Genomic DNA, 57,671 nt, shown 5'->3' on the forward strand with positions numbered 1-57,671 from the left:
GAAACACCTGCGAGCAAAGCGTATCAACCGAAGTGGTTGTAAATTCTAACCCAAGCATAACCGCCAACAGCAACAGTCCCGTTTGCCAGGGGTCGGATATCAACCTGGGCTCAACACCAAGCGGAGGGTCGGGAACATATACCACATTTGGTTGGAGCGGGCCTAACAGTTTTACAGCCAGTACACAAAATGTAGTAATTACAAATGCCGCTTCAGTTAATGCAGGTGATTACTTTATTACGGTTACCGACAACAATGGCTGTTCAAGTGACGGAACTACTGTTGAAGCAATGGATGTTAACGAAAAACCAACCGTAAGTTTGGCTTATAACAATCCGGTTTGTTTAAACACGAGTTTAGTTATTACCGCTACACCTTCAGGAGGGAGCGGTAATTATGTAAATTACGTCTGGACCAAAGGTGGAATTATTATAGCAGGGGAAAATTCATCAACTTTAAATATTGATCCGGCAGCAGCAGGTGATGCGGGTTTATATGGAGTAACCGTTGAAGATAACTCCGGTTGTACAAGTGATGAATCAACATTAGCTGTTGTCATCCATTCGTTACCCATTGTAACCGCTGGGAATGATGGGCCTGTTTGTGCAGGTGGTGATGTTAGCTTATCCGGTGGACCTAACGGAATGGTAACTTATGATTGGGTTGGACCGAATAGTTTTACCGGTTTAGGACAAAACCTGGTTATCAGTCCGGTATCACTGGCCGAAGCTGGATCATTTACCCTGACAGTTACAGATGTAAATGGTTGTAAATCTGCAACAACTACTGATGTTGTTGTTAATGAAGTTTCTGCGGCCATTAGCGTAAGTGCACCTACTCCGGGAATAACGACTATCTGTGCAGGAACAGCGGTGACTTTTAACGCTGCTGGTTCAGAAGGGTCCGGAACATACACTTATGATTTTCATTTGGTTAGAGGGGGATCAGATACCTCGAAACAAAACGGATCAACAGTGACGTATACTACATCAACATTAGAAGATGGTGATGAAATTTACGTGGTGGTTAACGATGTGGTTAACGGATGTTCGCATACTTCGGGAAGCATTACAATGAAAGTTGTTAGTAATCCTGTGCCAACATTAACAATTACGAGCCCGGGAGGTGCAACAATATGTTCAGGAGAAACTATTCAGTTTTTAGCAACACCAGGTACCTTTAGTCGATATGTGTTTATGCGTAACGGAACAGAAACCTTACAAGATGGTGCATTGAACACATTAGATATTAATACCTTAAATGATGGAGATAAAATTTCGGTAATTGCTTATGCAGGAACCTGTTTTGGAAACTCCACTTCTACCACCATCAGTGTTCATCCATTACCAACGTCAGATTTGGCAGCGGACAAAACAACAGTATGTCAAAACGAAGTGGTTACGTTTACAACAACTCCCGGCGGTACTGGTCCATTCCAATATCAGTTTTACATTGATGGTGTAGCACAGGGTGTTCAAGGGAGCAATACATTTACACATTCTTCTACGGTTGATTTTTCAGTAGAGGCAGAAGTATTTGACGGCAATAATTGTAGTGTATTAAGTACACCGGTTGATATTACCATCAGCCTACCGGTAGCTGGTTTAACTGCCGATAAAACAACTATATGCGAATTAGAAGAAGTGACTTTTACTGCAACAGGCGGAGTGTCTTATGAGTTTTTTGTAAACGGAATAAGCATACAGGGGCCAGGAGCAGAAGCAGAATATAAAACAACAACACTTGCCGATAATGATAATGTTACTGTTGAAGTAACCAATGCAATTGGCTGTTCGGCATCGCATGCCGGAATACTAATGACAGTGAATCCAATCCCTGTAGTAAGCATCGGTAGTTCTGATGCTGATAATATTATTTGTGCCGGAGATGAAATTACCTTTACCGCTAGTGGAGGCGATGTGTTTGAATGGTTTATAGATGGTACCTCAGTTCAGGGACCGGATGGCAATAACCAATTTATAACAACCACATTAAATGATGGCGAAAAAGTTGCTGCCAGAGTAAGCTTTAGTACCTCTTCGTGCGGGTCGAACACAGCTGAAATCACGGCAACCGTTAATCCATTACCAGTACCCACACTGAATGTTAGCCCATCAAACACAGTGATCAGTGGTACCATGTTGTCTTTTACAGCTGCTGGGGGCACTGAGTATGAGTTTTTTGTAAATGGAACAGTTGTACAAGTAAAAAGCGAAACTGCTGTTTTCAGTACCGACTTATTGGCCAACGGTGATGTTGTTTCAGTATATGTTTACAACGGATTCGATTGTTCTTCTTCGGTAAATACAACAGTTACCGTATTGGACGGAATCTTACCCAAAGCTATATCAACCACAGCCACAGATTATTGTAATGGTGATGGTGGTGTAAGTATATATGTTGAGGATCCTCAACACGATATTACGTATGAATTATGGAGATCGTCCGATGACGCTCAGGTAGGTGGCTCTATTATGTTCAATGTATTGGCTCCTGTGGCAGTTCAATGGGACAATGTTCCGGGTACCGATGAGTACAGGGTAGAGGCTTATTATTCTGCCGTTCCAACGGAAAGAGTGGAGATGAACAATGGTAATAGGTTAACTATTACTAATCATCCATTACCAACCGTATTTAATTTAACATCACCAAGTTCAAGCTCGGTAACAGGATGTAATGAAGGTGCCGGTCACGATGTGGAATTATCTGGTTCACAAACAGACTTTATTTATAGATTGTTGATCAATGGAGTAGAAGCCGCACAGCAAACAGGAACAGGCTCGGCTATCTCATTTACAGGTAATTTAGTTGTGGGTATGTATACTATTGAGGCCGAGGATAATATTTCTGGATGTACCCAAACCATGAACGGTTCATTTGAGATTTTGAGCGATGGTTCAGATGTGGCTTTTAATCTTGAAGTTGTAAGTCCTGCTGATCCTTCAGATCTCTCCGATGGACGTTATTGTGCAGGTGGTACAGGAGTGGAATTGCAACTGGATGGATCGCTGGATAATACTGTTAACTATAAGTTGTATCTGGATGGCGCAGAAACCGGAATTTTGGTTCCAGGTGCCGACGGTGCAGCTATCTCGTTCGGAACAGTAGCCACAGAAGGAACTTACACTGTACGTGTGGAGTCAGCTTCCGGTTGTCAGTTTCCAATGAACGGTCAGGCAGATGTATCAATTGTTGATTTGCCTGCAAGCTTAAACATTATTACGGATAATTTAATTGACAATACAAACGGACATTACTGTGCCGATGATATTGGCGTAAATATTAGTGTGGACGGGCAAGAAGATGGAGTAGAATACAGTCTGCTTCGCGATGGACTAGTAATGGAAACAGTTACAGGAGGTTCCACTCCTGCTGCACCGTTAACATTTAGCGGTCCGTTTACTACCGAAGGAACTTATACCGTAGAAGCGGTGGTACCGTTGGTGGGATGTACAACTCCGATGGCCAACTCCATTGAAGTAGTCGTTGATGCTTTACCTACGGCCTATGATGCGTTTAACGATGTGGACGCTTATTGCCAGGGTGAATCAACAACCATTTATATACTTAATTCTGAAGCTGATGTTGAATATACCTGGGAAGAAACAACTTCTGGAGCTCAGGGATCATGGCAAAATGGGAATAATAGTAGATTAGACTTTACCATTAGCGCTACAGGTGATTATATCATTCTTGCCAGAAGAACAGACGGTATTACTTCATGTTCCAGTGTCATGAACAATGGGCCATTCAGCATAACCGAAAAACCTTTGCCGGTGGATGTGACACTTAAGTTAGCGGAAGCAGGAACAGGTTGCGATAACGGGGATTCATTATATGTTGAAAGTCCCGAGGCTGGAGTTACTTACGCGCTTGTTAAGCAGGTGGGGGTTGATTATTATCCGGCCGTTGGTATACCTAATATTGTGTCGGCGGATGGAACCGACATAGGATTTGAAAGAGTAGTAGACACGAATGATGCCGCATATACAGTTCAGGCCATTAAGGATGGTTGTAGTATTTATTCATCAGCACCGGTTGTACTTGTAAATGTGCCAGGAGTGATTGCCAAACAATTAGTTACCGGTTCCGGTGCGATTTGTAACGGTGATCCGGGCGTGATATTTGGACTGGCAGATACCGAGATAGGTGTCGATTACGAATTATGGAAGGAGGGTGATCTGTCACCAATGCAATCTGTTGCAGGAACAGATGGCGCCATTGAGTTTGGCGAAGCCATTGAAGAGGGCGAATATTATGTGATGGGTGTCAATGGAATTTGTGATATGGAAATGACCAACCGGGTTCAACTGAATGTAAACCCATTGCCAGTGGCTTATTCAATGTTCGGTTCGGGTCAAACATGCGACTTGCTAATGGATGGTGCTATGTTAGGTGTTGTTCAATCAGAGGCTGATTTTACCTACAGATTACAATTGGATGATGGAAGTGGGGTGTTAAGTATCGAGACCTCTATCCCGGGTAGATCAGATGCGGATTCGCTTAAATACAAAGTGAACAAAGAGGGTACGTATAGTTTTATGGCGATAAGCGACAAAGGTTGTACTTCCAATATGAATGGTAGTGTTACCGTTGTAGAAGTAAGTGCTCCGGCGGATCAGGTCATTGTACCTTTGACAACCAATAAGTATTGTTCAGGAAGCACTGGCGTTGAACTGCAATTGGCAAACAACGAGCTTGACGTTACTTATCAGGTAAGGGATGCCAGTAATCATATAATGAGCGAAGTAATTGGTACGAATACCGATATCAGTGTGCCACAAATTTTGAGCTTCCCTGATTTATTGACTGCCGGTACATACTCCATCTGGAAATCAAGAGGTGGTGATGCTTGTATTGCACAAACCAACAACAATGAGGAAATTATCATAGTAGAGGAAACAGATCCTACATCGCATAGTGTGGTAGTAGATGACGCCAGTGTCTGCGGAGCCACAGGAACCCTAATGTCTATTGAAGATTCGGAAACTGGACGTAGCTACAGAATCGAGGCGGATGGTATTCCGGTAAATGATACTATTTCAAGTGCTGCAGGCGAACCAATCAGCTGGAGTATAAACGAGACGGTTGCGGGTAGGGTTATTTACGAAGTATTTGCCATTGCAGGAACAGTATGTGATAAGTCTATGGGAACTGCTTCGGTAACTTATAGCGAATCCCCATCCGACTTCGTAGTTTTTACTGAATTGGACGGTACTGAAGGAGTAATTGAATATTGTGCCGGAACTGACAGTATTTCTATTGGTGTGGAACTTACGCAGGATGAAGTAGGTTATCAGTTAATTGACAATTTAACAGGTAAAACCGTTGATTTTATTAGCGGTTCGGGTAATAAGGAATTTTTTAACAATAAATATGGAGTCGGAAGTTACTCTGTTAAAGCTACTCTATTTACTACAGGTTGTTCGGTAAATGCATCGGTCGATATTGATATCGTTCAACTTGAGTTGCCGGATGCTACCTATATGCTTTCGTGTACCAGCCCCGACAATGAAGATTGTTATGTAGGTGATTATGTGGTAATGGACGGCAGTGAAGAGGGTATTGAATATCAGCTATATAAAGGACTGGATACGAGTACTCCATACAGTTCTGTGCGAAACGGAGACGGGAATTCCATTATTTTTGACGACGAAGAAATTCTTACAGGAGGTATATATAAAGTAATGGCCAGCAATCCGGTTACAGGGTGTAATGTATGGGTAACAGAAGGTATCAACTTCTATGATTCTCCTTTAATTGCCAGAAACGATACGATAAGTATCGAAAAAGGCGTGCTAACGGGAGGCGACTTATTAGGGGCCAATGATATAACTAATGAGGTGATTGATATATTAGGAGAGTCGGGCGATGAAGGTAACTTAAGGTTTACGTTGCTGGAAGGTTTTGTTGATTCACTTAATAATTTAATTCTGGATGAAAAGGGTGAGCTTGTTACAACGATAGGGGTTGCCCGAATTGATTCGGTTACAGGTGCATTAACTTATGAAAAGTTACCTAGTTTCTATGGACTGGATTCTGTAAGGTATATGATCAGTAACAGAGATTATGCATATCGCTCTGATATTGCCACGGCATACTTCTATGTTGGAAACAAGGAATTGGATGATGATGAAAACTTTTTGATTCCCAATGCTTTCTCTCCAAATGGAGATTCATACAACGAGTATTTTAAAATTGTAGGTATCAATAAAAATGGTGTTTCCGCGGAAAAATCTTCATTGGAAGTCTTTAACCGATGGGGAAGCCTGGTATATCGATCTAAAGGAATTACTTATGGTGAAGATAATGAATGGTGGGATGGTACCTCAACCACATCGAACATGGTTTCCATTGGTAGCGATTTACCTAATGGTACCTATTTCTATGTGTTCAAGGTAGAAGTTAATATTGGGGATGCTATCCAAACGAAAGAATATAACGGATATATTGAGTTAAGAAGATAGTGGTTTCATCGTATTGAATGTAATCATAGAATAATAAAACTGACCATGATATATATGCAATTTAAAAGAATAATCATCAGCGTGGTGCTGGTTCTGGTGGCGGGTTTTGCCTATGGACAGGATATGGTTCAATTTAACCACTATATTGCCAATCAGGGCTTGCTAAACCCGGCTTATAATGGTACGCGCGATGTAATCAGTGGCTTACTTATTCACCGCAGCCAATGGGTGGGATTCGAAGGTGCTCCCATGAACCAGGCGTTAAACGTGCACGGACCCATTGAAGATACCAATTTGGGGGTCGGATTAAGTATCACAAATGATGCCGTTGGTTTTTCCAATAACTTTGATGCTTTTGCATCAGCATCGTATAAACTAATGGTAGACAGACGAAAGTTTGTTTCTTTTGGTTTGCAATTAGGTGTAAGCTCCCATGTTTACGACGGTAATAAAGCAATAACAGAACAATTTGGCGATCCCTTGTTTTATGGAAAAGAATCGAAGATTGGTCTCAACGTTGGTTTCGGCTCCTATTTTTACGGAGAGAATTATTTTGCTGGATTTTCAATTCCCAAAATGTTTACCAACAATTTCGATGAGGATAACGATGTGTATAAAAACACGCTGGACTTTAAAAACATGCATATGTATCTGTATGGTGGTTATGTGTTCGATTGGAACGATATAAAGGTAAAGCCAACGCTGCTGTTTCGCGAGGTGTATGGTGCTCCGTTGCAATTTGATGTGTCGGCCAATGTGCTGTTAGCTGATGCGGTTTGGTTAGGGGTTTCCTATCGGTCTATATCCGAAGTGGTTTTCCTGACCGAGTATATCATTAATCGTCAGTTCACGGTGCGTTATTCGTTCGATTATTCGCTGAATACCCTGAACACATACGCAAAGTACGGATCGCACGAAATAAGTCTTCAATTCGACTTTACCTTTAACCGAAGGGCCGGAATGCGTTCGATTAGGTACTTTTAATTGATTTTAGTCGGAGGAGACCTTAAATTTGCAAATGAAATAAATGTTCGATATTGAACAATAATATTAAATCTTAACCCTTGTTCCGATTTGGGAACTGATTGAAGGACCTTGGTCCGGATCACACAACTAATATCTTTTATCATGAAGAATGTTGCCCGTTACATAATTTTTTTCCTGGTGTTTCTTGCCGGTATGCAGGCATTAAATGCGCAAGGTAAAAATATTTCCAAAGGAGATAAACTTTACAAAAAAGGTGAGTATTACCTCGCATTAATGTCATATAACAAGGCCAAAGAGCAAGGTGAAAATATAGGTAAAGATGTAACCAAAAAAATAGCCAATTGTTACTTTCAGCTGAACGATATTGATAATGCTTTTAGCAGTTTTAATGAGGTGGAGAGCGACCTCTCGGGGCAAGACCTGTTGACTTATGCAAAGACCTTGCATAAAACCGTGGGCGGTTACGAAATGGCTTTGCCCATTTACGAAAGAGCAAAAACGGAAGCAGTGGACGTTAACGTTGAAGAAATCAACGATCTGATTGAATCCTGTAAATGGGCGTTACAGCATAACCAGGTCGATCAGAATATACGTGTTATACCTTCTGCTGTTTATACGGGAGGCCAGTCGTTTGGTACTGTTTATTACAAAGATGGAGTGGTATATTCTTCCGCACCTCAGGATGAAGGTAGCAGTAAAGTGGATAAAACAGGTAAGGTTTTCCTGGACCTGTATTATTCCGATTTGGTGGATAATGAAATCCAGGATGGGCAGTTGTTGTCGGAAAAACTGCAGTTTCAATATCATATTGGAGCTATCTCGTTTACTTCCGATTACAACACCATGTATTATACGCTATCGGTAAGGGTAAAAAACGATACCCGGTTAAAAATATTTAAGGTGATGCATGATGGCGACGACTGGGGCAAATCTGTAGAACTGCCTTTCAATAGTGACGATTACGATTGTGCCATGCCTGCCGTGTCGCCCGATGACAAGTTTTTATATTTTGTATCGAACAGAAAAGGTGGTGAAGGTGGCAAAGATATTTACCGGGTTGAAAGGCTGCGCGGAGGCATGTATGGCAAGATGAATAATATTGGGGAAGAAATTAATACCTTTGGTGACGAACAGTTTCCATCGTTTAGTAAAGATAATAAGTTTTACTTTTCTTCGGACGGACATATGGGATATGGCGGTCTGGATATTTATAAGGCGGAATTTAAGAATGGCAAGTGGACCAATCCGCAAAACCTGTTGCAACCCTTCAACTCACCCAAAGATGATTTCTCATATACCATCAATCCTAAAAATCCGCAACGAGGTTTCTTATCGAGTAACCGAAGGGGAGCTAATGATGACATCTTTTACGTGGAAATAGTAAAGAAAGAAGAACCAAATGAGGAGAAAACTATTGTTGAAGAGGTAAAGGTAAACGATGTAATAGACATAACAGCTTTGCCGGAAGAGAAACCGGAAGTTAAGGAAACCGTGGAGGGTCTTTCCATGTTTCCGACAGCATTGGCAGCAAAAATAAAGTCCACTTTTAACAACGAAATTGCAGCGGGCGTTACAGTGGAAATTATTGATGATGTTACCGGAATAGTTATTGCTACCGGTGTGTCTGATGCAAACGGCAACTTAAACATCGTAATTCCGGATAAGTATAAAAAAGAAGGTCAGGAGTTTGAACTGGTGTTTTCAAAAGATGGGGAATTTAACGCCAAACGAATGATTGTAAATATTATGGAAATCGGCGATATCAATGATAAAGGCATTTCAATGACGCCAGTGTTCAACGATAACGTGTTGGATGACATAAGCGGAATGATTTTGTATTACAACGGAAACGAATTACTCGAAGAAAGTAAAAAAACTTTAGACAGATTGGCCACTTACCTTCAAAATAATCCGCAAATTGTGGTCAAATTAAATACACATTCCGATGCCAGGGGAAGTAAGTTAGATAACCTAATGAAAACCCAAAAAATGGGTGAAAAAGTAGAAAGCCTTCTGCAAACCAAAGGGGTTGATGGTGAATCAACAATTCCAAGAGGTTATGGAGAAAGATATATTGTAAATAAATGCAAAAGGGGTGTTCTTTGTAACGAAAAAGAACAACAGGAAAATAAAAGAATTGAAGTAGTAGTTTGGAAGGTTAAAAAATAATTTAAAAAAGAAAGAGATCATGACTAAATATATTTTATCCTTTTTATTGATTGTTTGCCTTTCAGGGATAAATGCACAAACAGGAAAAGATAAGTTAGGTAGTCTGCGGACTTCCAAAAAGATTGTAAGTGTTAATACATTACCTGCGTCTGATGATTGGGCAGTCCAGATTATTGCATTAAAACATCCTGCCGGGGAACCGGAGTTCTTTAAAAATATTGAACAAGCCAGGGAATTTAGATGTGCCGACAGATTTGTACGATACACCGTGGGTAGTTACACGAACTATCAGGCAGCCAAAAACGAGGTGATTTATTATAAGGATTTAGGCTATGCACAGGCTTTTGTGGTGAATACAGCTAAATACAATATAGGAGGAGCTGCACGCTCCGGATTTGTCCCTGACCCCAATAAACGATACACTATTCAATTAAGCGCTTTTAGGTTTCCTGTTTATCTAAACTACTTTAAAGGAATCGAGAATGTCAAAGAATTTTATTTGAAAGATAGGGTTTATCGCTATACCATAGGAGATTATACCTACGAAGACGCTATGTCAGAGTTGAATGACATAAAAGCAAAGGGTTACCCCAAAGCCTTTGTAACAGAATTAGATGCGTATTTACCGTATCAAATTGAGTAGGGTATAGCCGGTTAGCTGTAGTCCGTAGTTTGCAGTTAGAAACCATAGATTAATATGGGCGGTGTGCGGCTAATAATCATAGGCAAAAAGATAAATGTTAACCATCGTTAGCTATTTTTTATTACTTTTGCAGCAATAGCAAGTCAGTCTATCGCCGCAATAAACTGATGATTCATTGGATCGTTCAGGTTATTGAGGAGGAAAGTCCGGGCAATGCAGGGTACCTTGCTTCCTAACCGGAAGATATCCGCAAGGGTATAGTAATGCAGCAGAAAATAACCGTCAGGCTTTTGACTGATAAGGGTGAGAAGGTGAGGTAAGAGCTCACCGGTGCTTGTGGCAACACAGGTAGCCGTGCAACTCAAGGATTGCAAGACCAAATATATCACGATTTCGTTAGATACAGGGCGGCCCGTCTTGGTGCTTCAGCAGTCGTGAGGGGTAGGTTGCTAAAGATTATGAGTGATCATAATCGTAGACAAATGATAGACCGTTCTTTAATGAGCGACAGAACCCGGCTTATCGACTTGCTATTTTTTCTTCTTAATCATTGCTATTATTCCTATTTTAACGCCATAAATCTTTACAAAAAGCAATATGAAGGAATATCTCTCAAAGCTGATAAATTACCTGACGGAGGATATGTGGAGGATTCAGAAAGTTGAACTTTCCCGACCTCACCTAATCATCGTAAATATTCTCAGGATCCTGTACCTGGCCGTAAAGGGTTTTATTTACGATAAGTGTCAGCAAAAGGCCTCGGCCTTAACGTTTTATTCTTTGATGTCGGTGGTGCCAATGGTGGCCATGTTATATGGTATTGCACTGGGTTTTGGATTCAATAAGACGTTAGAAAACGAATTGGCAAAAAGAATGGCAGGACAACAGGAAGTGCTGGAGTATATCTTGCGAATGGTTGATATTTATATGACCAGTGCCAAAAGCGGAATAATTATCGGTATTGGATTAGTGATATTGCTTTGGTCGATAATGCAGATGTTAGGGAATATCGAACAAAGTTTCAACGAAATTTGGGAAGTAAAACGATCGCGTAATTTTGCCCGTAAATTTTCCGATTATATCGCCCTCATGATTGTGGCCTTGCTTTTTTTAGTATCCAGCAGTAGTATGATCGTGTTTGTTTCAGGAAAATTTAATGATTACGCGGCCTTAAGCTATGTGGGAAAGATTATTTCATCTATCTTACCTTATGTATTGATATGTATAGTGTTTACCATGCTTATACTTATCATGCCAAATACTAAAGTAAATTTTCTTTCAGCTTTGGTTGGAGGGGTGGTGGCTGGAGTACTTTTTCAAGTGCTTCAATATTACTTTATTCATTTTATGGTAGGAGTATCAAGATATAATGCTTTTTATGGCAGTTTTGCCGCCTTGCCATTGTTTCTGTTTTGGATGCAAATGAGTTGGCTCATTGTGATGTTTGGGGCAGAGTTATCCTTTGCCATGCAAAATGTAAGCAGTTTCGAGTTTGAGGCAGATACAAAAAACGTTAGTGTGGAGTACAAAAGGGTAGTTGCTTTGCAATTGACCTATAGTATTATTAAGCGATTCGAAAATGGCGAGAAACCGATGACCCCACTCGAATTGTCGAAGGAACTGAAAATACCTATCCGTTTAATCAATGAAGTAATATTTACCCTAATTAAATGTGAAGTGCTTGTTGAGGTGAACAACGACTCCAGGGCCGTAACTGCCTATCAGCCTGCTTTAGATATAAATAAATTAAAGGTGTCTACAGTGCTGGAAATGCTTGAGACTTATGGTAGCGAAGATCTTCACTTTGAAGAAACAGAGAGTCTTATTAAGGTAAAAACAGTGATGGAACAATTTAAGGAGCTCAGGTTAAAATCGCAGCGTAACGTATTGTTGAAAGATTTGTAGCTTACCCTAAAAATGAGCGGTAAGATGACGCAATGGTAACTTCTTGCCATATGTAAGGGGTAATGATTATAACGATTTTGATATGGATGATTTGTTCCCGAAATTGTAAATACAACTATAGGGGGTTTAAATATGTAAGTTGGAGAACTAAGAGAGCATCTTAAAAAACAATATCTGTTTGTCCCGAAAAAAACAATTCAAGTTTGAGATTTTCGGGCCCTAAATCTAACCTATGCGCTAGTTTACTAATGGTTCTCTGTCTCCTTTTACCCGCAGCAGGCCTGCTATTTACCAATAACTATTCCGACCTTAAATACAAACCTATTATAAGTAATATTCCTTTCCACGGTTCTGAGCCACCAGTCTTCAATTTTGTAAGAATATTCCTGAAAACGGTATCCAATGGCTGAGTATAACGTAAAACTTCCTTGGGTAGGCAACACATACCCAAGTTCACAATTGACAAATCTTCCTCCGCTGGTTTTGCTGATTTCCATAAACTCATGCTTTTCATCATCCAAGGCAATGGCAGCACCAACCGATGCCCCAACAAAAAATGACTGTTTGTTATTTTTAGGCAATATGATTTTAATATTAGGCCCGATGGTGGCCATTTTAACGTCCATCCATTCAATTCCGGTAGATAAACCAAACGCAAAATTGGGGTTAAACAAGTAATTGTGTTCCATTTGAAATCCATGGATAAAGGTTTTCTTGTCATCCTCCGAACCAATTAATGTAGCGTAAGAAGTATAATTTTGGTATCCATTTGTCTTATCTTGCGAATAACTCGCAATTGTGAATACCAGAAAAAGCAAGGTCAGTAGTTTTTTCATGGCAAAGTTTTTCAAAGATGACAGATTTTTATTAAAACAGTTGCGTTAAAAATAAAAAAAAGAAACGCAACCTTTTTAAGAAATGTCCATCATTATACCGAATAACATATTTTAATCTAAAACAACCAGATCATGAAAAATATCTTATCATATTTTATACTGTTGTGTCTTGCGCTTTTTTCATTTTCCTGTGCCGATAAAATTGAGGAAACCATTCAGGTAAATACGCCCGAATATATGAGCTATGCCGACCTAAGATCTTCGGTTTCCATGAAGAGTGCCGTGGATATCAAACAAGCCGGGAAGATCTACTTCAAAGACGATTTTATCTTTATCAACGAATATCAAAAAGGTATTCATGTGATCAATAATGCCGACCCGGCTTCGCCGCAGAATATTTCTTTTATTGAAATCCCGGGTAATGTAGATATGGCCGTGAAAGGCGATAAACTGTATGCAGATAGTTATATCGACTTGCTGACATTGGACATCAGCGATATGAACAATATTACCGAGGTGGACAGGGATACAAGTGTTTTCCCATATATTATTCCAGAGTTCGAAGTGGGCATTTTAGATCATATAGATGTTAGCCAAGGAGTCATTACCGGTTACACGGTCACATACGAAACTACAGCTATTGATAGGCATGAGGTATACTACCAGCGATTTCCGATGTGGGAAGGGGAGTTTTTTGCAATGGATGCGACCGCTAATGGTGTAAAAACTTCAGGTTCAGGTACAGGTGGTTCTATGGCGCGTTTCACTTTATATGATAATTATTTGTATGCCATCGACAATGCTTCTTTGCACTTGTTTGATGTTTCCAACAACGCCAACCCTACATTTGCGAAACAAATATATATAAGTTGGCAGATTGAAACCCTTTTTCCTTATGAACAAATGCTTTTTATAGGAGCGCAAAGCGGTATGTATATTTACAGTCTTCAAAATCCGGCAAATCCGCAGTTTATTTCCGAATTCCGTCATGCTACAGCATGCGACCCGGTAGTGGTAGAAGGCGATTATGCCTATGTAACCTTGCGGGGAGGTAACCTCTGTGGTGCTATTGAAAGCCAGTTGGATGTGATTGATATTTCCAATATGGAAGCTCCTAAGTTAGTCAAGGAATACCCTATGAACGAGCCTTATGGTTTGGGTATTGATGATGATGTATTGTTTATCTGTGATGGTAACGACGGCCTGAAAATTTATGATGCCGGCGATCCATTGACAATTACCGATAACCAATTGGCTCACTACAAAGATATCAATGCCTTTGATGTTATTCCCTTGGGAGATGTGCTGTTAATGATCGGAACGGATGGTTTGTATCAATACGATTATTCCGATTTGGATGACATTAAACTGTTAAGCCATATCCAAGTATATGGTAAGTAGACACCCGTCGGAAGTAATTAGTTAAAAGTCAACAGTCCCAGCTCTATTAAAATCGGTGAATTTGCAATGTGTTCGGGATGTCTTTAATAAGAAAGTCCTTCCCTATACTTCATGGTGTTAGCGCTTCCCCAGGCCCTGAGGCCAGGGGAAGTACGGTTGCGTGGTAACCGGGATGAGGGGTGTAATAGTTAAAACCAAGGTATGTTTTAGCCTGAACACAATTATTTAACAAAACATCAAAACCACAATCGTAAAAATAAAACCTACTGCAGCTACAATAACTCCCTTTTTAAAGTTTTTTGTCTTGGGCTTGAACATCCAAAACGACGAGATGGCCAGGAAGAACAACAGAATTCCGGAAATTGTAGTTATCCACGAAAGCGCCTGGTTCGACTTTGTTTTGTGAAGTAGTACCATTTTCATGATAAAATCCGGATATGCGGGCCAGGTATATTTTGCAATTCCAGATTCGATATTATAACTGCCAATCTCAAAGTATATGATACCGTTTTCTTCTTTTTGGATATTCAAACTTCTAAAATTTAATTTGTCCGCCAATTCTTCGGCTTTAACGTCTGGGCCAATATCTTCTATAAATTCTTTTTCTACCTCAAAAATAGATGTATCTCTAAATGTTAGTACGATACCGCTAAAGGCATAAACCATCATTATTCCAATGGTAAAAAAGCCAACATAACGGTGTAATATCCTCATGGAAATCTTCATCCCGATATAATTATTTATAGTTCAAACCGGGCGCAAAATTAATAATTTTCACCTGTTTTAAAATAGCAAAACCTTGATAATTAAGGCAAATTGCAATTTCGGCTTTGGCGAGACTGGCTATCCCGCTCCCGCTCTGGTCGAGGCAAGTTGTGTGGCCTGAGTATTTGCTCCGGTTATACCGGTTTCATCTATTTAGCAATTTTTGGCTTGAATGGCTTGTCCCGCAGATTATTCCAGGAAGTCATTAATCTGTTGATCTTCCACTTATGTTATATTGGATTAAATAAACCTATAAGGAAAACCATAAACTCATGGACACTCCTTGTCAATAATATTTAAAGATTTTCATCTATCATTTTGAGAAACTATTATTATAAAAGTACTATGAAGAAAAAAATATTTCGATTTTAGTTTTTGTGGTAACCATTCTATTGTCTGCAACAAGTTGTTCCAATACCTCAAAAGAAATTGAAAAAACAAATATTTAATGGATCAGCATTAAAGATTGGTGAACCGATTTATCTTGTTACGGAACAAAAGGAGTTCAAATACCATTATGTGGAAAGCTGGCTTACAGAATGGTTATGGATGGATTGTAGGCGGCGATAAATTTGTTCGCGACTTATTTTGACTTCATTGCCAAATTGCTTCACACCAAAATTTTCATCAGAAAGATGCGTATCTGCAATAAAGATAAGTATGTCGATAAATCCGGAACGGGATGTGAGGTGTAAGGCCATGCCGAAACTGTTGCATAATTCCTGATTTGTTAATAGGTACTTATAATTTGTTAAGGTACGTATCCTAAAATTTAAGTAAATGCCTAAAAGTTCAATAGCAAATATAGGTTGAAAGGTATTTAAGCGATCAATATTGTGCCTTTACTGAGTTTTTAACAGGGGCAGTTTGTCTAAAAAAATCCCTCGATGGAAACCCCGGATCAATCTGAGTGTGGCTTAACGGATGAAGATAATGCTTTTCTTGGGTGTCTATATTGACTTTTCTATTACACCAAGGTAAATTTGGTATAAGAAAGGAGGATATCATATTGTGATTGTCGATGATTGCTTATACGGGGATGGGGTAAAGTAATTGAGAAAAGCGAGAAAACTGATTTTTAAAAAATAACAAAATGATTGACACAGGAAGAATTCAATCCGGATTTGACGCTGAATTAATGCTTGGCAAAGGGTGGTTATTGTTGGCTATTCAAACGTTGAGCTCAAATGGCGTTATAGATTTGCCTTTGGGTATAACTATTACTGATGTTACTATTATTGATGACCCAGAGTGGAATTTAGAGTTGGCCACCAATATTGAAAATTTTTCGGTGCACGCAAAAATGCACATTGTTGACGATGCGTTTGTTATTGAAACAGATATTGGTATTTCTTTTCAAATCGACATACCTAAATTAGGCGACCTGGCAGATACACCAACTCTTAAGAGGGCCATAAGTGATAATAACCTTTATGAAAACGCCATGGCTCTTCTTTTTAATTTGGATATCAGAGCTACCCCTCAGGATCAGGAACCATTACCTGTTGGTCAGCATCTTGCAAGAGGAAGCGAAGATAAGGTCGTTTCTTTTTTACCGGTAGGTCAACATGTTGCACTTGGTGTGGCCAGGGAATCATTGGATAGGTTTGCCAATAATATTTGGCATACCGAACTTAGGGATGTTGACGGTTCCCATCCTCTTCCCAGGCCCGGTGAAGATAAAAAGGGGCATTGGAATAAAGTGGCGGTCTCGTTAAATAGGGATAGGATTAAATTTACTTTAAAAGGTGAGGTTCCCATCGATCTATGGCCGGATGCGGATGTGTCGCTGGAAATGAAACTGAAACCCAATTTGGTGGGTGGCAAACTTACATTCGAAATGGATACCGACCTGGATGTGGATACCGGATTTTGGGGTGATGTATTAGGTTTTACCATTGGTGCATTAACGGGATTTTTAATCGGAATATTTACCGGAGGATTAATCCTTATACCAAGCCTTGGTCTTGAAGCAGTTATTGTTTTAGAAATTGGGGAATATGCGGTAGGGGAGGTTATTGAAAGAAGAATATTGGCCAAAGACACGGATGGCCATATGATTTCAGGTTTAATTTGTAACAACAATATTCTTCATTTCGCTTACCCTACACCTTCCGAAGATGGTTTTTCTGTTGGGATGTTGGATGCCATACCTTCATCGATTCCTATCTATATCGATAAGAATGATCCTTTGTTTAACAGGATTATATCTATTAAATCAGTATTCGACGAAATAGAGCTTGATAATAACGGACTCGCTGTAGCGGGCACAGCTGAATCCTTTGATTTGTTTGAGGTACAGCCTGCAATATTAGAGGAAGCTATTTACGACGGTGATACTTTGAAACAATTAAGGTATCACGGTACAGTGTCAAGCGAAGATATTGTCCTTTCCCTTGAAGATGTTTTAGAAAGGCTGGGCGAAAATGAATTAAAACCTCCTTTACGTTCAAAAGTGCAAATTTATAATCCTGTATTACAGGTGCCGGCAGGCAAATTGTGTTGTCCATGCCTTAAACCGGTTCAAATCCACAGGGAGAATACTATAATAACAAGGATTAGGTTCGACACAGGTCTTGAACTAAATACCCAGGATGCCGTATTTTTGCAGGATCATGCCGGTGTTTATGTAAAAGGACTGCAGCTGATCCATCCCAAAAACGGTAATCCTTATTTTAGAGCGCCCGCCAATTATACCACGGAAGATAATTTTGAATCGCTACCCACATTTTAACATGGCTGAGCGCATAAAAAAGGTCACCTCCCATCAGAAAGGTGACCTTTTAATATATTGTACTTGTATTTTAGCTTAAAAAGCGTCGATTATACCCACGAAGTCTTCAGCTTTTAATGAAGCACCTCCAATTAAACCACCGTCAACATCCGGGTTGGCGAATAATTCTTTGGCGTTGCTAGGCTTACAGCTTCCACCATAAAGGATAGAAGTGTTATCAGCTACTTCAGCACCGAATTTGTCTGCGACAACAGAGCGGATGTAAGCGTGAATCTCCTGAGCTTGCTCAGGGGTAGCTACTTTACCGGTTCCAATGGCCCATACTGGCTCGTATGCCAACACAATTTTACCGAAATCTTCAGCAGAAAGGTGGAATAAAGCCTCTTCGATTTGCGTTTTAACAACCTGGTTTTGTTTGTTTGCTTCTCTCTCTTCCAATACCTCACCGATACAGAAAATAGGGGTTAAACCGTTCGCCAAAGCCAAATCAGTCTTCACTTTTAAGGTTGCGTTAGTTTCTCCGTAGTACTCTCTTCTTTCTGAGTGACCCAGGATCACATAACCTGCACCTGTGGATTTTACCATAGCAGCAGAAATCTCACCTGTGTATGCGCCTGATTCATGGTCGGCACAGTTTTGTGCTGCAACGCCCACTTTATCAGCTTTTACAGCTTTAACTACCTCGGTGATGTGCGTGGCAGGCACGCCTACCACAACGGCACAGTTAGGTGTTTTTGAAGCTAAAATGTCGTTTAATTCAGTAGCTAATGCTACACCCTCTTGAAGGGTTTTGTTCATTTTCCAGTTACCGGCAACAATGTTTTGTCTCATCGTAAAAAATGTTTTGTTATTATAATTATATGGATTATTTGTTCTTTCGCATAAATACAGTTATAAATACCAGGCTGGCAAAGGTTAAGCATAGAACCAGCAACAGACTTTGCTTCTCAACCATTTGACTTAAACTGTAAGCAATCGGATTCTTAAAGGAATAGGCAGCCGGGAGATCGTTATAATGCCACTTGCCCACCACATTTCCTTTTTGTAGCAGCACTAAACCGGGATTGCATCGGATCACCGTTTTTAACATGGTTTCATCCGCATTTAAATAGTCAAAACCAGCATCTCCATCAAACTCAAATTTGGTGATTTCTTCGTCGCTGGAGGAAGTTAAGAAATAAGTTTTTATCCCCTGTTCGTACAGGGCGTTCTTTAACTGAACAATTTGTTCTTGTTTGCCCTCGTTCCACGCTCCCTTGTTAATTTGATATGAAACTACCAAAAGGACAGGAACATCGCTATTTAATATGTTTTGGGCCTGATCTGTCCCCTCCGAATCGTTAAGGACAAAATCGTGAATGGGCGGTTCATACCCTTCCTTTATGACTTTGGTTTCGTTACTGACAAATACCCAAGTGGTATCGGTGTATGGATAGTTTTCCACGGTAAATGTCTTTTCTACGCCGTCCTTCTCCAAAATAAATGTGGTTTCATATTCCGGTTGCTCAGCACCTTCAGGAATAAGCATACCCTCATTTATATTATTTCCAATTTTAAATGGTCTAAAATCGATAATAGGAAGATGCTCCAAGCTATAATACGACACACCCAATATGGTTCCGGTAAAAACTAAGGTGATAACAAGTTTATGAATGGTTTTAATGTTATCCTTATAATTGTGACGGTTTATAAATAGATATAATGTAGGTAAAGTGAGGATCACATTTTTGAAAAACGTTTCCCAATTGCTCAGTTTTAACGCATCCCCAAAACACCCGCAGTCGGTTACTGGGTTTTTGATGGCAATAAATAGGGTCAAAGGGGCAAAAATCGCCATAAAAACCAATACTAATACCGACGATGTTCTAACCCTGATTCCCAGTAATAAATGTAGGCCTGTCAGAAACTCCAGGGCTGCCAGGATAAAGGCCGCCGGAATAACCAATCCCGATAAATATTCCATGCCAAAAGCGCTTAGGTAATCGTTAAACTTTATGGCGCTTCCGGTGGGGTCAACTGCTTTTACAAAACCGGAAAAGATAAAGGTGACACCTACCAGGATTCTACTGATGACAAATATAAATCGGGGCATAATCTATTCTTTTGAAGGTTGTGTTTCAGGAAAGTCGAGCTGTATCATGGCAAATACGGCATAATTAATCATATCCAGATAATTGGCATCAATGCCTTCCGAGATGATTGTTTGTCCTTGGTTGTCTTCAATTTGCTTGGTGCGATGAAGTTTCATCAATATCAAATCCGTAAATGAACTGATACGCATACTTCGCCAGGCCTCGTCGTAATCATGGTTTTTATCCGACATAAGGTTCTTGGCCTTATGTAAATTGTCGAGATATAATTTTAACGCTTCCTCGTTGTCCATCTCCGGTTGATCGCTGGGACCAAGTTCCAGCTGGATAATGGCCATGGCTGCATAGTTGATAATCCCAATGAATTCCGAACGAATACCTTCGTCCACCTTGGTGACACCTTTGGTTTCGATGCTCCTGATGCGCTGAGCTTTGATGAAGATTTGGTCGGTCATGGATGAGGGGCGAAGAATGCGCCATGCTGTGCCGTAATCCTTCATCTTCTTGACAAAGATATCTTTGCAGACGTTAATTACATGCTCAAACTGTTGATCTGTTTTTTGCGACATAATCGTTTTTAAAATTGAAGCGTAAAAGTATCAAAATTTCGCTAAAGTGTATGAATATATCATTAATAGATTAGGATATTTAGTTTTAGAAGTATAAAGCGCATTAAAATCAATATCATTTTATTTAACCAGTTTGGGGTTAATACTATATCTAACATCTTATAATAAGATATGAATAGATCAGGCTAATGCATTGTTTTTTGCGTGAAGAACCGCATCCTCAAAGCGTTCAAAAATATTATCTTCCCCAATTTTACGGATGATGTCGCTTTGGGTAAAGCTTTTGTTGACCTCTGCGTTAACTCCCGAAAGTACAATTAAAACACCCGAGTTTTGTAAAGTGTCGATGGTACTCTTGAAGCTGTGAATGGCCGTTTGGTCCACAAATGAAACATGTCGCATTCTGATAATAAGTATTTTGTGCTTCAAACCGATACTTTCAATAACGCGGGTATATGTTTTTGCCGTCCCAAAAAACAATGGGCCGCTGATTTCGTAAATAGTAACCCCATCGGGGATATCGGAGTAGTCTTCAATAACATCCGTATCAACGCCATGCCCAATCTTTTTGTCAGCGATATCCGACATACGTTTCATAAACAAGATAGCCGATAATACCACACCTACCTCAATGGCTATGGTTAAGTCGACCAATACGGTGAGCAGGAAAGTGGTAATCAGGATAATAACATCGAACCAAGAAGTCTTTAATATGGCCGCGAACGAGCGCCATTCGCTCATGTTATAGGCCACTACAATCAGTATGCCGGCCAAACACGACATGGGTATCAGTTTGGCCCATTGCCCAAAGAAAAGCATGATGACCAAAAGTGTTATGGCATGAACCATTCCCGCAATAGGTGTTCTTCCCCCGTTTTTAATGTTGGTAGCCGTGCGGGCAATAGCTCCGGTAGCTGGAATACCCCCGAAAAAAGGAGTAAACACGTTGGCAACGCCCTGTGCAATCAACTCAGTGTTGGAACGGTGTTTGCCCCCGATCATACCATCCGCGACCACTGCAGATAACAGAGATTCGATACCTCCCAACAGCGCAATGGTGATGGCGGGTGCAAAATACTGGGTGAGCCCGTCCAGTTGAAATGTGGGAACCTCAATGGATATTTTATTGGGTATGTCACCAAAAAAGGTTTCAATGGTGGTTACTGGCAGGTCCAACAACTGCACCAAAACGGTCATAACAATAATAGCGATAAAAGATCCAGGCACTTTGGAAACCACTTTTCTGGAATAGACAGATAGCAGGATGGTGACGATCGTAATGCCTATCGCATATACATTGGTGCTGTGCATATGGGTAAGGAACACTCGCCATTTTTCGATAAATTCAGACGGGACATGTTCAATATCCAGCCCCAGGGCATCTTTAATCTGGGTAGAAAAGATAACCAGGGCGATACCGCTGGTAAAGCCGACGATCAGCGGTTGGGGGATATATTTAAGTAAGGTCCCGAGTTTGAGTAAGCCGAAGACAATCAATAAGATGCCAGCCAGTATGGTGGATATCATCAAGCCATTAATCCCAAATTCCTGGACGATGCCAAACACAATAACTATAAAGGCCCCCGTTGGGCCTCCAATCTGTACCCTGCTGCCTCCTAAAAAAGAAATGATGATACCTGCTACCACAGCCGTTATTAATCCTTTCTCGGGTGAAACGCCCGAAGCTACCGCAAAGGCAATAGCTAAAGGCAAGGCAACGATACCCACCACAATGCCGGCCATTATATCTGAAGTAATCTGTTTTTTGTTAAGCCCGGTTTTCATCAAGGTGAAAAACTTGGGACTGAATGTCTTGTTCATTATGTGCGAGAAATAGAATTATTAAATAGAGTAGGGAACAACGTTGGTTTTGCTCAACTGCTGTTTCCTTAAAATTCAAAAAAAATTAGATAACCTTGTATACCACAGGTGGTTACCAGAGGGAAAGACCAAGCCCGGCAAAGCGCTTTGTTCAAGCAGAAGATATGTGGAATACAGAATGCACCCGAGTAGTGTTTTAATTTGAGATCACAAAAGTAATACTTCAAAACTTAAATGGTCATGGAGATAGAATTTTTAAGAGAAATTAACGTAATGGTATAATTGTATTTTTTTGATGAGGTAGTCGAAAACAATACTATTTCTTGCAAAGTGCACAAAGAAAAAAAAGATAAAAGGACGCAAACCTATGAACTACAAAATACTTAAGTGTGTGACCTTAAAGTGTTTCTTATCTTGAGATTTAGTTTTTGGACGGCCTCATGGGAATAAATCCCATTAAATATTGAAATACATAAACTTTAACAGTTTGATTTCGTTAAGGTACTTGTAGAATAATGGAATTATTCCCTTACCCCTGATATCCGGCCAAATAAAAACGCGATATTCAAGAAAGATACGTAAAAAAATTAATTAAAAATTATCATTACTGTTATGAAAACTACTGTTAGACCATTAAAAAATGGTATTTCTCAACTATTTATTTTTTGTTGATATTATAGTAATAAAAAAGCTGCATTGATATTATCTTTGAAAATTTCACTTATATATATTTGTTCAAATAGTTCAGCGGTATTAGATTAACGGAGATATTTTAATTAGAGTTGTATTTTGTAAGTTAAGAATATTTTAGGTAGTCATTTAAAGAGTAAAGAGTATTTTATGTTTAAAGAGTTTCTTGAAGAATTAAAATATAAGGAAATTAGTATTAGTTTTTCAGCAGGTAAGCTGAAGTATAGTGGGCCAGAGGAGAATATTGATAGTGCTTTAATTGCAAAGCTAAAAGAACATAAACCAAAACTTATTAAGCATTTTTGGCCGGAGGATTGTCCTAACATGTTGCCTTTAAATACAGAAGGCAATCTAACCGCCTTTTCGTTGTTACACGGTGGTTCATTTTTTGAACTAAGTGAATATTTAGGTAGTAATAGACCTATGTACAGTTTTTTATTTATAGGTTCTGAATCAGAAAAAGACAGATATAAAAAGTTAGAAGACTTCGCTAGTGTTTATTTGAAGCAACTACAAAATATAATACCCAACGGACCCTACCTTTTGGGAGGTATGTCGATGGGAGGACACCTGGCATTTGAAATGGCACTGCAATTGCAGAGACAAGGAAAAGATGTACCGCTTTTAATTCTGGTGGACTCGGGATTAACTGCGTTTGAACCACCTGTGAAATATAATAGTGTACTTAAATCTTTATTTCATAAAATATATAATTATCTTAGAAAGACAAAAATTAAGATTAATCGGCTTAAAAAGAAAGCCAAGTATGAACTTTTTCCATCTCAATTTGAAAAGTTACCCATTGGTGAGCGGACAGAATATATAGTTAGTCTTTACGATCAACTTATCAACAATTATAAACCAGAGGAGGAATATAAGGGTGAAATATTGTTGTTTAGGGCAAGTGAAAATAGTTTTAACTCAAAATATTTGGGATGGGATAAGGTATGTAAAAATGTGAACGTTGTTAATTTTATAGGAAATCATGCATCAATGTTTCATGATGTTGAAGCTATTGAGCTAATAAAATATAATATTAGTGAATGGATTGATAAAACAGAAAATAGACTTTAAGATAACTAAAACGCCATTTATTGGATTTTACTTATATGCTCTTTCGTATTTGCTTCGTCGAACGTGGAGCAAGATTGAATAGATTGGTGCTTGGCCTCGCATTTTGTTCCTTTTCTTTAAAATTTCAATTCAATACTTCGAGACCATCCATTATACTGAGAATTTTAGGGCGAAAACTTATATTCTCAGTTCACCTTTTTATATGACTAAAACGTGAACCGAGAATAGAGATAAACTAAATTTCTCCACTAACAATGTTGGATTTGGGGGTTTTGCTTTGTTTTGTTGCCTCTTCAGTAACTGTATTTGCTTCAATCAGTTCAACAATACTATTGACGGTGGAATTTTCCATAAAAAGTCTTAGTCCAAAATCAATTTTAAATTTATTTTTAATTATTTCTGAGGTTGAAATGGCAAGCAAGGATGTTCCTCCCAGGTCGAAGAAATCATCGGTAGGCTTAATATCTTTTAACCCCAAGTAATCTTTCCAGATATCGATTATAGCATTTTGAAGGTCAACATTACCGACACCTACTTCATTCCTTGTGGGTGAATGTTTTACTGTATCTGTTTTTTTATCCGATTTATAATCTATCCAGTACCGTTCCCTTTCAAAAGGATAATTGGGAAGAACAATTTTCTTCGCTTGGGGATGAATAAAACCCAAATCAGGCAAATAAGCTTCAATACCGGCCCATATATTCCCCTTTACTTTTTCAATTATATAAGGTTCTGAAGGATTGTTTCGTCTACCGAATGTTTCAGAATAGGCCTTTTTGTTTTCATATTCAGGAATAACCTTTAAGATTGAGCTTAGATGAGTGTTAGGGCCCACCTCTATAAAAAAGCTAGGTTCAATATTTAAAATGGAATTAATGCCTTTATAAAACTTAACCGTATTACGTAATTGTTTGGCCCAATAACTTCCGGAAACGGATTCTTCATCCTTGAGGAATTTACCAGTATGGCACGATATAACGGGAATTTTGGGGGTAGACAAAGTAAAACTATTTACGTAATTAGCAAACTCTTCAAGAATTGGGTCAAATGCTTCCGAATGAAAAGCATGTGAGGTATTTAAGGCAATCCATGCAACTTCGTTTTCGTCCAGAATTTCTCCTATCTTTTCCTGGTTTTCCACCTCAAAGGAAATAGTGCAGTTGGTTGGAGCATTTTCCGCAGCAACCTCAAAAAGCGAATTGCCAATCGCTATCAGTTTGTCTTTACTGCATAGGGCGGCTATCATTTTCCCGGGTTGCATACTTTGCATAAGCTGGCCCCTTTTAATCACAATGCGAAGTGCGGATTCAAAATCGAATATGCCGGCAATGCAAGCAGCAGCATATTCGCCTATGCTGTGACCTATCAGGTATTTGGGTTCAATATCCTTTTTTAGTAAGCTTTTAGCCATGGCATACTCAACGATAAAAAGAGCAGGCTGCGTCAGTGAGGTTTCGACCAATTTCTTTTCTGCTTCTTCCGGGGTTGGAGCCCGAAACAACAATTCGCCTAAGTTAATGCCGGTTTCTTCTTTTAGTAAGGAGAAACCCTGGTCCACCAACGACTTAAATTCATCGTTCACCTGATAAAATTCATAACCCATTCTATAATATTGGGCTCCTTGACCGGGAAACATAAATGTAATCGAATTTGTATTTTCATCCGAAACTTTGGTGTCGAATTTAATATCACCTGAAAGAAGTTCATCCATAGACTTTACAACAACGGAAGACCGGTATTTCATATGATTTCTGCCATTCCATAAGGTATGTGCCAGATCGTCAATTCTGATCTTAGGGTGATTTTTTACAAATTCCAACACACTTTTCTTTCTTTCTTGCAATGCAGATGCCGACTTGGCAGAAAAAGGTAAAATATAGTTCTTTGGAGGTGTTTCAATTTCCTCATGGTTGTGAGGAGGCTCTTCAACGATAACATGAGAATTTGTACCTCCCAGACCGAAAGAACTAATACCCATAATTAGTTTTTTATCACTGTTCCATTCTATTGGTTTATCCGCAACAAAAAATGGCGTGTTTTTAAAATCAATATGCGGATTGGGTTTGTTGTAATTCAGCGAAGCTGGTATTATCTTGTTATATGCAGCTAGACAAACTTTTATAAATGAAGCAATGCCAGCTGCCGCATCGGTATGTCCGATATTGCTTTTAACTGACCCTATGCCGCAATATTGCTTTTTTGAAGTGGATCTGGCAAATGCTTTGGTGAGTGCTGTTATCTCAATAGGATCACCAAGATTTGTGGCTGTACCATGAGCCTCTACGTATCCTATGTCTTCCGCTGAAACCTCATTGAATCCTTGCGCCATTAAAATAGCCTCCGCCTGCCCATCCACACTAGGAGCGGTGTAACTGACTTTTTTGTTTCCGTCGTTATTTAATGCCCACCCATTTACTACAGCATAAATATGGTCCTTATCTTTAATGGCATCTTCAAGTCTTTTAAGAATTACGACCCCAACTCCATTACTAAAAACAGTGCCATTGGCTTCCTCGTCAAACGGACGGCAATGGCCATCAGGAGAAGGTATGGCACCCTCCTGATGGATATATCCGGTTTCCTGTGGGGTTAAAATACATACTCCTCCGGCCACACAAATATCAGATTCGTAACTAAACAAACTTTGACACGCCTGAGATATGGCAACCAGCGATGTGGAACAAGCTGTTTGAACATTTATGGCCGGCCCTCTTAGATTAAATTTGTATGCGGTTTTGGTGGGTAAAAAACTAATATCGTTTCCTGTCATGATCTGAAACGATTCGGTAGTACGTAGCCGGATAAAATTTTCGAGTTTGTTAGGATCCCTTAAGATGTTGTTTAACAGGTATGTGTTGATGTAACCACCTGCAAATACACCAATGGCTTCCTTAGAAGTAATAGGGTCGCACCCGGCGTTTTCAAATGCATCCCAAACTGTTTCGAGCCAAACTCTGTGTTGTGGGTCCGTATTGGTAGCATCGTATGGTGAAAAGTCAAAAAACTTTGCATCAAATTTATCAATATTATCTAACACGCCTCTGGCACCTATAAATTTAGGATCCTTCTTTAGTTCATCAAAGTTAATTTCAGAATTACGAAGTTCTTCATCTGTAAAGTGTTTTATTGTTTCTTTACCATTTATCAAATTAGTCCAGTACTCCTCTATATTATTAGCTCCCGGATATCGGCAGGCCATACCTATTACTGCTATTTTCTCCATTTCAGATCCCATGATAAAATGACTTTAAATTATACATTAGTCGTCGAGTCTACTTCTTTTTTTTCGCACAATATTTCTTCTCTTTTGCTTTGCCAGAGATATATTTGCAGCAGTCTCTTCTATAATATCTTTTTTTATTGAGTTTAAAAATTTACTAAATGCACGAATGTTTGTATGTTCAAAGACAGATACTACGGTGACGGATGTATTAAAATGTGCATTTATTTTTGTGGTTAGTTGTATCGCTAATAACGAATTGCCACCAATTTCAAAAAAATTGTCGGTAACACCTATTAAATAATCTTGTAAAACTTCTTGCCATAGTTTCAATAATTCTTCTTCTAAAGCAGAGGAGGGATTAGTAAGTATATCAGCCTTTTTTGTTTTTATAGGTTCGGGCAACGCTTTTATGTTAACTTTTCCACTAGTTGTAAGAGGAAATTTATTCATGAAAATAAACTGCGACGGTATCATATGCACGGGCAATTTATCCTGGATAAAGGCTATCATTTCCCGCTTAGATATACTTTCTCCTGACTTAGGACAAATATAGGCAATCAGTGTTTTGTGCAAATCGTCAAAGGCGTCAAGAACTGCTGCGTTCTGGATTTTGTGGTGCAACATCAATTTTGCTTCAATTTCACCTAGTTCAATCCGCATACCACGAATTTTAACCTGTTTATCCAGTCTGCCCAAGTATTCAATCTCATTTGAAGTACTTAACATAGCATGGTCGCCAGTCTTGTAGGCTCTTACAATTTCTCCGTTGGGTTTGGTGAAGTTAACAAATGATTTGGCGGTCAACTCGGAATTGTTTAAATACCCTCTTGAAAGGTTTACACCACAGATTATAAGTTCACCTTTTACTCCGACCGGTTGAACCTGTAATTTAGAATTAACAACATAGAGTTCAGTGTTGTCTATAGGTTTGCCAATGTATATTTTGTCGTTCTCGGATAAAGTATTGGAACAATTATAGTAGGAAACATCTACAGTTGCCTCGGTTGGGCCGTATAGATTTACCATAGCGGGTAAATCAGTTTCTTTTCTTAACTGGTTGAAATCTGATACAATTTTAGAAGGCAAAGCTTCACCACTTAAAAATATATTTCTAAGGCTTTTTAGCGCTGTGGTTAGTTTTTGCTGTTTGATGTGATTTAGAAACGGAGAAAACATGGAGGGTACAAAATGTATTTGAGAAATTTTATGTTTGTTGATACTTTTTGTAATCTCATTTACGTCCTTTTCTCCATTATGATTTAAAAGCACCAATTTTGATCCGTTAAAAAACCACCAAAATAGCTCCCAGACTGATACGTCAAATGTTATAGGTGTTTTTTGAAAGAGCGTATCTGATGGTGTTAGAGGGTAATTCTTTTGCATCCAGCCAATTCTGTTCATAACAGAATGGTGTTCTATTAATGTACCTTTAGGCTTCCCTGTTGAGCCTGAGGTAAAAAGTACGTAGGCTAAATCTGTTGGTTTTATTTCAACCAAAGGTCTTGAACTATTCTTGCTCAGAGGTTTGTCCAGAATATCTTCCAAAAATACCAAAATACCTTTGTTGATCATGTTATTTGCTACGGTTTTACCGGCCAAAATTAATACAGGATTCGCGTCCGTAATTATTTCATCCATTCTTACCGGAGGTAAATCAACCTGAAGCGGCAAATAGTGTGCCCCTGTTTTTAATATGGCCAGTATACCTATCATCATCTCCAGGTTTCGTTCGCAGCAGATACCAACAGCATCTCCACATTGAACGCCCTTGTTGATCATGTAATTAGCCAATCGGTTTACATGCTTTTCTGTTTGCTGATACGAAAGGATTGTATCTTTATAGATTAAAGCTGGTGCATCAGGAGACTTGTCTACCTGACTCTCAAAGACGCGGTGCAGACAAGTGTCGTTTCTGTAGGGGCATTTTGTTTTATTGAAATCAGCTATAAAATTAACTTCAGAATTACTTAGTATATTAATTATCTGAATCGGGTTAGTCGGGGTTGCTAAAATAGATTCAATCACTTTATTGTAGGTGTTGATTAACCTATTTATAGACGCTGAATCGAACGTATTAGCATCTAACTCCAAATAACCGGAATAAGCATTACCGGAATCCCACATGGTAAGAAACAAATCAAGCTGCGCTCCCTGTCTCTCGACGGACATGCATTCCAAATCAGCACCTTTCAAATTGAGATGAACAGGGGGTTCAAAGGTAAAACCAACGTTAAAAAAAGGCAGGTGAGTTTTTTGATTAAATGCAGCGTTCAATTCAATAAACGGGATTTCCTGTTTTCTGTGCTGTTTTAATAATGAAACTCTTACTTGATTTATTAATTCGAGGATGGAAATGTTATTTCCCAGATTAATAGTAACAGGCAAGGTATTTACGAAACATCCAATTGTATCGGCAAAATCTTGTTTTCGCCTGTTTGTAAACGGCACTCCGACTATCAGTTTATCTTGATTACTGATTCGTGAAAGAAATATGGCATACGCCGATAATAAAAATACGAAAGGACTGATATTATGTTCGTTTGAAAATTTTTTTATCCTTTTTGATAACCCAGAAGGTATTTGGAACAACTTTCTACCGCACGACTCATTATTTAATGCTTTTTTCGGTTTTTGAAAAGGTAACTTAACCGGATGGATTTTCTCGTTAAATTCTTTCTTCCAGCTTTCTCTCATCTTTTCGGCAACATCAGAGGTCAACCATTGGTTTTGCCAGGAAGTATATTCGGCATAAGGCTTGCTTTTATGATTAACTTTTAATTTATCGGAATAAACCAAACTATTGTAATAATCGGAGAGTTCTTCCGCAAATACTTTTTTTGAATGTAAGTCGATAATAATGTGATGAAATACAAACGAAAGGTAAGTGATATCTTTGAACTGAAATACTTTTACCCTCAGAAGTTTATCAGCCCTCATAGAAAAGGATTTATGCACTTCGTTTATCACATATTGCTCATATAATTCTGTCGTATAGTTTTCGTGTATACAGAGGGGTTTGAAAAAATCATTAATATCTACTTCATCCTTAACACAAAAATAAGGCTTGTTTTTATTAACAGCTATATTCGCTCTTAAGATTTCGTGATTCTGCAAAACATGACTTAACGCTTTTTTTAAAAAACTAACCTTTAATTTCCCGCGAACACAGTAGATAAGTGGTATGTTGTAGGCCGTATCGTGGGGAGATAGGGTTCCCAGCAACCAGAATTGTTCCTGTATTTTTGATAATGGTATCTTTTTCGTTTCGCATATCCACCCTGCATCCCTCATACTCTAAAAATATTAAGTTTGGTTTAATTATGTCTCTTTCTTTTAAATCTCGAAAAATCTCGTTTATTCATTCTAATTTCACTCTTAGTAGATTCTTCACCATTTTTATTCGAACTAGATAAGTAAGCGGCCAATTCCTTGATGTTTGGATATTGCATCAAGGTTAATGGTTCAATATCTACCATCAATTTATTTTTAATCTCACTAACCATTCTTATAGCCATTAAAGAATTGCCACCAATATCAAAAAAATTACTATTAATTCCAATGGATTTAAGATTTAACAGTTTACACCAGGTTTCACTTAATTTCTTTTCGAAATTAGTACTTGGCTCTATTACGTCATTTTCGAAATAAAGTCCGGGTTCGGGAAGTGATTTGCGATCTATTTTACCGCTTGTGTTGAGGGGCATTTTTTCTAATAACACAATTTGAGAAGGAACCATATAATCAGGAAGCTTAACAAATAAGTATTTCTTAATCTCATCTTGAGAAAAATTGGCTCCATTTTCCAATACTACGTATCCCACAAGCTGACTATTGCTTTTAGTATTGACGATAACAGCAGCTGTTCGTACGTGCTTATGTTCCAGTAATTTTGCTTCAATGTCACCTAGTTCAATCCGATACCCTCTGACTTTGACCTGGTTGTCCACCCTCCCAATAAAATCAAGCTCGCCATTCGTATTCCATTTAACAAGATCACCGGTCCTATAAGCTCTTAAGCTTTTTCCATCCAGGTCCTTTATAGATATAAATTTTTCCTCATTTAATTCCGGACGGTTTAAATAACCTCTTGATAAATTAGAACCGGAAATCACCAATTCCCCAGGTACACCAATAGGTTGTATATTTCTATCTTTATCTATAGTAAACAATTTTGTATTATAAATTGGTTTTCCAATATACATTTTATGTACTGGATTTTTTTCAGGACAATTATAGTAAGAAACAGCTACAGTAGCCTCAGTTGGCCCATAAGTATTAACTAGCAATGGCGAAAAACCAGCGCTTCTAAGCTTATTAAAGTTGTTGACTAACTGAGGACTGAGTGCCTCCCCAATCTGTACAATGTATTTTAAAGTATTTAGTTTAGAAACGATTAGTTTTGTTTGAACGTACTCCACAAAAGGTTCAAACATGGAGGGTACAAATATTATTGTTGTAACTTTTTCTTTATAAGTGTAATCAGCAATAGTTTTAGGATCTTTTTCACCGTTCACAGGAAGCAAACAGAGCTTTGAACCATTAAAGTTCCACCAAAAAAGTTCCCATACGGACACATCGAAAGTAAAGGGTGTTTTAAGTAGCAGTGTGTCGGTATTATTAATGGGATGCTGTTGTTGCATCCATTCAAGCTTATTAATAACTGCTTTGTGCTCAATCATTACTCCTTTGGGTCTGCCTGTTGAACCCGACGTATATATCAAGTAAGCCAGATTATTAGAGGAAACACTTACGGATGGATTTTTATCATTTGCAGATAGGGGAGAAGTTAATATGTTATCTATGTATATACAATTTGTGTCATATTCAAGGTTTTTGCCTTCTTTAGTGGTGGTAATAATAAATTTAGGCTTTGCATCTTCAACTATCATACTCAAACGTTCGCATGGGTAATTAGGATCCAAAGGCAAATAAGCCCCACCTGATTTATGTATAGCGTATATAGCCACCATTAGTTCCATCGACCTGTTTAAACAAACGGCAATAATATCCTCAATGTTAATTCCTTTAACTATAATATGATGGGATAAACGATTTACATGCGCGTTAAATTCCTGATAGGTTAAACGATGGTTGCCATCGGTTACAGCTACGTTATGTGGATTAATTTTTACCTGCTGCTCTAACTTTTGATGTAAACATATATTGGTATCCACCTCATTATCTGTGTTATTCCAAGTATTAAGATATTCTTTGTCGTTTTCGGGTAAAATAGATAGTTGCGATATAGCAACGTTGGCCTCAACAATTTGATTTGCAGTTTGAATATAACAATCTTTAAATCGTACCCCGGTATCAGGTAGAAACAGATCTGTTGCAAATTCGAAGAAACCATTGTAAAGATTATCCGTTTTCCACATGGTTAGAAATACGTCGAGTTGGGCTCCTTGTTTTTTTACCACTACATTCTCCGCAAGAATTTCTTCAAGCTGCAATTGCATTGGAGGTTCAAAAGTAAATCCTGCCTGAAAAAATGGAGTGTAAGAGGGGTTTCTTTTTCCTTTAGTAGAATTTAAAAGTTCAAGAAAGGAGATTTCCTGTTTCCGGTGGGCAAATAAAAGTTTCTGTCTGATCTGCGTTCTGAGCTCATGGTATGTAGGATGGCCGGAAAAATCAACAACAATAGGCACAATGTTGACAAAACAACCGATTATATCTTTAAACTCTTCGTTTTTGCGGTTTGAAAGAGGGACTCCGATCACAATGGAATCTTGCTGACTAAGTTTCTGAAGAAGTATGGTATAGGCAGTCAGTAAAACCACAAAAACGGTTGACGATTGCTTAATACTATTTTCGAAAACCTTTGAAGACAAAGCGTTACCTAAAGAAAAATATATTCTTTCCCCATTAAAATTTGGGAGTTTTGGGCGATCAAAATCAAGAGGCAGGTTTAAAAGCGTGTTGGGATCCGGAATCTCCTCCAACCACGTTGCTGTCTTTTTTAATCCTTCATTAGTTTGTTCCCATTCATTATGCCAGTTCGCATAATCAGAATAGTGAAGCGTTAATTCAGGAAAATCTAAATCAACTCCTTTTATTTTGGCATTATAAATAGCGGAGAATTCGTTTGCAAATACATTTTTTGAATGTAAGTCGATTATAATATGGTGAAATACTATCGTTAAGCAATAAGCATCGTTAAAGTTAAAAAGTTTTATCCTTAGTAATGGAGAAGAATCCAAGCTGAAAGGTTTATGTATCTCATCATAAATTTCAGATGGTACTTCATCGATACTATGTGAGAATGGTTTATTACATGTTATTTCTTCAAGCCTGTAATCAATACTTTGTGCCGGTTCTACATACTGATATACTTCATCATTTTCCATTTTAAAGCTGGTACGCAACGATTCATGCCGATGAATTAAAACATTGATTGTTTCTTGAAGAATTTTAACGTCAGGCTTCTTATCTAGCTTAAATACGCTAGGTATGTTATAAGTAGGATTTGTTGTTGCCAAATTATTTAATAGCCAGAATTGCTTTTGGAATTTGGATATCTTAACTTTTTTCATGCGTTCAAAATTTAGCGAAAATCTGATAACCAGTGCATCTTTTAATCTCCAAATCTAGATAGGAGCATACCATCCGCCTGAGTGACCTAGTATTTTGCCAGGGTTCTTTAAGTGTATTGCAGGAAACACCGGTTTCATACCTCTAAATATTATAATTGTTAAACGGCTATGCTTGCTTGTCTGGTTGCTAATCAGTTATTCTTATTTAATAGCTTCTACAAACAATGCAACATGATTCCACATATTGTCGAAATAGGTTCGGTTTCTAAGGACCGGTGCAGTACTTTGCCCTGGAGCCGTAATATAAAGATTTGTAAACCCTGCTTCTTTTAACATTTCAATTAGCTTTGCGTGGTTCCACCAATTTATATGATTAGCACGATACTTCCTTTGAATCTCAATCGAACATTTTGATGTGCAATAATCAAAGGCGTCTTCCATTTTCATGGTACGCATCACGTGTTTAAACTCTTCGTCTTGAATTCGTTCTGGGTTACCCCCTTCGTGAATAATCGACGCATTGGCAGCAAAATGAACCAACGCAATCTGCTCCAATGAAGCTTGGTTAAGTGGTGTTTCGTTTCCGTAAACATGGCGGTATTTTTCCTGACTCTGTGTGTCTACCCATTCGAAATAACTTTTGTCGTTATTCATATAGGCCCTGTAATCTAACTCAATGTTTGGAGCTACCACTTTAAAAATACCACCCGGTTTTAATGTGCGATATGCTTCCTTAAAAAAATATTTAGCTGCCTTGTCTGTTATGTGTTCTATCGTATACTGTGATTGGATGATTTCTGCTGTTTCACTTTCCAACGGAAGTGGAGTCATATCCAACAAGTCATGCTTAATATCTTTTTCCAAGTTGAATCTGGCCCAATCGTCCAGCAGAATTGGAGCCTCAATATCTATATTGGTCCAACACGGGTGATAAAAATATCCGCCAAACCCTCCATGTCCTCCAGCACAGATGTTATAAAACAGGCGCTTTTTAACACTGTCTTCCCCATAATACACAACATACAATTGGGTATCATCTTTCACTTTGTTATATGTGATTTTTAGCCCCGTTTTACTCTCAATGAGGCCTTGTGTATTAATAGCTAATTTGATAGCTGCATTTTTTATGGTACTGCTCATATTCAGAGGTGGTTGTCTATTGTAAAATAAGTTTTAGTATAAAACGGGTTATGGTTTAAGCAGCATACTATCATCAATATTAAGCTCAGCTTTTGCAAAGTTGATTTGGTCCTGAGGCTGATCTAAAAGTTTGTCCATTGCTTCTTCTCTTGAAAGCAGGTTTTTTCGGATTAAATGACTTAACTCCAGTTCGTACGGGCTATAACCGAATTTATAGGTGTGTACATAGTTGTTAAACGCATTAATCCTGCAATTGGTTGAACATCCATCCACGTCACCAGGTTTTTTCCAACCCAAAGGTAGAATCTTCTCAACAATCTCATTCTCTGTTATATCTTCCAGACAAAGAAGGTTTATGTTAAATGGGTAATTTTGAGATTGTTCAACCAGGTTTTTCGAGATTTCCATATACCTGGAAACATCATCGCCTAATCTCGATTTTAATTTATCCAATATTGGTTTTCGGCTTTCCTCGAAAAACTTATAATTGTTTTGATAGTAGATGGTATTAGATGGGATCTGTCCCAAAGTAAAACCTGCCAATATAAACGGAATGTTTTTCTCAAGAGCAATTCTAAGGGCTGTTATATTTACGATAGAAATACAGGAATTGCAATTGGCCGAAATACGTGTAAGTGTTTTAGGGTTGTATATATTTTCCAAGGAACTAACCCTGTATAATCCTTTCATAAACTTATATGACGGACGATAGGTAATGTGATCGATACCAAGTTTGCTAACAACTTTTTCAATATTTTTGAAAGCTGCTGGTGAAATAAAACCGTTGTCAAGCGTAAATGAAAGAACATTCAGGTTATATTTTTCTTTAGCAAGCTTTAGTGTGTACGTACTGTCCTTTCCTCCACTGAAACATACTATCGCATCATATTCCGATATATTTTTCTTTTCGCTGAATAGTTTTTCTATTTCTATTCTGGATGATTCTATTTCTTCCGCTTCAGTTGTATGTAACATCTCGTTATTACAAAAATTGCATACCCCGTTTGAGTTGAACTTTATACGAGGAAAATTCTCTGAGAGAATACACTTATTACATCGTCTTAACAGTTTTAAGTTTTCTAACATTTCAGTTTTACTTTGTTTTTTTAATAAAATCCACAATCCTTAACACAGATCCAAAATTATCACGATTCATTTGTTCGTTAGAAACGGTAAAACCATAAGTCTTTTTAAGGTATGATGCAATTTCTATAAGTCCCATTGAATCTATGATACCAGTGTCTACCAAACTTTTGTCAAGTTCGATATCTTCCAGATCAACGTAAAACTGACGACACAGGAAGTCAAGTAACGCAACCTGTATATCTTCCTTCGTTAATATCTCTACATTCATAATATTTAGTTTTTATAATCATCTATTTCTACACTCAATAACGTTTCAGGTAAATTCAAAGTTCTAGGGTTGCGTGTCCAATATTCCGAAATCTGAGTGGACAGCATAAACGTTATTATCATATTATCCCTATATCCCAATCGTTCCGGGATCCCGTTTTCAAATTTTTTAAGGAACCGTGTCACCCATTTGGGGTTAAATATTTGGTAATCTTTTACCAACGAATCGCTTAAAAAAAACTTTGTGTTCTCCGTTGGCCCTTTGCCATTCATAAACGATTTTAAGTCTGGCGACATATAAGGTCGTTTAGGCCTGTTTATAATTGATGGCGGTAAGTTGTTTTCATAAGCCTTTCGTAACAAATGTTTTTGTGAGAATCCCTTTAATTTATAATTCTCTTTCAACGCAAATGCATACTCCACCACCCGGTGATCTAGGAAAGGGTATCTTCCTTCGATGCTGTGAGCTAGTGACATACGATCGCCCTGTGAAGAAAGCAGGTAACCGTCCAAAAGGGTCTTCATTTCAAGGTACTGGTTTTTTTGAAGTAACGACCAGCGGTTAAAGTTTTCAGGAAAGGTTGACTGCATTTCATCGATCAATAGTTGTTTGTCAAACCTAACCCTGTTGTCGCGGTTAAAATAGTTTTCCAGTATTTTGTTGTTGTGAACCCTAATGTTTAAAGAGCCTAAATTATTATTGTAATCCCCAAGAAACTCTTCGTAAAACATCCTCATCATACCATACTGAGTCTCGTCTTTAAAGTGATTTAGGTGAGGATATAGTTTTTTAATAAGTAATGGTCTGTAAGCAGAGGAAGGATCCTTGGACCAGAATTCCAATAGTTTCACTTCTTTAAATGAATCATATCCCCATAATATTTCATCGGCTCCTTCACCCGTTAAAACAACCTTGATATCACTTTCCTGTACTTTTTGAGACAACAGAAACAACGGGATAGGGGCGGTTCTAAAAACCGGACGTTCGAAGTGGTAAACTGCTTCCGGGAAAGTTTCGTTAACATCATCGTACGTAATATTAACAGCACAATGGTCGGAATTGATCTGTTTTACCATATCTTGCTGGTAAGAAGATTCATCATACTCCTGATCGGAAAACGTGACAGAAAATGTTTTGAATCTCTTGGAAGTATAATTTTTTACTTGATTTACAATAACAGAACTATCTATTCCTCCACTTAAATATGCCCCAACAGGTACATCACTTCTTAACCGGAGTTTCACCGAGTCGTCTAGAAGCCCCGTAAATTCTTCCACAGCCTGCTGAAAAGTGTTTTCGCTATATTCCCTAAAATTTTGGCCCAGCTGATAATAGGACTTTTCGGTAATTAACTTAGTGTCTTTATAAACGGCAAAATGGCCACCGGGTATGGTTCTAATATCATTATATACGGTGTGGTCAGCAAAAGTGTTCCAAAGCAGGTTGTGCTCAAACAGGTGCTTGGGATTAAAGTTTCTTTTATATCCCGGAATTTGGTCAAAAGCCTTCATTTCCGAGGAAAAATAAATACTACCGTTTGTTTCCAGGATAAACAAAGGTCTGATGCCGTATCTATCTCTGGCGATAACTAGCTCTTTGCTTTTCTTGTTCCAAATTAATACGGCAAACTGCCCGTTAAATTTTGCAAAGCAATCAAAGCCATAAACTTCAAATGCTTTCAGTACCACCTCAGTATCACTAGTTGTAATAAAATGAATACCTTTGCTTTGTAATTCGGCACGTAATTCAATATAATTGAATATTTCGCCATTATACACAATAACAAGGTCGCCGGAAGTAAGTGGTTGATCGCCTGTTTTTAAATCAACAATGGAGAGTCGGGTTTGACCAAGGGCAATGTCAGGAGAAACATAATAGCCCCAACCGTCCGGCCCCCTATGTTGTAAGGTGGAGGTCATTTTTTTTATGACCGATTTTCTATTTTGTCTATTTAGTTCGAATCCAAAAACACCTGTTATTCCGCACATGGTAATATATAAGAATAGGTTATTATAATTAATATAACAATATGCTAAATCTACATTATTATAAGTGATTTTAAATTATTTTTTGATGAATGTTGTCTCTTGTTAGATTTTGGTCCATATTTCAAACTTAATTGCCCGAATTACTCTTTTAACATTTAAACTAAATGATTAAAGTAAAAAAACACACATACTGTATAAGACATTTTAATGTAAGTTATGACGATATTTCTTTAGTTAGTAAAGATGAGCAGAGCAATACGATTGTTTATTATGGCAATTCAGATAAATGCTATAACAAAAGGGACTGTTGCAAAAAACTATTGTCGAAAGAAGAGGTGAATAGGATGAATGGTTTTGTTTATGAGAGAGATAGATTAACGTATTGTTTATCCCATGGTTTACTTCGCAATGCATTGTCCAATAGGTTTGGTTTGTCTGCCGAATCCCTGGATATTAGATTTTTTGATGGGGTAAAGCCATATGTTAAAAATGTAGATGTTGATTTTAACCTTTCACATTCAAAAAATAATTTTTCATATGCTCACACTAACAATAGCCACATTAAGGTTGGTGTTGATATAGAAAAACGGGAAGATATAATGGACATCGTAACAGTGGTCGAAAATAGTTTCCATCCAAACGAAGTTGAATATATGAATGTAGGAGACCTAACGGAAAAACAAAGGCAAGTTCGGTTTTACGAAATTTGGACACGAAAGGAGGCATTTTTAAAAATGCTTGGAACCGGTATACTGGAAGATTTACCTGCTTTAGATATGACATGTGAATCTAAATTTATCGAGATAAACTTAGCTGAAAACCTTTCTGTACTAAAGGGTGATATTTACATATTTACATTGGCCATAAAGGATTTTGTTTTAAGTGTTTCGAGCAATTTTCCCCATAAACCTTGTTTTAGGGAGATAGGCCAAATGTAGACGGCTTTAATTAGTGCTTCTTCCATTTAGTCGTATTTTCCTAACAAGCGTAACGTACTTATAGACGTTTTCTTATAGCCACTATTCAGGGGGAACCTTCTTATTTAACTTCGACTGCATAAATAACCATTCTTTAACATCCGGGTATTGATATGCAATAGCACCAATATTATGACCTTCGCCTTTAAGAAGGGTAAGCTTTGCTTTACCTCCGTTTTTATTAATGTTTGCTACCATATTTATGTTTAGCTTGGCTGGTGCTATGTTATCGTGTTCGCCCGAGAACACCCAAATGGGGATCTCTTTTAATTGATCCGCCTTAGTTAAGTCTGAAACACCCGAAGCAATAACGGATGCGGCAAATAAATCAGGATGACGTGTCAAAATATCCCAGCAGCCGGTCGCACCCATCGAAAAGCCAACAACATATATTTTGTTTTTATCAATGTTATAAGTGTGTATCGCGTTTAGTATCACCTCAACAATCATCTTCATCTCTTCGGTTTCTTCTTGTTTGTCCTGGGTGTAATGCCGGTAGGGCATGGACATGGGGCCTTTGTCGGCCCATTCCAATCCTATAGGGCATTGAGGAGCTAATATGTAGCATGGAAAATTTTTTTGGTTTTGTGACGAGGCCCATTCGTAAACCAGACCATCAACCTGTTTTTTATTATCAGAACCATTGTTACCGTATTGATGAAGAATCAAGATTAAAGGATATAAATCCCCTTCGTCAGTTTCAGGAACAAATAACCTGTAATTTAACGGCCTGATTTTATTCGGTCTATTATACGAGTATGCTTTAAAATCTTTCAAATAAAAAAAGTGTTTGATTCTACTTCGATTTAAATATCCAATTACAACGGTAAGGGTGGCAAGAATTGTTAAAATTAAAACTACATATTTGCTGTTGAGCATGGTTGAGATTTAAGTTTCTAGTTACTATTAAGATACGAATGATAACTAAAAAAAATGTAAACCACCATATAATTTCAGTAAGATTAACGAAATAATTGATTAAGAGTTGAAAATCGATCCAAAAGCATATTCCGAAACGAGTTTGGCTCCCTGTTGGTTAAGGTGGATGTAATCAATAAACAAAGAGTCATCCCACAATGTATCATTGGTGTTGATGTATTGCATGTTATATCGAGACATTATTGCTTCTGTTTTTTGGCTATGCCCTTTCAGATATTGCTTTAAACTGTCGGTCATTAAACCCTTGCGTACAGGCGTGTGAATATAAGTGAAAGCTATATCTTCATCGGCCAGGCTTTTGCATATCTCATCCAAATACGCATAGGCCGTGGTATCTATCTCAAAGAAGGGATTTTTACTAAATCTTCCCAGATTGGCCTCCCCGCCGCCATCAATTAATGGTATTCCCCCGCATTCATCATACTTTAAGGATACGTATTCTGGAGCTCTGGGAGTGAGTAAACGATTGGAGATGGTTTTCCACAGATAAAATTTAAGTTGCCGATGTTGTATGTAAGGCCAGAAGATAGACTTACACTCCAGGTATTTTATTCCTTCACGGGTATTTATTAATTCTTGATTGGAATGCATTCGGAAATCGATCGGATATCCGCACATAATTATTTTTTCAGGGTGATATGCAGACAGGATAGCCTTTAACAGGCTTAAGTCCTCTTTTATGAGCAATCCAATGCAGCCCAGGTTGATAAATTTTTTGTTGGGGAACAACTCCGTTATGCATTGGCTCGAAAGATTGCTTAAGGTCATGGACGAACCTAGTGCCATTATATGACAATCTTTTAGCCCTCCTTTACTTTTAACAAAACGCAGTTTTTCGTTGAATGATACATTGCTGCATACCCTTGGGGCTGGCAAATAATTTTTGTTCAAAAAGAAAAACAAAAATAATCCCGTAGCAATCAATAAAGAAAACGTTAAAATTGATTTTATAAAACGCGTCATGTCTGGAGTTAGATATGTATTTTTTCACTTGAACGGTGAGAAACAGGAATGGTTACAATAATTACTTTGAAAAAAAAAGCCAATGTATATGTTAATGCAGTGGCTTTCTATCTTTAATCAAACCTATCCTAAACTATGAGTTGATTCGCATATAAACACTTTATTTTCTTTCGTCAAGCTTTAATAGTATTTTTTAAGGTGAGCCTTAAAAGAGGAGCAGAAATTATAAGCATTTTATTATTGAAGTTGAGAGGTTATATTATAATGTTAAACTGGAACTAAAATTAGGTCTGATACTTGAAGCCATAATTAGAAGTATGATGAATGAAATCGCTAATGTAAGATTCCATTTATTTTGAGTCGTTTTGTCAAGTTCGTATCTGCTGTATAATGTAATTGCTTTGTATGGGATAAAAAAATCATTGCTTGTGGATCCTTAATATTTTGCAACTAATGAAGCAGTATATATTACCATAGTATTGTCATTTTTAGGTATGGCATCAAGCAGTTGATTCATATCTGCAACTCCACTAAAACCTTTTTTAGAGTGTTTTATCTCAATAAAATGTTGAATATATTTGGGTGAAAGAACAACATGTAGGTTGTTTTGGAGACTCCGAAACACCCACAGAATTTATCATCACCCATTACCTTAAACCAGGTGAAAATACCTTAGTAGTTGAGGTTTTCAAAGGAGTGATGCCTGTTACCTGAAGGATCAGAAATTCTGGCGTTTGGCAGGTTTAACGCGCGACGTATTTTTGATGTCACATCATCCGTAGCATATCCGCGACTTTAAGTTTTAGATGGTTTGGCTGATGATTATACTATAGAAACATTTGATTTTGCCTTTGAATTGGCAGGAACGTAAGAAACCAACCATTAACCGTAACTACTTAGTTGATGGATGCTAGGGATGTATATCAAATATTTTCTTCTGTTGCAGAGGAAAGTAAGCTAGTTTACTGCTGTTTACTTAAAATTCAAAAAAAGTTACCGTTCCCATGAACGGTATGATTAAAGGAGCTGAGTATGAAACTGAATTACCGGGTACTGGAAATCCCTTACCGATAAAGGTTTGATCGTATACGCAAATGGGATGGTTGATTCGTAACCCTAGGAAGATCTTGCCCTCCGCGATTATTCTATTGCTGGTAAATCAGTCAAGGATATTGTTTTATCCATGGGAGGATATGCAACTACGAGTTATCGTGACAATGGTTTAATTGTGTTGGATGCTATTGAAGATATCAGGAACCTGCGTGAAAGAATGGATGCGTTTTTTGCTTCAACGACTGAATATTTCCCTCCTGACTCTGTTTTTATCGGAGGACCTTCTGAAGGAGGTTTGGTTACTGCACTAACAATAGAAAAATACCCAGATTTATTTGACCGGGCCCTATCCATTTGCGGATCCATTGGTAATTTTTATAAGCAATTACAATATAACGACAACTTTCATGTGTTATTGAATTATTTTTTTAAAAATGAATTTTTGGCAAAAGGAATCAATCTTGGAAATCTAAAGGATGGGATTAGTCCTTTGGCTATTGGAGCCTGTAAATTAGGCGCTTTACCGCTCCCTGTTGCTGATATTTTTATCAATAAGCCGGGTAAAACACTCGAACTGGTTAAATGTGCCAAAGTTCCTGTAGACAAGAGTGACCTGGAAGCCGTAATTACATCATTGCTAGAGTTGTTGCGTTTTAATGTTATGTTGACAAATGATGTAACAGACAGACTGGAAGGTGTTCTGTTTAATAATTAAAAGAAATGTTATTTTGCAAAGTACGATTGGAAACTTAACCGGTATGTACAACGTATCTTAGGCTCCAAATATTAAAAAGCCAATATTAATAAACACGGACCACAGGGGATATTGAAATCCATATAGTTACCATTCATGCCACGGGAGATCATATTACCCCTTTTTGCACCACCGTATATACCTAAGCAAAGTTTTTTTAAAGGAAACAGACTTTTGCATAAAGGCATACCTGTTTTAAATTATGGACAGTGTGCAATACGGGAGTCGTATATCGTGGCTGGAATAGCTATATTGTTGACCAAGTGCAAACTTCTGGATAGTTTTGAACTTGAAAGTAATTATAATATGGATACTCAAAACATCGATAATTTTATCAAATTACTTAAAGAAAATTCAATTGATGTTGAGATTTAAAACTGATTGTTTTGTACCGTGCAAACCTAAAGGGTTCCTACAACATATTAGGTCTGTAAATTTTAAAGCGGAAGGAACAATTATATAAATAAGGCGATATCCAAGTCACCTGGGAGGTTTCAAACAACGCACCCACGACAACACCTGTTAGGTTCTGTTATATGGTAAAATAAGTACTATGTAAATACAAACAAAGGAAGGGTATTTGGTATGTGTAAAATTCGCCTGATTTAATGGAGTGCTACATCCTATTGATAGGCATTGTTGGTTGCCTCCGAGTTTTACCAATCATTTTCTTATATTTGGTATGGTTTAAAATTTAAATACTATTACCATGACAGAACAACCCATTAATTATACCGCAAAAGATTTAGAAAATATTTTGAATAAGGAAGTGGAAATTGGCGTTGGCGATATAGACGATGAAGATATTTTTACTTTCAAGGGAAAAATGGTGGGCTACAGCGTTGCGGCCGACAATCCTGATTTGCCCGTTGATTTTCATTTTCATACGGACCATGGCGCCATTAAGCATTTTGATTTTTCGGTGTTGAAAATAATCAGGGTTCTATAGGCCATTTTCAATGAAGAATCTTACTTTCGATGGAAGGTTTTTTTTGTGGCAACAATAAACAACATTATAGGAGCCGTATAGTAAAGTGTAAAATCCGGGAAGCACTAGCCAATGGGGCCAAAAAAACTTGTTGACGGTTTTGGTATTCCATGAAAAAGATCATTGATGGAATAAATCTATACAAATAGCTTGCAAACACGATGAACATTACTAATATATTCAGGAAATATGACACGGGTATCGTGTTTAGCGGCGGAGCTGTTAGGGGCTTTGCCCATCTGGGTGTTATAAAAGCTTTGCATGAGGCGGGCGTTAAACCTGATGTCATTTCAGGAGTTAGTGCCGGCAGCATAGTGGGGGCGTTTTATGCCGATGGCTACGAACCCGATGAAATATTGGATATTTTTGAGCAAAAAAAATTCTATGATTTGGTCAGTGTACTTTTTAAAAATTCCGGGCTTCTCGACATTGGCGGCTTAAAAAAACTCCTAAAAAATAACTTGAGAGCAAAAAGTTTTGATGAACTAAAAAAGCCCCTGTATGTAACTTTAACTAACCTGGAAACGGGGGGAGCGGAATACTTTAAAAAAGGTAATATTGTAGATATAGTATTAGCCTCTTCGAGTATTCCTGTTCTTTTTAAGCCTCGGAAAATTAATAAGAGAATCTATGTTGATGGTGGATTAGTAAACAACCTTCCTACAGAACCCATCGTAAAAGAGTGTAAAAAGTTAATTGGTGTAAACGTAAACCCTTTGGAAGAAAACCCCAAGCTGGACGGATTAAGAAATATAGCCATCCGTTCCTTTCAAATAAGCATTGCTTCTTCCGTCAATATTAAAAAAGACACATTTGACGTGTATATCGAACCTCAGGAACTTCGAAAGTATGGTTACTTTAGTGTAAGTGAAAGCCGCGATTTGTTTAAAATCGGCTACGAAGCCACCCGGAATGCCCTAGGGAATTAATTTAAACATTCTAACATCTGTCACCCTTGTGTCGCCACCAAAACCGCAAGTTTTATGCCGGGTCCGATTGACCCGGGTTTAGCAGTGCAAACAGGAGGGTGCACGTTTTTTATTATCCCAAATTGTCATCAGACATCAACTAAATGCCAATTCGATGATCAAAATTTAAACATTACGTTAAACACAGCAATGTAAGATCTTCTATGCCCATAGCAATCGAGAAGGCTGATGTTTGCTGATATGAAGGAATTTTTCAAATCCCAAATGACAGATCCCGGATTATAATATTTAACGTCAGGCCAATTCCTGTCGTAGCAACCAAAACAATGGATATTAAAATAATTTCTAATGTCATAGCGTATTTTATTATATTCATAAGTGTCAAATTCTAGCAACAACAAATATGGAACAATTATCATTCAACAGATTTTTGGCTTGTTTAATTTGGTCGGTAAATTTGCGGCTTACTCGCGCGGCGCGATCATTTTTTCGGGCACTACCCATTCATCATACTCACTTTCCGTAATTAAACCAAGTGATATACCTGCTTCCTTCAAGGTTATGCCCTCCTTAAATGCCTTTAAACTAATTTTTTCGGCATTTTTATAACCGATATGTGGCGTTAATTGGGTAACCAACATCAAGGATTTATTCACATTGCTTTCGATGTGTTGTTGGTTAGCTTCAATGCCGGAAACACAATGTGTGCTAAAGGATTTGCATGCATCACTCAGTAGGGTTATGGATTCGAGCAAACAGTATATCATAACAGGTTTAAGGGTATTCAACTCAAATTGGCCGCTCGAATTAGCAATGGTTATCGTTACATCGTTTCCGATAATTCTGGCACAAACCATTAAAAGCGCCTCTATCTGGGTTGGGTTTACCTTTCCCGGCATAATGGATGAGCCGGTTTCTTTAGCCGGAATGGTTAGCTCACCAAGACCTGTCCTGGGGCCTGATGCCATCATTCTAATATCATTGGCTATTTTCGTGAGGCTAGTAGCCAACTGTTTTAGACCGGCATGCGCCTGAACAATGGCTTCGTGACCTGCCATTAAAGCAGGCTTGTTGATGCCCTCCGTAAAGGGCAAACCTGTTAATTCGGCAATGCAGCGCGCGATCTTTTTATTATACTCCAGCGAAGAGTTAATTCCTGTGCCAACAGCAGTTCCTCCAATTGCCAACTCCCCCAGTTCGGGATACGTGTCTTCCAAAATTTTTATCCCCTTGTTTAACTGGGTTGCATAAGCCAAAAATTCCTGTCCAAGCCTTATGGGCGTTGCATCCATTAGGTGTGTGCGACCGGTTTTTATGATATCCCAAAACTCCAGAGATTTTCTTTTTAGAGTATCCCTTAAAAGTGTAAGGCTGGGGATTAAATCGCTCGAAATTTTTTTAAGGGCCGCAATATGCATTGCAGATGAAAAAGTGTCATTTGTTGACTGTGATTTGTTTACATCGTCATTTGGATGAATTAAAATTTTATCGGATTTTCTTTCATTTTGTAAATGAATGGCGCGGTTTGCAATTACCTCGTTACAATTCATATTGGTATGTGTACCGGAACCTGTTTGCCAAACAACCAAGGGGAAGTGCTCCACGTGTTGTCCTGAAATGATTTCATCACATACTTCAACAATGAGCTTTTTTTTGTTTTCGGGTAAATCCCCAAGTTCGTGATTGACCAGTGCGGCCCCTTTTTTAATATAAGCATATGCCTCAATAATTTCATAAGGCATGGAAGCAGGTTTGCCTATCTTAAAGTTTTGTAAAGAGCGTTGCGTCTGGGCTCCCCAGTATTTATCTGCCGGCACTTCAATTTTTCCGAGAAAATCTTCCTCAATGTTAAACTTCATCTTATCACTGGTTTTAAATCCAATTAATCGGATCGCTGTTTGGGTTTAATAATTAGAAAAACAATGACAGGAATCCATGAATTATATTTCATCAATTTTAGCTGCTAAAATAAAATCATTCTCAGACAAGCCAACAATATTATGTGTGCTTAGTTCCACTATAACTTCTTTATAACGGATGCAAATATCCGGGTGATGGTTTTCGTTTTCCGCTATTTCCGCTATTTTCTGCGCAAAAGCCATTCCACTCCTGAAATTTTTGAACCGAAACTCCTTTTGTAGCTTTTTATCCGCAATAACCTGCCAGTTGGGAGCTATCTTTTTTATGTAACGAAGAATCTGTTCTTTGTCAAATGGCTTGGATCCTTCCTTGCAGGGTAAACAATGTTTTTCTTTCAAATCAATCATACTTTTGGTTTTGTGATTTTAGTGTGTTCTTTGATGCTATATGCAGAATGAAGAGCACGTCAACTAATCTATTTCCTATCAATGCTATATTATTTATGAGTAGGTGTGGTATTTTTACCAATTTAGTGAAATAAAGTCACATAGGAATAACTGGATCTATCTAATGTTTTTTTTATACCTCATGGTCTTACCGGCTAAAAAGTTGGATGCAATATCTTTAACTGCAAAAACTGATTCGGGTAACATAAGAGACATAACGTATTATGCAGTGTTTTCATACCTATTTATTAGTTCTGCATTAACCTCAATCCGGGTACGGAACATGAAAAAAAGTGACAGATTTCTATGTCCTCCGAAAACATTTATTTTAAAGGATCGCATCGTTTTGTCATGTTTTTTTGCTTTTAGCGTTGTGTTGTAATTAGCAGGGTAAGTGAGAGCAGTTGCAGCCTGTAACGGACCTGATACGGGATACTTTTGCCTGTTTTTTGACCGAGAAAAAGTTTGAGCCCTCCAGCTCGAGGAGAATAGAAATATTCAATAATAGTATGATGTTCCAATATGAAGAGTTTGTTAAACGTTAGTGCTTTGTCTGAAAGGTATTTTCCTATCGGGAAAATATTCGTACTTTATCCGGCACATTTTGCCTTTTTTGTAGAAGAGAATTCTGGATGAGTTCTGAGGTTTTCAATAAATAAGGCGTTAAACCCGGATTATGTATTGGAGGTTCGTCATGAGCATTGCAAGTACAATAAATCAAGGCATAACTGAAACGAGGCATCACTTGTCCCGATTACTTTCGAGAGCATCGTTCTGGTGAGTTGAAGTGATGCAACGAAGTGTCTTGTTTTAAAGTAATTTCAATGTGTAATAGAATTTCTAATGCATATTGCGGGTTAAATCAGGAATCATATAAATGACGGAAATATGTTTAAGGAATTCGGAAAAGAGTTTTTGAGCCAGTTTGACAAAGGTAACTGGCTCACTATTGTAATTATAAGCGCTTCTATATTACTGATTAGCATGGTTGTGCATGTAGCATTATTTAAAATCCTGAAAAGATTGAGTAAAAAAGATTATTTTGTCATCAAGCATGTTCGCGAAAAATTCAAAACCCCAAGTTTTATTTTTCTTATCACAGTGGCGTTAAACATCATCGTTTTTTCTTTTACCTCTGAAAATACATTAACCGGGTATGTGAAACATGCTTTAAATTTGATGGTTATTTTCAGCGTTGCATGGCTTGTGGTGCGATTAATAAGCCTGGGGAAAGATATGGTGTTGAGAAGGTATGATGTGGAGGAGAAAAACAACTTGAAAGCGCGAAAAGTTTACACACAGTTTAAAGTAATTGAGCGCATATTAAATTTCATCGTTATATTAATTGCCCTGGCCATTGCGCTTATGACTTTTGAGAGTATCCGGAAAATAGGCGTCAGCCTGTTTGCGTCGGCCGGGGTTGCCGGTATTATTCTCGGGTTTGCTGCCCAAAAAATGATAGGAACGGTACTGGCCGGTTTTCAGATCGCCATTACACAGCCTATACGATTAGACGATGTGGTCATTGTGGAAGGAGAATGGGGGTGGATAGAAGAAATTACCCTAACTTATGTGGTTGTGAGGATATGGGACAAGCGTCGTTTGGTTGTGCCCACCACTTATTTTATCGAAAAACCTTTCCAGAACTGGACGCGTGTTTCTTCCGAAATATTGGGTACAGTGTTTATTTATACGGACTACCAAGTGCCATTTGATAGGTTGCGAGAAGAACTTACACGAATACTGAAATCTGATGAAAACTGGGATGGTAATGTAAATGTGCTCCAGGTAACGGATGCCACGGAAAAAACAGTGGAAATCAGGGCGCTGATGAGCGCCGTGGATTCGCCAACGGCATGGGATCTAAGAGTTAGCGTACGTGAAAAACTTATAGAATTCCTGCAAAAGAATTATCCGGATAGCTTGCCCAAAACCAGGTTGTTGTTTGATAATCATTCCGAGAGTGCATCAACTGAAAAGTAATTGTCCCAAAACTGTCATTAATCTTTATCTAAATGCCAATTAGATGATCAAAACCTCAACATTACTGGAACACAGCAATGTGAGATATTCTATCCGGATAATAATCCGGACGGCTGATGCCTGCTGATATGAAGGGATTTTTCAAATTTTCAATGACAGATTCCGAATTGTTTCAAAACTTCAATGTCGTACCGCTTTATTTTATTATCCTGTGTCTTACGGTAGATGTGCAAATTTTTAAATATACCCACATGGCGGGTTTAACAAGAGTATTACAATAAATAATGCAAGGTATCCATCGCTGCCCGGTCAAGACTGGGCGGAGGAGTTATATCCTCCGCCGCCAAGACTTCGTAGAACGAAGGTGGAGATGCAGGGTTTCGAACCCTGGTCCAGTCAAGGAAGCCATATGCTTTCTACATGCTTAGCTCTGACTTGATTTTCGAATAACAGCTGGATCAAAGCCACCGACTGCTACCTTATCTTCTTTATTTAAGCAATAACCCGAAGTTTGTTACTGCCGGTTCCCGATTTTCCAGCACCTCTGATGTAAGCCGCCTCAGGAAAGTAGCACTTACGAGATGTCTTGTTTCAGTATCTTATACTGAATAATGCTTATCTACTATACTTCGATTAAGCTGCAAGAGCGTAATTATTTTCGCCAATTAAAAAGTTGAAACCCGGGATTTGAGAGCCGGAATTCCTGTGCTCTGCATGCTTACATACCACTTTCGCCTGCTGTCGAATCCAAGTCATCCCCATGTGGTAATAAGAATGCAAAAGTAGTAAAAAATTGGGATTGCAAAAAGTAAAAATGAAATATCATTCGGTTTTACGTGGAATTGGATTTTATAAAGAGATAGGGGCATGATCATTAATAATTTGAAATTTAAGTAGAATCAAATATTTTGATGTTATTTATTTTATTAATAAGCCAGTACTTTCGGAAAAATATAGTAATTTATCGACAGAAAATTGATCTGCATGATAACTGAATTTACTATTGGTATACTAAGAGAGACGCAAAAGAGCCCGGATGCCAGAGTGGCCTTGACGCCCAGCGGCACAAAAAAGTTGTTGAATGACAATAAGGGCCTAACTATTCTGGTACAACCTTCCGAGTCCAGGGTATTTGCCGACAAGGAGTATATGGAGGCTGGTTGTATTATCAGTGAAGATTTATCCGATTGCGATTTACTAATGGGCGTGAAGGAGGTGGATATAAATACCTTGTTGGAAGGTAAAAAATACATGTTCTTTTCTCATACCGGAAAGAAACAGCAGCATAATCAACAGTTGTTACAAACAATCATCAATAAAAATATTACCTTAATTGATTACGAATATCTGTACGCAACTAAAAAAGTGCGAGTTGCCGCGTTCGGGTACTTTGCAGGTTTAGTAGGTGCGTATAACACCCTTAGGGCATATGGTATTAAAAAAGAACTTTTTTCCCTGGCTCCGGTGAACGGGATTTCGGGCAAAGCGGAAATGTGGAAAGAACTGAAAAAAGTGGTTGGCGGGCACGATAAGATTTTGATAACCGGAAACGGAAGAGTTTCCAAAGGGGTTGAAGAAGTGATGCAGGCCTGTAATATTTTCAAGGTGGATATTGATGGTTTTTTCAACAAAACATACAATGATCCTGTCTATTTTGTCGCCGACCCCTTACAGTATGTTAAGCACAAAAACTCCATCGCGTTTACATTTAACGATTTTAAAACACAACCCAAAAATTTTAAGAGTAACTTCTTACGTTTTGCAGAGGTTGCAAACATATATATCGCAACACATTACTGGGATACTCGATCGCCCAGGCTGTTTACCTTGGAAGATACAAAATCTGAATTGTTTAAAATTGAAATTATTGGTGACATTACTTGCGATATCGACGGTTCGGTACCCACAACAAAAATGGTGGCAAGCATTGACGAACCTTATTACGATTTTAACCCGCTAACAGGTACTGTGGAAACTGCTTTTTCGGATAAAAAGAACATAACGGTTATGGCTGTTGATAAACTGCCCAGTGCGATACCAAAAGAATCTTCCGAATATTTCTCCGGTCAGCTGGTAAACCATGTGTTAAGTTATTTTTGGATGGGGGATTATAACCGGGTAATCAAAAAAGCCACCATTGCCAAAAACGGCAAAATCAAAAAGCGTTTTGCGCACTTAAGAACTTTCGTGCAGGAAAAATTGTAATTATTGCCAATGTCCAACCCAATATAAGATACCGGTTTTATACCTCTAAACTCAACTTTCCATAGATCAATATGTATGATTCAATTGTTAATCCTCTCAAGGTAATGAGCAGTTGTGGCATAGTTGATTGCTTTAAAACAAACGAACATTTAATCCGAAAGTTATAATTATTTATGTTTTGATAAATAATTCTTGTTCAATAGTTCTCAAAAAAAATATTGTTAGTACGTTGCACGGATTCTTTTTTTTAAATAATAAGAGCAAAATAGTAAAGTGTATGAAAAAATGTATTTACATGTTTATTCTTATGGCATTAAGTATAAATATTTATGCCGAAGGATATCAGGTTAATGTACAGGGGCAGAAAAACACAGCCATGGGGCACACGGGCACAGGACTTCTGTTGGGTACTTCATCTATTCATTTTAACCCGGGTGCGCTTGGCTTTATGCAAAAAGAGCTTGAGTTTTCCTTTGGCGGTACCGCTGTTTTTTCCAAAGTGTCTTATTCCAAAACAGGTTCGAACTATCAGGCCGAAACCGAAAGTCCCGTAGGAACACCGTTTTATGCCTATGCTGCCAAAAAACTAAACAAAAAAATGGTTCTTGGTATAGGCATAACAACACCTTATGGTAATTCGTTGACATGGAACGATGATTGGGCAGGCCGTTATTTGATTCAAAATATTTCGTTAAGCGCATTTATTGTCCAGCCAACATTTTCGTACAAAGTGAGTGATAATTTCGGAATTGGGCTAGGAGCAATGGCGGTTTTTGGTGCGGTAGATTTAAGCCGTGCCTTGCCTGTTGAGGGAACCCAATCCGGACAAGTAAATATGGAAGGTTCAACCATGGCAATCGGATTTAATGCGGGGGTGTTTTTTCAGGCTTCCGGCAATCTGTCATTAGGGCTGAACTACCGCTCAAAAGTAATCATGAAAATGGAAGGTGGCGAAGCCGATTTTACAGTGCCATTATCCTTAGGAGGTTATTTTCCGGCTAAAAACAAGTTTGATGCAGAATTGCCATTGCCGGCCAACTTGACTTTGGGAGTTGGATATATGCCGAACGATAAATTGACGTTGGCGGCAGACCTCCAATATGTATTTTGGGATGCCTATAAGGAATTGTTCTTCGATTTTGAAACCAATACGGCCTTATTGGCAGATTCCTCTAACCCAAGAAATTACGAGAATACCTTGATTTATCGTTTAGGAGCGGAATTCAAGCAAAGCAAAAAGCTGACTCTCCGTGCCGGGGTCTACTTTGATGAGTCGCCTATATCAGAAGATTATTTAAACCCCGAAACACCAGGGATGAATAAGGTAGGAATGTCTACGGGAGGAACTTATATGTTAAACAAGAAGTTGGCTTTGGATATATCATTATTGTTTATTGCAGGACTGGAAAGAGAAGCGCGTTACGTACCTGCTAATTTCGGCGGAACATATAATAGCCAGGCATTCTTGCCGGGTATGGGTCTAACTTATTCGTTTTAATTTTTATAAATATGAAGATGATTCACAAAATAAAGTATGCACTGTTGTTACTGGCCGTGGTAATGGTTAGTTGCGAGGTTGAATCTGTTGATTTTGAAGCCTCGAATGGGGAAGCGGATTTTATTAATTTTGTGGCTGTTGGCGATTCTTATACGGCCGGATACACAGACGGTGCATTAGGTTTACGCGGTCAGGAAAGCAGTTTCCCGAATATTATTGCCGGACAACTGACACTGGTTGGCAGCGAAGGCTTTAAGCAGCCCTTGGTGGAAAGCGAAGGCAGTGTGAGCGGTGACGGTACAGGATATTACACGCTTCAAATCGTGAATGGCAGTCTAACCCCGGTTCCTGAAACTGGCGATATGGGTATTCTGGGAGAACAGGTTTATGATGCCAGTGCACCTATTCAAAATTTAGGCGTTCCCGGAGCAAAGGTGTCGCATCTATTGGCACCCGGATATGCAGCATTAAATCCCTTTTTCAATCGTTTCGCAAGTGATCCAGCTACTTCTGTTCTTACGGATGCCTTAGCGGCAAACCCAACTTTTGTTTCGCTTTGGGTGGGGGGTAATGATGTGCTAGCCTACGCTTTGGAAGGAGGAGAGGCGGATGAAGTAACTGCCCCTGCCTTGTTTGCCGGATATTATCAAACGGTAGCATCAAGTATCTTTACCGGAGATAGGAAAGGCGTTGTTGCTAACATTCCGGGTATTGATGCTTTGCCGTATTTTAATTCCATTGCATATAACGCATTGGAAATCGATCAGGCTACGGCGGATCAATTAAATGCTGGCTACGCGGATTACAATACTGCATCAGATATGTTGGGGTTGGATAGGATAGAATTTGTTGCCGGGGCCAATGCTTTTGTCATGGAAGATCAGGATTACCCGCACCCAGGTAAGATGAGACAAATCAAAGCAGGAGAAAAAGTATTGCTTGCTGCTTCTAGCGGTATCACTGATCCTGCAATGGGATGGGGGTCCATGGCTCCTCTTGGTGCTGAGTATGTTTTAGATGAAGGAGAAGTGTCCGCAATAAAAGCCGCGACTGTTGAGTATAATCATATAATCGGAACGTTTGCCGACGATAATGGTTTGGCGCATGTAGATCTAAATGCTTTAATGCTGCGAGCCAGCACAACAGGGATTTTACTTGACGGAAATTTATATACCTCCACATTTGTGTCCGGGGGAACTTTCTCTTTAGATGGAGTTCATACCACGGCCAGGGGTTCTGCTATTATCGCAAATGCATTTATCGATGCGATCAATAAAAAATATGACGCTAATATTCCCAAAGTTAATATTAATGAATTTTCGACTGTGGTATATCCTTAGGGTCTAAAAAAACAGATTTGTAGAGGTTGTCTCATAAGGGGCAGCCTCTTTTTTTTTTCGAAATAAATCGTTTTTATGAATAACTTCATAAAGAAGCAATTATAAGCGATAAATACCCCCGCCATCAAGTTGTTTGGTCAACAGAATTGTCAGACTGCGTGATTTAGATAAAAATCTCTTATTTTTGATGAACAATAAAAGCACAGTTATGGCTAAATTCTCAAAAGAAGCTAAGATAGGTTTAACCGTTGGGTTAGCATTATTTCTATTTGGTTGGGGCATTAATTTCCTAAAAGGCAAAGATATTTTTATCCCTGGCTATAAGGTACATGGTATATATTCGCGAATTGACGGGCTGACCGAAGCAAGCCCGGTATACTATAAAGGTTTTCAGATAGGTTCGGTTCGCAGAATATCATTGCTGGCAGGAGGGGATAGCGACTTGCTGGTAACCATGGCCATCGAAAAAGAAATAGACTTTCCCAAAAATACCGTCGCACAAATATACAGTCTGGATTTAATGGGATCAAAGGGAATAAGGTTTGTTTACGGAAATAGCAAAGAGCTTCTGGAAGCCGGAGATACTTTAAATACTTCGGTAACGGGTGACTTGGCCGATCAGGTGAGTCAGGAAGTACTTCCGTTAAAAGATAAGGTGGAAAACATGGTTGTAGGCCTTGATTCGGTACTCACCAATCTAAACCGCCTGCTAAGCGACGAAAATAAAGAAAGCTTGTCCAGCGGTATTGGCGATTTTGCGGGTATGATGAACAACTTAAATCAAATAAGTGGTTCCATTAACTCAAGCCTAAGGGAAAAAGGTACGTTGGATAACACCCTGGCAAACCTGGACTCTTTAAGTGCAGTGTTGAAAGCAAATGGGGAGGTACTGTTTTCGCTGATGGCGAATTTAAACACCGCCTCGGGTCAGCTAGTTGAGGCAAACATGGATAGTTTGGCCTATAGAATGAGCAATACATTTGTTTCGGTTAATACACTTTTAAGCTCCTTAAACGAAGGCGATGGAACCTTGGGTAAGCTCATGTCCGATGACCAATTATACGACAATATGAACGATGTTTCGGTTAGTTTAGATCGATTATTGAATGATGTGAGAGTTCAGCCTAAACGGTATGTTAATTTCAGTGCCATCAGTTTTGGAGGAGGGAAGGCACCTGCTAAGCAGAAAGAATTGGAGCCGGTGTATAAGGTTTTGCTCAAACGGTCAAAGGTGCCATTGGATTTAAGAGGGACAGAGGTGGTCGATAATGTTTATGTAAAGGAAGAAAGAGATAGGAAGTATTATCTCTATACCATTGGGGAAGAAAACGAAAAGGAAGCAGTCTCAGTATTAAAAGCAAATTTAATTGATCGTTTTCCGGATGCCGAAATAGTTATGTTTCGTGGAAACAGGCTGGTAAAAAAATGACCTTCTTATCATAAGCATCCTATTATAATTTCTGATTATAAGGTAAAGTATTGTGAAGGGTGAAAAAAAATCAAAAAAATTCATGTTCATCTCAAACCCTTTGTTTTTACTGCATAACGTGCTTCAGTTTAACATTGGATAAGGAGTTCAATTGGTTGCATTACAGTTAATTAGTAACAATATTGCTTAAGGGGTTCTAAATAAGGTCAATAGTTTATATTTGAAAATGTCAAGGTTTTTAACATTTTTTTTTCAAGATTTTTTTCACAAATTTTGTAATCGGAAATCTATAGTATATAACATAAAACACTAAACAGAGGAAGCAAAAAAATGAAGCCCGGTTACGAAATTGTATGGAATAATTGTTTAAACGTAATAAAGGATAATATTCCTCAAATAAGTTTTAAAACATGGTTTGAGCCTATTGTACCTCTTAAGATTGAAAGCGATGTTTTAACCATTCAAGTACCGAGTGCTTTTTTCTATGAGTATTTGGAAGAACATTTCATTGATCTTTTGAGAAGTACGATTAGAAGAGAACTTGGGCATTCAGCCAAGTTGGAGTACAGTGTTGTTGTAGATAACCCCCACCAAAAAAATCAACAACCATTAACCCAGCGATTACCCTCGAATAACAAGACAGATCTAAGAAATCGTCCCGTTTCGATGCAAATGAATTCGGAAAAGCCGGTTGTGAAAAATCCCTTTGTTATACCGGGTATTAAAAAGTTGAATGTCGACCCTCAGCTTAATTCTGATTATACCTTCGAAAACCATATCGAAGGGGAGTGCAACAGGTTGGCGCGCTCGGCAGGTATGGCGGTAGCTAAAAACCCCGGCAAAACAGCTTTCAACCCATTGTTTCTGTATGGTAATTCAGGATTAGGGAAAACCCACTTGGCACAGGCAATAGGAATTGACGTTAAAAAGTATTTTCCGGAAAAGACCGTTTTGTATGTTAATGCAAACAAGTTTCAAACACAGTTTACTGAATCGGTGCGTAATAACACGCAAAACGATTTCTTAAACTTCTATCAGATGATTGATGTATTGATCATTGACGATGTTCAGGAATTTGCCGGTAAAGAGAAAACACAAAATACGTTTTTCCATATCTTCAACCACCTCCATCAAATGGGTAAGCAATTAATTTTAACGGCGGATAAAGCCCCTGTTGAAATGAAGGGCATGGAAGATAGGTTGCTGTCGAGATTTAAATGGGGTTTGTCAGCAGACGTGCATACGCCCGATTACGACACGCGTGTAGCCATTTTAAGGCATAAGCTATATAAGGATGGCATTTCTTCCATTGATGATGATGTAATTGAATATATCGCATCCAATATTTCCCAGAATATTCGTGAACTGGAAGGTGCCTTGATTTCCTTGCTAGCACAGGCTACCCTAAACAAAAAGGAGATCACAAAAGATGTTGCCATGTCTATTGTTGACAAATTGGTGAAGAAAACACAAAAGGAGTTAAGCGTGGATTATATTCAGCAGATTGTATGTGACTACTTTGGCTTAGCGGTTGATTCCTTGCAGTCCAAAACAAGAAAAAGAGAGATTGTTCAGGCCCGTCAGGTAGCCATGTATTTTTCAAAAAGTTTAACCAATTCTTCCTTGTCAACCATTGGTTCCAAAATCGGAAAAAAAGATCATGCAACGGTGTTACATGCTTGCAAAACAGTGAATAACCTAATAGAAACAAACAAGGATTTCAAGAACCAGATGCAGGAAATTGAAGCTCAGATTAAAATGTAAAAAATTAGATATTTAACTCGGTGAAAAGTTGTTGGAACAGATGTTGCAACAACTTTTTTTGTTTATGCCAACTTGCTTTTGTTTTGGTGGTACTCTTTTTATACTTTTGGAGGCACTATAATTCAGAATCGTAAATTCAATGATCAGAAAATCA

Annotated in this window: 38 protein-coding genes and 2 other RNA genes (1 of these 40 only partly in view); 22 read left to right on the forward strand and 18 right to left on the reverse strand. The window is 38.3% G+C overall.

What is annotated here, in order from left to right:
* Positions 1–32: 32 nt before the first annotated feature.
* From ACT29I_RS18950 to ACT29I_RS18975, 6 genes are all read left to right on the forward strand, one after another.
* Complete coding sequence (locus ACT29I_RS18950) at positions 33–6,467, forward strand: T9SS type B sorting domain-containing protein (protein ID WP_444794143.1); 6,435 nt, start codon at positions 33–35, stop codon at positions 6,465–6,467.
* 45 nt (positions 6,468–6,512) lie between these two features.
* Entirely contained in the window at positions 6,513–7,451 is a 939-nt protein-coding gene (locus tag ACT29I_RS18955; RefSeq protein ID WP_430931410.1) for a PorP/SprF family type IX secretion system membrane protein, read from the forward strand.
* 144 nt (positions 7,452–7,595) lie between these two features.
* A complete protein-coding gene (locus ACT29I_RS18960) occupies positions 7,596–9,623 on the forward strand; it encodes an OmpA family protein (protein ID WP_430931411.1) in 2,028 nt (675 codons plus the stop codon).
* A gap of 19 nt (positions 9,624–9,642) precedes the next feature.
* Complete coding sequence (locus tag ACT29I_RS18965) at positions 9,643–10,266, forward strand: SPOR domain-containing protein (RefSeq protein ID WP_444794144.1); 624 nt, start codon at positions 9,643–9,645, stop codon at positions 10,264–10,266.
* Between the two features lie 135 nt (positions 10,267–10,401).
* Positions 10,402–10,804: RNase P RNA component class A (rnpB, locus tag ACT29I_RS18970), an RNA gene on the forward strand.
* A gap of 59 nt (positions 10,805–10,863) precedes the next feature.
* Complete coding sequence (locus tag ACT29I_RS18975) at positions 10,864–12,171, forward strand: YihY/virulence factor BrkB family protein (RefSeq protein ID WP_430931413.1); 1,308 nt, start codon at positions 10,864–10,866, stop codon at positions 12,169–12,171.
* Positions 12,172–12,455: 284 nt separating this feature from the next.
* Here the strand turns inward: ACT29I_RS18975 and ACT29I_RS18980 are convergent, their stop codons facing one another.
* Complete coding sequence (locus ACT29I_RS18980; RefSeq protein WP_444794145.1) at positions 12,456–13,007, reverse strand: hypothetical protein; 552 nt, start codon at positions 13,005–13,007, stop codon at positions 12,456–12,458.
* Positions 13,008–13,139: 132 nt separating this feature from the next.
* On the opposite strand from ACT29I_RS18980, the gene ACT29I_RS18985 reads away from it, so the two are divergent.
* The gene (locus tag ACT29I_RS18985; protein ID WP_430931415.1) at positions 13,140–14,408 is read left to right on the forward strand and encodes an LVIVD repeat-containing protein; all 1,269 of its coding nucleotides are present in this window, start codon (positions 13,140–13,142) and stop codon (positions 14,406–14,408) included.
* 225 nt (positions 14,409–14,633) lie between these two features.
* Here ACT29I_RS18985 and ACT29I_RS18990 read toward each other — a convergent pair whose 3' ends face one another.
* Positions 14,634–15,134, reverse strand: a complete 501-nt coding sequence (locus ACT29I_RS18990) for a hypothetical protein (protein WP_430931416.1) — start codon at positions 15,132–15,134, stop codon at positions 14,634–14,636.
* A 1,132-nt stretch (positions 15,135–16,266) separates the two neighbouring features.
* Between ACT29I_RS18990 and ACT29I_RS18995 the strand changes: the two genes are divergently transcribed.
* Positions 16,267–17,907 (forward strand): DUF3892 domain-containing protein, encoded by a 1,641-nt coding sequence (locus tag ACT29I_RS18995; RefSeq protein ID WP_444794146.1) that lies wholly within the window; start codon positions 16,267–16,269, stop codon positions 17,905–17,907.
* 75 nt (positions 17,908–17,982) lie between these two features.
* Here ACT29I_RS18995 and tpiA read toward each other — a convergent pair whose 3' ends face one another.
* The 4 genes from tpiA to ACT29I_RS19015 all read right to left on the reverse strand — a co-directional run bounded on the left by tpiA (position 17,983) and on the right by ACT29I_RS19015 (position 22,387).
* Positions 17,983–18,738 carry a triose-phosphate isomerase gene (gene tpiA, locus ACT29I_RS19000; protein WP_444794147.1) on the reverse strand — a complete coding sequence of 252 codons (756 nt, stop codon included), beginning with the start codon at positions 18,736–18,738 and terminating at the stop codon, positions 17,983–17,985.
* Between the two features lie 34 nt (positions 18,739–18,772).
* On the reverse strand, positions 18,773–19,999 hold the full coding sequence (locus ACT29I_RS19005) for a BT_3928 family protein (RefSeq protein WP_444794148.1): 1,227 nt from the start codon (positions 19,997–19,999) through the stop codon (positions 18,773–18,775).
* 3 nt (positions 20,000–20,002) lie between these two features.
* The gene (locus ACT29I_RS19010) at positions 20,003–20,566 is read right to left on the reverse strand and encodes a DUF1599 domain-containing protein (RefSeq protein WP_430931420.1); all 564 of its coding nucleotides are present in this window, start codon (positions 20,564–20,566) and stop codon (positions 20,003–20,005) included.
* Positions 20,567–20,746: 180 nt separating this feature from the next.
* Positions 20,747–22,387 carry a SulP family inorganic anion transporter gene (locus ACT29I_RS19015; RefSeq protein WP_444794149.1) on the reverse strand — a complete coding sequence of 547 codons (1,641 nt, stop codon included), beginning with the start codon at positions 22,385–22,387 and terminating at the stop codon, positions 20,747–20,749.
* Positions 22,388–23,227: 840 nt separating this feature from the next.
* Between ACT29I_RS19015 and ACT29I_RS19020 the strand changes: the two genes are divergently transcribed.
* Positions 23,228–24,151, forward strand: coding sequence for a thioesterase domain-containing protein (locus tag ACT29I_RS19020; protein ID WP_444794150.1), 924 nt, complete (start codon positions 23,228–23,230; stop codon positions 24,149–24,151).
* 235 nt (positions 24,152–24,386) lie between these two features.
* On the opposite strand, the gene ACT29I_RS19025 is transcribed toward ACT29I_RS19020, so the two are convergent.
* The 7 genes from ACT29I_RS19025 to asnB all read right to left on the reverse strand — a co-directional run bounded on the left by ACT29I_RS19025 (position 24,387) and on the right by asnB (position 38,389).
* Positions 24,387–27,386, reverse strand: coding sequence for a beta-ketoacyl synthase N-terminal-like domain-containing protein (locus tag ACT29I_RS19025; RefSeq protein ID WP_444794151.1), 3,000 nt, complete (start codon positions 27,384–27,386; stop codon positions 24,387–24,389).
* Between the two features lie 24 nt (positions 27,387–27,410).
* The gene (locus tag ACT29I_RS19030) at positions 27,411–30,665 is read right to left on the reverse strand and encodes a non-ribosomal peptide synthetase (protein ID WP_444794152.1); all 3,255 of its coding nucleotides are present in this window, start codon (positions 30,663–30,665) and stop codon (positions 27,411–27,413) included.
* Between the two features lie 23 nt (positions 30,666–30,688).
* Complete coding sequence (locus ACT29I_RS19035) at positions 30,689–33,907, reverse strand: non-ribosomal peptide synthetase (protein ID WP_444794153.1); 3,219 nt, start codon at positions 33,905–33,907, stop codon at positions 30,689–30,691.
* 201 nt (positions 33,908–34,108) lie between these two features.
* Positions 34,109–35,047, reverse strand: coding sequence for a methyltransferase domain-containing protein (locus ACT29I_RS19040; RefSeq protein ID WP_444794154.1), 939 nt, complete (start codon positions 35,045–35,047; stop codon positions 34,109–34,111).
* 48 nt (positions 35,048–35,095) lie between these two features.
* On the reverse strand, positions 35,096–36,022 hold the full coding sequence (locus tag ACT29I_RS19045) for a phosphoadenosine phosphosulfate reductase domain-containing protein (protein ID WP_444794155.1): 927 nt from the start codon (positions 36,020–36,022) through the stop codon (positions 35,096–35,098).
* A 118-nt stretch (positions 36,023–36,140) separates the two neighbouring features.
* A complete protein-coding gene (locus tag ACT29I_RS19050; protein ID WP_444794156.1) occupies positions 36,141–36,401 on the reverse strand; it encodes an acyl carrier protein in 261 nt (86 codons plus the stop codon).
* A gap of 5 nt (positions 36,402–36,406) precedes the next feature.
* Positions 36,407–38,389: an asparagine synthase (glutamine-hydrolyzing) gene (gene asnB, locus ACT29I_RS19055; protein WP_444794157.1), complete on the reverse strand. Its 1,983-nt coding sequence runs from the start codon at positions 38,387–38,389 to the stop codon at positions 36,407–36,409.
* A gap of 164 nt (positions 38,390–38,553) precedes the next feature.
* Here asnB and ACT29I_RS19060 point away from each other — a divergent pair, with 164 nt between their 5' ends.
* Positions 38,554–39,327 (forward strand): 4'-phosphopantetheinyl transferase family protein, encoded by a 774-nt coding sequence (locus tag ACT29I_RS19060; RefSeq protein WP_444794158.1) that lies wholly within the window; start codon positions 38,554–38,556, stop codon positions 39,325–39,327.
* A gap of 81 nt (positions 39,328–39,408) precedes the next feature.
* On the opposite strand, the gene ACT29I_RS19065 is transcribed toward ACT29I_RS19060, so the two are convergent.
* The gene (locus tag ACT29I_RS19065; protein WP_444794159.1) at positions 39,409–40,245 is read right to left on the reverse strand and encodes a prolyl oligopeptidase family serine peptidase; all 837 of its coding nucleotides are present in this window, start codon (positions 40,243–40,245) and stop codon (positions 39,409–39,411) included.
* A 99-nt stretch (positions 40,246–40,344) separates the two neighbouring features.
* Complete coding sequence (locus ACT29I_RS19070; protein WP_444794160.1) at positions 40,345–41,091, reverse strand: hypothetical protein; 747 nt, start codon at positions 41,089–41,091, stop codon at positions 40,345–40,347.
* A gap of 759 nt (positions 41,092–41,850) precedes the next feature.
* Here ACT29I_RS19070 and ACT29I_RS19075 point away from each other — a divergent pair.
* The 5 genes from ACT29I_RS19075 to ACT29I_RS19095 all read left to right on the forward strand — a co-directional run bounded on the left by ACT29I_RS19075 (position 41,851) and on the right by ACT29I_RS19095 (position 44,992).
* Positions 41,851–41,982 (forward strand): hypothetical protein, encoded by a 132-nt coding sequence (locus ACT29I_RS19075; RefSeq protein WP_444794161.1) that lies wholly within the window; start codon positions 41,851–41,853, stop codon positions 41,980–41,982.
* A 469-nt stretch (positions 41,983–42,451) separates the two neighbouring features.
* Positions 42,452–43,036, forward strand: a complete 585-nt coding sequence (locus tag ACT29I_RS19080) for a hypothetical protein (RefSeq protein ID WP_444794162.1) — start codon at positions 42,452–42,454, stop codon at positions 43,034–43,036.
* Between the two features lie 135 nt (positions 43,037–43,171).
* Positions 43,172–43,450, forward strand: a complete 279-nt coding sequence (locus ACT29I_RS19085; protein ID WP_444794163.1) for a hypothetical protein — start codon at positions 43,172–43,174, stop codon at positions 43,448–43,450.
* 334 nt (positions 43,451–43,784) lie between these two features.
* Positions 43,785–44,024, forward strand: a complete 240-nt coding sequence (locus ACT29I_RS19090; RefSeq protein WP_430931424.1) for a hypothetical protein — start codon at positions 43,785–43,787, stop codon at positions 44,022–44,024.
* A gap of 200 nt (positions 44,025–44,224) precedes the next feature.
* Complete coding sequence (locus ACT29I_RS19095; RefSeq protein WP_430931425.1) at positions 44,225–44,992, forward strand: patatin-like phospholipase family protein; 768 nt, start codon at positions 44,225–44,227, stop codon at positions 44,990–44,992.
* Between the two features lie 464 nt (positions 44,993–45,456).
* Here ACT29I_RS19095 and fumC read toward each other — a convergent pair whose 3' ends face one another.
* Positions 45,457–46,851 carry a class II fumarate hydratase gene (fumC, locus tag ACT29I_RS19100; RefSeq protein ID WP_430931426.1) on the reverse strand — a complete coding sequence of 465 codons (1,395 nt, stop codon included), beginning with the start codon at positions 46,849–46,851 and terminating at the stop codon, positions 45,457–45,459.
* An 81-nt stretch (positions 46,852–46,932) separates the two neighbouring features.
* On the reverse strand, positions 46,933–47,259 hold the full coding sequence (locus ACT29I_RS19105; RefSeq protein ID WP_430931427.1) for a 4a-hydroxytetrahydrobiopterin dehydratase: 327 nt from the start codon (positions 47,257–47,259) through the stop codon (positions 46,933–46,935).
* Between the two features lie 927 nt (positions 47,260–48,186).
* On the opposite strand from ACT29I_RS19105, the gene ACT29I_RS19110 reads away from it, so the two are divergent.
* Positions 48,187–49,281 carry a mechanosensitive ion channel family protein gene (locus tag ACT29I_RS19110; RefSeq protein ID WP_430931428.1) on the forward strand — a complete coding sequence of 365 codons (1,095 nt, stop codon included), beginning with the start codon at positions 48,187–48,189 and terminating at the stop codon, positions 49,279–49,281.
* Between the two features lie 362 nt (positions 49,282–49,643).
* On the opposite strand, the gene ssrA is transcribed toward ACT29I_RS19110, so the two are convergent.
* Positions 49,644–50,041, reverse strand: a transfer-messenger RNA (tmRNA) gene (ssrA, locus tag ACT29I_RS19115).
* Between the two features lie 224 nt (positions 50,042–50,265).
* Here ssrA and ACT29I_RS19120 point away from each other — a divergent pair.
* The 6 genes from ACT29I_RS19120 to ACT29I_RS19145 all read left to right on the forward strand — a co-directional run.
* On the forward strand, positions 50,266–51,486 hold the full coding sequence (locus ACT29I_RS19120) for an NAD(P)-dependent oxidoreductase (RefSeq protein ID WP_430931429.1): 1,221 nt from the start codon (positions 50,266–50,268) through the stop codon (positions 51,484–51,486).
* A gap of 277 nt (positions 51,487–51,763) precedes the next feature.
* Positions 51,764–52,984, forward strand: coding sequence for an OmpP1/FadL family transporter (locus tag ACT29I_RS19125; protein WP_444794164.1), 1,221 nt, complete (start codon positions 51,764–51,766; stop codon positions 52,982–52,984).
* Positions 52,985–52,995: 11 nt separating this feature from the next.
* The gene (locus tag ACT29I_RS19130) at positions 52,996–54,324 is read left to right on the forward strand and encodes an SGNH/GDSL hydrolase family protein (protein WP_444794165.1); all 1,329 of its coding nucleotides are present in this window, start codon (positions 52,996–52,998) and stop codon (positions 54,322–54,324) included.
* 208 nt (positions 54,325–54,532) lie between these two features.
* A complete protein-coding gene (locus ACT29I_RS19135) occupies positions 54,533–55,753 on the forward strand; it encodes an MlaD family protein (protein WP_444794166.1) in 1,221 nt (406 codons plus the stop codon).
* A 330-nt stretch (positions 55,754–56,083) separates the two neighbouring features.
* Positions 56,084–57,517 carry a chromosomal replication initiator protein DnaA gene (gene dnaA / locus ACT29I_RS19140; protein WP_444794167.1) on the forward strand — a complete coding sequence of 478 codons (1,434 nt, stop codon included), beginning with the start codon at positions 56,084–56,086 and terminating at the stop codon, positions 57,515–57,517.
* 139 nt (positions 57,518–57,656) lie between these two features.
* On the forward strand, positions 57,657–57,671 hold the beginning of the coding sequence (locus tag ACT29I_RS19145) for a LysM peptidoglycan-binding domain-containing protein (RefSeq protein ID WP_444794168.1). It continues 2,349 nt past the right edge of the window; 15 of the gene's 2,364 nt are visible here — the first part of the coding sequence; the start codon lies at positions 57,657–57,659; its stop codon lies beyond the right edge, outside the window.

Origin of the sequence: Saccharicrinis sp. GN24d3, assembly GCF_052400645.1 — a bacterium.
Classification (GTDB): domain Bacteria; phylum Bacteroidota; class Bacteroidia; order Bacteroidales; family Marinilabiliaceae; genus Saccharicrinis.

What these genes read in the sequence shown, in the direction of transcription:
- ACT29I_RS18990 (WP_430931416.1), bottom strand. Translation starts at nt 15,134, where the DNA reads ATGAAGATTTCCATGAGGATATTACACCGTTATGTTGGCTTTTTTACC.
- ACT29I_RS18960 (WP_430931411.1), top strand. Translation starts at nt 7,596, where the DNA reads ATGAAGAATGTTGCCCGTTACATAATTTTTTTCCTGGTGTTTCTTGCC.
- ACT29I_RS19070 (WP_444794160.1), bottom strand. Translation starts at nt 41,091, where the DNA reads ATGGCACTAGGTTCGTCCATGACCTTAAGCAATCTTTCGAGCCAATGC.
- ACT29I_RS19105 (WP_430931427.1), bottom strand. Translation starts at nt 47,259, where the DNA reads ATGATTGATTTGAAAGAAAAACATTGTTTACCCTGCAAGGAAGGATCC.
- ACT29I_RS19030 (WP_444794152.1), bottom strand. Translation starts at nt 30,665, where the DNA reads ATGAGGGATGCAGGGTGGATATGCGAAACGAAAAAGATACCATTATCA.
- ACT29I_RS18980 (WP_444794145.1), bottom strand. Translation starts at nt 13,007, where the DNA reads ATGAAAAAACTACTGACCTTGCTTTTTCTGGTATTCACAATTGCGAGT.
- ACT29I_RS18985 (WP_430931415.1), top strand. Translation starts at nt 13,140, where the DNA reads ATGAAAAATATCTTATCATATTTTATACTGTTGTGTCTTGCGCTTTTT.
- ACT29I_RS19060 (WP_444794158.1), top strand. Translation starts at nt 38,554, where the DNA reads ATGATTAAAGTAAAAAAACACACATACTGTATAAGACATTTTAATGTA.
- ACT29I_RS18975 (WP_430931413.1), top strand. Translation starts at nt 10,864, where the DNA reads ATGAAGGAATATCTCTCAAAGCTGATAAATTACCTGACGGAGGATATG.
- ACT29I_RS19085 (WP_444794163.1), top strand. Translation starts at nt 43,172, where the DNA reads ATGCCACGGGAGATCATATTACCCCTTTTTGCACCACCGTATATACCT.
- dnaA (WP_444794167.1), top strand. Translation starts at nt 56,084, where the DNA reads ATGAAGCCCGGTTACGAAATTGTATGGAATAATTGTTTAAACGTAATA.
- ACT29I_RS19045 (WP_444794155.1), bottom strand. Translation starts at nt 36,022, where the DNA reads ATGTTACATACAACTGAAGCGGAAGAAATAGAATCATCCAGAATAGAA.
- ACT29I_RS19120 (WP_430931429.1), top strand. Translation starts at nt 50,266, where the DNA reads ATGATAACTGAATTTACTATTGGTATACTAAGAGAGACGCAAAAGAGC.
- ACT29I_RS19050 (WP_444794156.1), bottom strand. Translation starts at nt 36,401, where the DNA reads ATGAATGTAGAGATATTAACGAAGGAAGATATACAGGTTGCGTTACTT.
- ACT29I_RS19065 (WP_444794159.1), bottom strand. Translation starts at nt 40,245, where the DNA reads ATGCTCAACAGCAAATATGTAGTTTTAATTTTAACAATTCTTGCCACC.
- ACT29I_RS18955 (WP_430931410.1), top strand. Translation starts at nt 6,513, where the DNA reads ATGATATATATGCAATTTAAAAGAATAATCATCAGCGTGGTGCTGGTT.
- asnB (WP_444794157.1), bottom strand. Translation starts at nt 38,389, where the DNA reads ATGTGCGGAATAACAGGTGTTTTTGGATTCGAACTAAATAGACAAAAT.
- ACT29I_RS19025 (WP_444794151.1), bottom strand. Translation starts at nt 27,386, where the DNA reads ATGGGATCTGAAATGGAGAAAATAGCAGTAATAGGTATGGCCTGCCGA.
- ACT29I_RS19135 (WP_444794166.1), top strand. Translation starts at nt 54,533, where the DNA reads ATGGCTAAATTCTCAAAAGAAGCTAAGATAGGTTTAACCGTTGGGTTA.
- ACT29I_RS19125 (WP_444794164.1), top strand. Translation starts at nt 51,764, where the DNA reads ATGAAAAAATGTATTTACATGTTTATTCTTATGGCATTAAGTATAAAT.
- ACT29I_RS18995 (WP_444794146.1), top strand. Translation starts at nt 16,267, where the DNA reads ATGATTGACACAGGAAGAATTCAATCCGGATTTGACGCTGAATTAATG.
- ACT29I_RS19005 (WP_444794148.1), bottom strand. Translation starts at nt 19,999, where the DNA reads ATGCCCCGATTTATATTTGTCATCAGTAGAATCCTGGTAGGTGTCACC.
- ACT29I_RS19130 (WP_444794165.1), top strand. Translation starts at nt 52,996, where the DNA reads ATGAAGATGATTCACAAAATAAAGTATGCACTGTTGTTACTGGCCGTG.
- ACT29I_RS19035 (WP_444794153.1), bottom strand. Translation starts at nt 33,907, where the DNA reads ATGAAAAAAGTTAAGATATCCAAATTCCAAAAGCAATTCTGGCTATTA.
- fumC (WP_430931426.1), bottom strand. Translation starts at nt 46,851, where the DNA reads ATGAAGTTTAACATTGAGGAAGATTTTCTCGGAAAAATTGAAGTGCCG.
- ACT29I_RS19010 (WP_430931420.1), bottom strand. Translation starts at nt 20,566, where the DNA reads ATGTCGCAAAAAACAGATCAACAGTTTGAGCATGTAATTAACGTCTGC.
- ACT29I_RS19080 (WP_444794162.1), top strand. Translation starts at nt 42,452, where the DNA reads ATGGGAGGATATGCAACTACGAGTTATCGTGACAATGGTTTAATTGTG.
- ACT29I_RS19040 (WP_444794154.1), bottom strand. Translation starts at nt 35,047, where the DNA reads ATGAGCAGTACCATAAAAAATGCAGCTATCAAATTAGCTATTAATACA.
- ACT29I_RS19015 (WP_444794149.1), bottom strand. Translation starts at nt 22,387, where the DNA reads ATGAACAAGACATTCAGTCCCAAGTTTTTCACCTTGATGAAAACCGGG.
- ACT29I_RS19020 (WP_444794150.1), top strand. Translation starts at nt 23,228, where the DNA reads ATGTTTAAAGAGTTTCTTGAAGAATTAAAATATAAGGAAATTAGTATT.
- ACT29I_RS19090 (WP_430931424.1), top strand. Translation starts at nt 43,785, where the DNA reads ATGACAGAACAACCCATTAATTATACCGCAAAAGATTTAGAAAATATT.
- ACT29I_RS19095 (WP_430931425.1), top strand. Translation starts at nt 44,225, where the DNA reads ATGAACATTACTAATATATTCAGGAAATATGACACGGGTATCGTGTTT.
- ACT29I_RS19110 (WP_430931428.1), top strand. Translation starts at nt 48,187, where the DNA reads ATGTTTAAGGAATTCGGAAAAGAGTTTTTGAGCCAGTTTGACAAAGGT.
- ACT29I_RS18965 (WP_444794144.1), top strand. Translation starts at nt 9,643, where the DNA reads ATGACTAAATATATTTTATCCTTTTTATTGATTGTTTGCCTTTCAGGG.
- tpiA (WP_444794147.1), bottom strand. Translation starts at nt 18,738, where the DNA reads ATGAGACAAAACATTGTTGCCGGTAACTGGAAAATGAACAAAACCCTT.